The organism is Flavobacterium lipolyticum (assembly GCF_020905335.1).
GTDB classification, from domain to species: Bacteria; Bacteroidota; Bacteroidia; order Flavobacteriales; family Flavobacteriaceae; genus Flavobacterium; species Flavobacterium lipolyticum.
In genome coordinates, this window is record NZ_JAJJMN010000002.1 from 115,344 (window position 1) to 173,014 (window position 57,671).

Sequence of the window (57,671 nt, forward strand, 5' to 3'; positions counted from 1 at the left end):
TTTGTTTTTAACTAATTTTTAAAATTTTAGAAAATGAAATTAAAATTTAAATGGATTTTTACTGTATTGATTGCATTGTCTGTACAGCTCTCTTTTTCACAAGAGAAAACTATTTCCGGAGTTGTTTCTGGTGATTTAGGAATTATTCCGGGAGTTAATATTATTGTTAAAGGCACAAAAAATAGTGCTCAGACTGATTTTGACGGTAAATATGTTGTAAAAGCAAAAACAGGTGACGTTTTATTATTTTCGTTTGTAGGAATGAAAGATAAGTCAGTAACAGTTGGTAGTTCTAGAACAATAAATATTAGTCTAGAGTCTGCAGCTGAAATGATGAATGAAGTAATAGTAGTAGGTTACGGAGTTCAAAAAAGAAAAGAAGTTACAGGATCAATTTCTAAAATTGCTGGTAATGAGGTTGCAAATCTTGTAGTTCCGAGTTTTGAAGGAGCTTTGGCAGGTAGGGCTGCAGGAGTGCAAGTTGTAACGAACACTGGTATTATTGGAGCTGTCCCGGTAATTAGGATTAGAGGAGTGGCATCGATTTCTAGTGGGAGTAGTCCTTTAATAGTCTTAGATGGTATGCCAATTGTTTCGGGTGATATTGGCAGCACTCTTGTAACAAACGGATTAGGTGATATAAATCCTGCAGATATTGAGTCATTTGAAATACTAAAAGATGGTGCCGCGACAGCTATCTATGGATCTAGGGCTGCAAATGGAGTTATATTGATAACTACAAAATCGGGAAAGAAAGGAACGTTAAAAGTGAATTTAACTAGCACTATGGGGGTTGCTAGTGCCGCTAGTAGATACGATTTGCTGGAAACACCTGATTTTATAAAAATCTCTAATGAAAAAACGTCAAATGCTGGTTTAACACCATGGGCAGTTGGGGATGAATACAATACTGATTGGCAAGGTGCAATTTTTAGAAATGCAGCACAAATGAATCATTCATTATCATTTAGTGGAGGTTCAGATAAAACGAAATACTTTCTTTCATTAGGATTAACAGAGCAAGAAGGCATTAATATTGCTAATGAGATGAAGCGATATTCCATAAGAGCCAATATTGATCAGGATATTAATAGATGGTTGAGTATTGGAACTAATTTAAGCGTGACAAGAACAGAGTACGATGGATTGAATGTGGCAGCAGGGAACCTCTCGGGTAATGTTTTTAATGTTATTAGACAACTACCGAACACACCTATTTATGATTCAGCTAACCCAACGGGATATAATTTATCTCCTGATAATGTTAATGTTGGACAATGGAAAAATTCAAATCCAGTGGGCGATAATGTTACCAATATTGTTTATGTCTTAGATCATAATAAGTATCGTTCAAAAGTTAAGCGCACGTTGGCAAATCTTTACGCGAATGCTAAAATTACTTCTGATTTAAGTTTCAGGCTGCAAGTGAGTGCAGACGATGCAAGTGAAAGTGGTTTTAGATATTTCAACCCGGTTCATGGCGATGGACGTTCTCTTAATGGTTCTTTGAATAATACAAGTTTAGAATATTTTACATGGAACTGGCAAAATGTTTTGAACTACAAAAAAACATTTGCGGAAAATCATAACATTGGAATTACAGGAGTAGCTGAATACCAAAAACAAACCTATAACTACTATAGAGCTTTTGGAAGTGATTTAATAAGTGATTTCTATGATAAAGGAATAATTTCCGATTCATACGTTACCAGAGACTCGGGAGGTTCTATGTTTGAGAATGGAATTATGTCATACTTAGCTCGTGGTACTTATAATTACAAGGAAAAGTATTTTATTCAGGGATCTATTAGAAGAGACGGTATTTCTAAATTAGGAAAAGATACAAGATGGAATAATTTTCCGGGTATTTCCGGAGGTTGGACAATTTCAAAAGAAAACTTTATGGCACCGATTAGTAATACAATTTCGGAGCTAAAAATCAGAGCTTCATATTCTGAGGTAGGAAATACGGATATAGGTAACTATCCTTATAGAGGTCTAACAGTAAGCTCTCCTTACGGAACTTTAAATGGTATCGGATATTATCAATTTGGTAATGATCAGTTACAATGGGAAGCAAGTAAAAAAAATGATATTGGGGTAGATCTGGGGTTATTTAATAACCGTATCAATCTAACCTTTGACTATTACGAAAATAATATAGACAAATTAATTTTAGAAGTTCCAGTTGCTAGGTCTTTAGGGATTCCTGGAGGTGAGATCAATCAAAATATTGGTAAGTTAATTAATAAGGGATATGAGTTTTCTGTAAGTTTTAAAGCATTTAATACTAAGAATTTCAGTTGGGATTTATCATCTAATTTAACTCTTGCTGAAAACATAGTACAAAGTGTTTTTAATGGACAAGACATTATAGGAGGCACAAGTACAAATACTAATATTGCTCCTAACATAATAATAAGAGAAGGAGAATCAATAAATTCATTATTTGGTTTTGAGTATTGGGGAGTGAATAAAGCAAATGGTAATCCTGTTTATTATAAAGCGGATGGTAGTCTGGTACAAGGAAAATTACCAGGCCTTACTTATGCAACGTTTGATGAAAACAACCCCGCAGATGTTTCGAAATCAGCTGCATTGACAAATAGTGATAGAAGAATACTAGGAAATACACTGCCTACCTATTTTGGTTCATTTAGTTCAGCGATGAGGTATAAAAATTTAGATTTTGGTTTTATGTTCAGATTTAGTGGCGGAAATAAAGTTTTTAACAGTACAAGAAGAGAGCTTTTAAATCAGAACTTTAATAATAATAGTACCGAAATTTTAGGCAGATGGCAAAGTGTTGAGAATCCGGGTGACGGATGGACACCAAGGTTGTATGCAGGTTCAAATACTTCAACAAATTTTTCAGGAAGTGCAACATCGCGATTTGTCGAAAATGCTGACTTTATTTCATTAGACAATTTGACTATTGGTTATACGTTGCCTAAATTATTTTTAGACAAAATTAAAGTGGAGAATTTTAGAGTTTTTGCGCAAGCTCAGAATGTGTGGCTCATTAGTAAATATAAAGGAATTAACCCAGAAATGGAAACATCCGGAGTAGACATTAATGGTACTCCTCGAACTAAGGTAATATCAGTAGGGATAAACGTAAGCTTATAAAAAAAATGAAAAAATTAATAAAAATAATACTGGTTTCTGTTGTTGTACTCGGGATGAATGCTTGTACAGAAGAAAAGATTTTAGATTTAAATCCAATAAATAATATATCCGAAGAGGATGCTTTTTCGACAGCTGCGTTAGTTGGAAGTTATATGAATGGTGTGTACAATGCAGCGGCAATAGGTCAATACAATAACACTCTACCGAATGATGGTAGAGGATTTATCTGGGGAGCGGCGTTTGTACAACAGGGAGACACCAGAGGGGAAGATGTAGTAAGTACAGCGTCGTTTTATCAAAATACCTATACCGCTGCTTATGACCCCAATACTGCCAATAATGTATATTATTGGGTAGATGGATACCGATTAATCAACAGATGTAATCTAATGATTGAAGGCGTTAATACAGCAGTAGCTAAGGGAGTTATTACTGCAGCAGTTGGAGATGATTATATAGGACAGGCTAAATTTCTAAGAGCAATAACTCATTTTGAGTTATTAAATTATTTTGCCAGGCCATACAATTTTACTACCGGAGCTTCTCACCCCGGAGTTCTTTACAGAGAAGTAGGTGTTAATACTCAGGCAGAAGTTATATCTGAGACGGCTAAACTGCGAAATACCGTTGCAGAATGTTATGCGAAAATTTTAGCAGATTTAACTGATGCTGAAAGGTTAATAACAACAAAAACAATAGCTAAAGCATCAAAAAATGCCGCCATTGCATTTAAAACCAGAGTATATCTTCATAAAAGAGACTGGGCAAATGTAATTGCTGAAGGAGCAAAATTAACAACGTATTCTTTAACTCCTAGGCCTGGTGATCCATTTGTATTAGGAAATAACTTAATTAATGTAGAGTCGATTTTTTCTATCCAGCATTCTACAGTTAATAATCCAAGTATCAATGGTGCTTTAGCAAGTATGCATAAAGACAGAGGATTAATAGCTATTAGTCCAATTATTTGGAGAAATCCTATGTGGCTTTCTGATGATAAAAGAAGAGAAGAAACTTATGACGGAAACGGAGAGGCAACAGGGATGGTATTAACAAAAGGAGGAACAAAGATCACTAATAAATATACAGATGTAAAAAATAGAACTGATGCGGCTCCAGTAATTAGATATGCAGAAGTTTTGTTAAGTATGGCAGAAGCACAAGCTCGCTTGACATCACCAAATTTATCAGAGTCACTTAGATTATTAAATCTGGTGAGAGACAGGTCTTTGGCAAATCCTGTAGCGCAAACTTATACAACTGCATCTTTTGCCACAGCTTCTGATTTAGTTAAGGCTATTTTGTTAGAAAGAAGAATTGAATTTTTGTCAGAAGGACGTAGATGGTCTGATATTCATAGACTTCAAAAGGACGATATTGCTCCGATTGATGGTATTCCTGGAAAATTGGCTAATGGATCTGTAAATGCGGCTTTATATACTTTAGGAAGTCCATATTCAGGACCTTATGGAGTAGCTGCTATACCAGGTGAAGATCGTAGATTTTTATGGCCAATACCGCAGGTTGAAAGAAATGCCAATCCGGATTTAGAACAAAATCCTCTTTGGTAAGATAAACGATAATTGTTTTTATTTTATTCTGGAAAAGCCGGTTACTCTTTTGTAGCCGGTTTTTTTGTCTATTTATATTTTGCATAATGCTTAATTAGCCCCTGGATAACATAGGATGTCTAATCTATCTTATACACAAACAATAAGTTTCTATTGTCTGGCAGAAATTTTTAATGCAATATCCTCTAATGATGATGGAATGAACGATACATTTAAAATTAAAGGACCAAGGTATCAGTTGTTTTATAGAGATGCTCGGGAGGAAAGTATATATGTGCTTTTTATCTACTAAATCTACTGCCTCTTTGGATAAATTATTTAAGGAAATTTTGGTAACATACATTTTTTATGATGTTATCATTTTTAATTAAAAAGATATTTTTTCATTGCTTAGGTCAACATGCCGTGAAGAATCTTTTTTTTCTCCAAATTTTAAAATTTCACCAGCGACAATCTAGGGGAATTCATTTATTCCGATCACCAAATAGGAGAGGTATTATAAACGATGAATAAATTGAAAACGCTTGTTTTTGTGTTGATTTACAGTGTTTTATTGTTTTGAGTATAGATGCGTATTGTTTTTTTTTAGAGGCACGATTTAAATTTCTAATATTAGATTTTATTATTAAAATGTTAAATGAATGGCCACAAATATGGGGTGCGTTTTTTTAATTGGAGCTAATATAAATATTTAGGTTGCCCCCTAAACAAAACAAAAAAGTTAAGATTTAAGAGTCATATCTCTTTCAGCTTCGATTATAGATATTGATGAAATACCGAAGCAATACCCAAAAAAAATAGCAAAAACGCTTTTAAAATTATTTCAACTATTTATTAACCAAAATACATTATTTATGAAAAAAAAATTACTGAGTTCAATTATGATTTTTTTGACCATTGCAGTATGGTCGCAAAAAAAATCCAAGGATGATTTTTCTATTTCTATAAATGGAAATAAAATAGAAACAACAGCTAATGTTAAAACGCAGATCAAAGAATTAAAAAAAGGGACAAGTAAGAAAAACCCAAGGACAGATTATTTTTTGTTGCAGTTTAATGAAATTCCGTCCTTAATCGAGCAGCAAAATCTAATAAAGCAAGGGGTAACGTTACTCAGTTATGTATCGAACAATTGCTATTATGCAGCAGTTAAATCTGAGTTTTATGACAAGAGTAATATTTCTAAGAATATTAGAACATTAACTTTAGTCGAAGCAAAATTTAAATTGGATTCCAATATTCTTCAAAATAGCATCCCTGATTATGCTATAGATGGTAATGGTATTAAAGTAGTTGTAAGTTATTTTAAGGGAGTCGATCCTAAGATTATTTCACAAGATTTGGGAAATTTATTTGTAAAAAACAGTAAGATAGATGATTTTTTTAATACGATTTATTTACAAGCTCCTAAGGATAAATTAGAAGAGATTGCTGAATTAAATTGGGTACAGCACATAGAATTAGTTCCTGCACCTGTTCAAAGTAATAATATTCCAGGTAGTACTTCACATAAGGCAAATATTTTAGGTTCAGGTATTCCGGGATTAGGATACGGATTAACTGGAAAAGGGGTGAAAATTGGGGTTTGGGATAATAACCTTGAACCACACAAAGATCATACCGGCAGAGTAACGATCAAAGAATATGAAGACTATGGAGATCATGGATTGCATGTTTCAGGGACTATTGCTGGGGCCGGTTTATTAGATCCAAGAGCAAGAGGAATGGCTCCAGAAGTACAAATGTACGGTTGGAATTTTAACACCCAGTCTAATGGTCTAACTGTTCAGGCAGAAAGAGTAATGTCTGTAAGAGATGATGATATAGAGATGACATCAAATTCGTATGGGGTACATAATATTAAAGGATTTAATACCCTGAGATATGAATCTAGTGATCGTGGTGATGATGATGCAACGGTTAGGTATCCCTATCTTTTACACATTTATGCCAATGGAAATTCCCAAACTACAAACCCTGGAGGATTTAATACTTGTACTCATAATTCAAAAAATGCATTGCATGTAGCAAATACTAAGACTGATAATTCTATTAACAGCGGTAGTAGTTTTGGACCTACTATAGATGGGCGTTTGGTTCCCCAAATTGCGGGGGTGGGTACCGATGTATATTCACTGAGTTACGTGAATAGTTACACTTCTAAGACGGGTACCTCTATGTCCACACCTGGAGTTACAGGCACATTGGCATTACTTTATGAAAGATACAAAAATAGTTATGGTAAAAGACCCTTGGCTTCTTTAATGAAAGCACTAGTTACCAATACAGCTAATGATGCGGGGAATTTAGGTCCAGATTATAAATATGGGTTCGGAAATATTAATGGCTTGCGAGCTATTAAAGTCTTAGATAAAGGAATGTTCTATACCGGTAGCGTAGCCAATGGCGCAACCTATGAAAAGGATATTGTAGTTCCTGCCGGTCTGGTTTCGTTAAAAGTGATGCTTGCGTATTCAGATATCTCAGCTACACCTGGTGCGGTTTCTGTTCAGGTTAACGACCTGGATATTAAAATTGTAAGAGACGGGAAAACTACTTTGCCTTGGGTTTTAAACCCCACAACTCCCGATGTAAATGCAATAAGGGGGGTTGATAATATGAATAATATTGAACAAGTAACTTTAGATAATCCTGTTGCAGGAACTTATAAAATTATTGTAACAGGAACAATGGTTCCTCTTAATAGTCAGGAATTTTCGGTAGTGTATGATTATGTAGCTCCAGAGCTAATTCTCACGTATCCGGTAGGAGGCGAAAAATTTAATACCGAATCTACAGAATACATCCGTTGGGATTATGAGGGAGAGGTAAAGACATTTACTCTTGAATATTCTATAGATGGAGGAGTGAATTACATCATAATAGCAAAAGACATTCCATCGACTGCAAGAAATTTTGAATGGAAAGTTCCGGCTGCAATAGTTGCAAATGCTAAGATAAGAATAAGTGCAGGTACGAAAACAGATACTTCAAAAGAGAATTTTATTATTATAACTGAACCTAGGAATTTTGTTATTGCTCCGGTAACCTGTGGAGCGACTTCGTATAAAATGGATTGGGATGCAATTGCGGGAGCAAAATATGAAGTCCTGAAAATGAATGGGTATGCCTTTGATGTAGTTGCAACAGTTACCAATCCTACTTATACATTTGCAGATGTTACAGTAGGGGATGATAACTGGTTTTCAGTTCGTACCGTAGATGTTGCAACAGGAATTGTTTCAGAAAGAGTGCCAGCGGTGAATGTAGAACCTATTTCTCAACCTGTTTTAAGTGCAATAAATTTACCATTCCTTGAGGATTTTAATACAAGAAAGGCAACAAATTTTGTTCTTTCGAAAGGAAAAGCGGGAAATATGAATTATTACAATCTAAAAATAAGGGACGTATTTTCAGACGTTGTAAAAATGGAGGGATCACACAACGCATCTCTATCTGCATGGGTTTCAAGTACAACTGCAAATGCATTTTCAAATAATCCCGACTACATAAAAAAGATAACTTTTTGTGATATTGATGCTACAAATCTTGTAGGCAAAAAGCTTCGTATGAAGTTTAACTTACAATGGAATAGTATTGATAAATCCAATAAAAATTTTTTTAGAGTATTGGTAAATGGAGTGGCAATAAGCAGCCACGAAAATATTGCTGTTTATGGTGGAACAGTTTTAGGGGGGGATGCTGATCTGGTATATGATTTATCAGCTTATGCTGGAACAAGCTTTAGCATTGCTTTAGAGTCAGTGATTGATAATAATTTTGTAGAGATTAATAATAACTATTTTTTTAATTCTCTTTTTATTGATAATGTCACTATTTTTGAGGCTACAGCTACAGATTTGGCATTAAATTCAATTACAGCTACTACGGGACTTACAGCCGCAGAAACCGTAACATTAAAGATTTATAATTACTCACCAGTTCCAGTAAGTAACATTCCGGTTTCGTATAAAATAAATGGTGCGACACCAGTAGTAGAAACTATTCCAGGACCTATAAACCCACTTACTGAAGTATCTTATAGTTTTTCACAAAAAGCAGATTTTTCTATACCGGAAAAGTATACGGTATTGGCTAGTACAGATTATCCAACCGATGCTATTGCCAATAATAATTCAATTACTACAATAGTTTATAATACGGGATCAGATGTGTTAATTGGATCAGGATCCACAATAACTACATGTTCCGCAGTATTTACTGATAGCGGGAATCGTTTTTTAAATTATAAAAACAACCTTGATGAGACAATGACTTTTAAGCCGGGGACAGTAGGTACTCGTATTAAAATTGACTTTAGTACTTTTGATGTAGAAGAAGGTTACGATTTTTTATTTGTTTTTGATGGGCCAACAGATTCATCTGCTTTGTTAGGAATATTTACAGGAACTACTTTACCACAATCATTAATATCTACAGCTGCTGGAGGAGAACTGACGTTCAGGTTTATTTCAAATACAGGGGTAAGTAGGGCAGGTTGGATTGCAGCGATCTCTTGTGTTACTAAAATCGTAAATGATGCAAATGTAGTCTCTATAGTTACACCTGAAGTTATTGGTAAAAAATCAAGTCTGCATGATATAACAATTAAAGTTAGTAATCTAGGACCTGTTGCGTTAACGAATCATCCTGTGTTTTATCAGATCAATGGAGCAACAAAGGTTACTGATGTTGTACCTAGTATTGCGCCCTACACGACTGCAAGTTTTACTTTTGTAACCAAAGCTGATTTATCGAGTGTTAATGCTACTTATACAATTAGAAGTGGTGTTGATATAGGAGATGATAATAACGCCAATGATATAATCGAAAAAATTGTATTTAATAATAATGATTTGCCAGTTCATACCAATACAAATGGATATGCTATTTCTAAGTTAAAATGGAATGAGGTAATAAATACTTCTGAAGCCACAGCATATTCAGACTTTAAGAACATAAAAATTCCAATTTATGCAGGAACTACCTATCAGCCGGAAGTTACACTTATCAAGCCAGAAGCACCTCTTGATAAATATAAAACAAGTTCAGTTGGCGTATTTACAATGATAGTTATTGATTTAAACGGTGATGGTAATTTGACAGATGAGTTTTATGATGGAAAATTTTGGATAAATACCCTTAAAAGTTCAGAATTACCTATAATTCCTTCAAGCACAAGTACACATTATTTTAGAGATAATACAACTTTAGCAGAGGGTATAACTATTCCTAGGGGGACTACAGCAGGGGAGAAGTTAATGCGTGTTGTTCATATGTTGCGTAAAGATCAGGAATATTACAATGTAAATCTTGGTCCAACAAAGGATGAATTAACAAGTTCCAGCTCAGATTTTGAGGTAGAAGAATACACCATTAATGTATTGCCATTCACAGCTGCTGACGCCAGTATAGATAAAATAACAGTACCAGTTAAACCGGGTAATGCTCCGGTATCGGTTAGAGCTGTAATTCGTAATTATTCAACAGTAGCAATTTCAAACTTCCCGGTGGCTTACAGAGTTAATGGTGGAGTTGAAGTCATCCAAAATCAGGTAGCTGCAATTCCGACAGGAGGAACAGCAGACATTGTCTTTACAACAAAGGCTGATTTAGGGGCTCCCGGTGACTATACTATTGATGTATACACCAAATTAGCTGGGGATACTGATGTTACAAATGATTCTAAGTCTATAGCGCTTTCACATGTGGCAAATTACGCTACTAACGTTGTAGGGACTTTTGATGGTGTAGATGATTTTATTAAAATAGATAGTACACCAACTCTTAATCTGACTAACAATTATACATTCGAGGCCTGGATTAATAAGAAGGAAGGATTTCGCTATTATAGAAGTTTTTTTGAGAAAGGCTCGGTAATAGTTTATATTAATAATGACTCTACCTCTGGTGTTGAAGACAACAGTTTAATACTCTATATTGTTACATCAGCAGGTAATTATATTTTAAATACGGGATTAAATTCGATTAAACAAAATACTTGGCAACATATTGCTTATTCGGTAAGTGCTGCAAATGTGTATACAATTTATATCGATGGGATTTCAGTTCCATTTACAACTTTAACTAGTGTTGGGGCTAGAGCTGCAAGGTCAAATGCTAACTTTCCTGCTTACATAGGTAATGATGCAAGCTTAATTCGTGGTTTTAAAGGTAATGTAGATGAAGTACGTATTTGGTCAGGAGTTCGTGATCAGGCTACAATTCTAGCGAATACTATGACAAAGTACACAGGTAATGAATCGGGACTTCTGGCATATTATTCCTTTTCCGAAGGAGACAAGCAATTTGTTTTCGATAGTACTTCAAGTGATAACACAGCAGTAGTTACAAATGCAGATACAAATGGTCAAGGTGAAGGTAAATTCTGGAATGTTCCGGTTTTATTACAAAAATTAGATTTTGTTAACCAACATTTGTCCTCTTATGATGCTGCAACCAAAACATATACAATAAAATTAAACGATGGAACAGATATAACAAAGGTAGTTGCTAATTATTCATTAGGAATGCAGAGTATTGCAAAAATAAATGGAACGATACAAGTAAGTGGTGTTACTACAAATGATTACACAAACCCAGTTACTTTAACTGTAGAAGGAGTTGGTTTTAACTCAGGAATCTCAGAAACCTATACTATTAAAGTATTTGTAGATTTTAATGAAGCTAAGTTGCTTTCATATGATTTTAAAACGGCATCTAATCCAGGATTAGCGCAAGAAATTAATACCGCAATTGTAGGAAGTAATGCAACGAAAACATTGGCCTATGGTACTGATGTGTCTAATTTAATTGCAGATTTTACCGTTTCACCAGGAGCAGAGTTATATATAGACGGTGTAAAACAACAAAATTCCAAAGTAGTAGTTTCAGATTATACAAATAGCTTTTTAGTCTCAGTAATTTCGAGAGACAAGTTTTTGCAAACTAACTACGCAGTTATTTTAGACGCTAAAAATTCAGAAACAGATATTGTTGCGTATTCAGTAGCCGGCCAAGTAGGGGCAACTGTAATAGACCCAGTTTCAAAAACGGTAAAAGTGATGGTTAATAATAATGCCAATTTAAGCGCACTAGTTCCGGTATTCCGAACTTCAGATTTTGCAACATTGCGCATTGGAACCTATTTTCAAAATAGTGGAGTTACTTCATTAAATTATGCCTTACCGGTACAGTATAATGTGACGGCTCAAAACGGGACAATAACGAATTGGACAGTCTCGGTTGAGAAAGCTAAACCAGTAATTTCTCTTTTAGGAGATACTGTAATTTCTTTGAATAGTGGATGTTCGTATGTAGAGGCAGGTTTTACAGCCAAAGATAATCTGGATGCAGATATTGCTTCGGCAGTAGTAGTTACAGGAATTGTCGACGTAAACACAGCTGGACAATATATCCTGACTTATACTGTAAAAGATGCCTTGCAGAATGAATCTTCAGTTACCCGTACAATAAATGTATCCTCTACGATTTGTAAAACTCTTGGAATTGCAACCAACAAAATTGATGGACTTGTTATATATCCAAATCCGGTAAAGGAGGGGAAACTATATATACAAACAGCATCTGGTAGCATAAAGAATATTAGTATAGCAGATATGTCCGGGAAAAAAGTTTTCGTTAGACAAACAGAAAATAAAGAATTAGATGTTTCAGGTTTGCCAGGTGGGGTATACGTAATTAAAATTGAACAAGACGGAAATACCTCCGTACAAAAAATAATTATAAAGTGATTTTTTTATTGAAAAAAACATAAAGATTAATTACGAATCTAGTTGTAAATTATTTGAAGCCAGTGAATTATTTCACTGGCTTTTTTTATTAATCGTAAGAAAGATGAAAGATAAGCTTCAATTAAAATTTTTTCTATCGTATTATTGCGTACATTTCTACTATCATTTTATAATCAATAAATTTATACGTCCTAAGAAACAGATTATTTTTGTAAATAATTAAGTTACTTAGAGTACGCATAGACTTTTCTTCTTATCAAAGAGATATTTACTAGAGAAATTACTGTTTTAAATCAATTTTGCGTAAAAAAACAACAATTGCGTATACATGAGTAGTGTCTTTTTGTTTCTTAATTAGAGGAATAAATACATTTGCCTTCGAAAAAAAAATAATAAGTTTTAATTGCATATTAATAATGTCTTTTTATTTGTTACTTGTGTATAGTAGTTACAGATAAAAGCAGAAAATTTTAGTATTAGTACTATGATAGATCTCAGGAGGTAATGTTTCAGATCTATAAAAATATAAGCAAACTTGTTACTGTTTAATTATCTAAAAATATGATGAATTCAAAATTTGTTGCATGTCTACTTTTAAATCTTTTTTTAACTCCTTTGTTTTCGCAAAGTAAGGAAGTGGTTGATTCATTATTGAGGGAAAATAGAAAAATAGTTAGTTTAAAAGAAGTTTTGGTAAATACTGATAAGGCTTTTAGAATTGCGAAATCCATTAATTATGAAGAAGGAGTACTTCGTGCAGAGCTAGAAAAGATTATTGTATTCTTTTACCAAGACAATATTAATAAGGGCGCGGAAAGAATAAAAAAGATTGAACCTGAAATTCTGAAGTCGAATAATATTTTTCTAATTACTAGATTAAGGACTATTAAAGGAACTATGTATTTACGGCTACATATGAAGAGTCTGGCAAAGACAGAATTTAATAATGCATTATTCTATTCAGATAGAATTCTTGATGATGATCAACGTCACTATGTAAAACAGTTAGCTTATTATGGATTGGCATTCGTAGCTAACGAGAGCGGTATAAAGAATAGTGAATATTTAGTTTTTAGATATCTTAAAAAATCGTACCAAGAGGCATCTCTTATAAAGGATGTATCTCTTTTGGATGGTTTAGTTGTAATTTGTGACGTATTAGGGGCGTATTATTCAGATAGAAAAGATTTTACTTCTGCAAAATTTTATTTAAAAAAGTCATTAATCATTTCGAAAAAGGCAGAGTGTGTTAGGTGTCAAGTATATTCTTTCAGTAGAATAGGCAGAATGTACTATAATATGGAAGACTATGTCAATGCAATGAAGAATTATGAAAAGTCTCTTGAAATTAGTAAATTAAGTGGGAATTTAGTTGCAATGGAAGATATTTATAGAGAATTGGCCATAGTATATGATAAATTGGATAATGATGAAAAGTTAAAAGAAAGTTTGCGAAACTTAACGCTTGTTAGAGATAGTATAAGGAATAACGATGACTTAGCTATTGGAAGTACTGTCAAAAACATTACGGGTGATTTAGATTTAAAACATAAGAAAAATGTAAGTTATCTAAAAATATATATAATTATTGGAAGTATTTTATGTTTTATACTTTTTTATGTCATTTTAATGTATTTAAAAAAGTATAAAGCGGAAAAAAATAACAATGATAAGTTGGAAAAAGACTTAATCGCGAAAACCCATTTTATTCAATCGTTAAATTCGAATAAGTCTATTGCTGAAAAAGAAGAAGAGTTGAAAACTGTCATTCGCATGGCGATAAAAAATGATGTATTGTTTTTTCAAACATTTAATGAATTATTTCCTGATTTTAAAGATAAATTACTGCAATTAGATCCTTTCTTTAAAATTGTTGATTTAAAATTTTGCAGTTATTTGAAACTAAATTTTGACACTAAAGAGATCGCGAGATACACGGGCAATTCGGTTAGATCTGTTGAATCTAAAAAATATCGTTTAAGGAAAAAAATGGGAATATCTTCTCAAGAAGATATTAACGCATGGTTTTTTAATTTATAAAGATACCGGTTGTACAGTAATAGGTATTTGCAATCACCTAATTTAGGTTCCAGCTGTTTTGAATTGTTTCGCTTGTTCAGGAGAAGTTATAGGATAAGTGAATAATAAATCTCCTTTTTTCATAATACTGTGAGAAAATTAAAATTTAATAAAAAATGGGGCCTTAAGGCCCCATTTTTTATTAACATAGTTAGTAAAACAATTATGCATCATAACTTTTTATTTGATGTGCTCACCGCTTTGATTGTGATTAATTCACTTAATAAACAAATTCAGTTTTATAAGCAAATTCTACATTAGATTAACGCAGCACTTAAGCCGAGCGGCATATATTTCATAATCATCTTGTTCAACACTCTCCATTGGACTTGTTATCTGTTTTCTTTAAAGTGACATTTTGTTGATATAAACCTTTAGGTGTTTGTTTGAATGCCTCTATCTCCAAGCAAAGAAGGTTGGTCGTTTTGAGAAGATAAAACCAAATAAATTTTCTTTGTCTAGTTTCGTCCTAATTATGTTTTTTCGCATAGTTAATCTGCAGGACGATAGAGTTTTCTAGTTATGAATTGTATGAAAATTGGTTTTTATCTGTAGATATTATTATGTCTAATTCCATAAAGAAACTTGTTATGAATATTTTATAGGTGTCTTAGATGAATAGACTTTCTTAGATTAATGTTTTTTCATGACATTCTCTTGTTTAATGTCTTGGTAATTAAAGCGTTGTGATTTTGTTTGAGTGTTGCGTATTATTGCGTAGTCATACTTTTGGCTAGAATATAGTTGTTGTATTTACTTTGCTCCAAAATAAACTGGTGCTACAATGAACCTATTAAAGCTTAGTTTTTTTGGATTGGAAAATAAATTAAAACTTAAAACTAATCTCTTCATGTAAAGTTGTAAAACTTTGGTTTGTAACCTGTACAGATTAATTAAAATCTTTGAAAATTATGAATAAAAAAGTACTCCCGCTGTTTGTGTTTGTTTTAGGAGGATATATTGGGAATGCGCAAGTTGGGATTGGTACAGCTACACCAAACAATTCTTCGCAACTTGAAATTGTTTCTACTGATAAAGGGATATTGATACCTCAAGTGTCTTTAAAAAGTTCTAAAGATACTTCTACAATAATCAGTGGAAATGTCAATAGTCTTTTGGTTTTTAATACTGCGACTATTTCAGATATTACTCCAGGTTATTATTATTGGTTTGATAATAAATGGTTAAGACTTAGTTCCGAATTTCAACGTTCTTTAATTTGGGATCCTGCTAATAATGCATTCAGTTATATTGATAATGATGGTAAGTCACAAATTGTAAATCTTGCTCAGTTGATCAAGACTAATGAAACGGTAACAACTTTAGTAAGAGTTTCAGATGGTAAATACACTTACACCAATGAAAAAGGAGCCCTTGTAACCATTGACATCGCTAACGACATATCGGGAACCGCTACAACAATCTTTAAGAACCCTGAGGTGATTAAAGAACTGGAGACCGTTGTAAAAGACAAAGAAACGGTAACGACTTTAGTCAATAAAGGAGCCGGAGAGTACACCTATAAAAATGAAAAGGGAACCGATGTGAATATCAGTGTTCTTGGTGATATAAAAACCAACATCAAAGATCTGTTATTGAATGCTGATGTTAAGGCGGCCATTAGTGCTGTTGCTTCAAAAACCGAAGGTACGGTAGGTTATGATCCTGTTAAGAATATTTTGGTTTATGCAGATGCTGCAGGAGTTAGTCAAACTGTTGATCTAAGTGGTATTGTAAAAACCAATGAAACGGTAACAACTTTAGTAAGAGTTTCAGATGGTAAGTATACATACACCAATGAAAAGGGAACCCTTGTAAGCATTGACATCGCTAATGACATATCGGGAACCGCTACAACAATCTTTAAGAACCCTGAAGTCATCAAAGAACTGGAGACTGTTGTAAAAGACAAAGAAACGGTAACGACTTTAGTAAGAGTTTCAGATGGTAAATACACGTACACCAATGAAAAGGGAGCCCTTGTAACCATTGACATCGCTAATGACATATCGGGAACCGCTACAACAATCTTTAAGAACCCTGAAGTCATCAAAGAACTGGAGACCGTTGTAAAAGACAAAGAAACGGTAACGACTTTAGTAAGAGTTTCAGATGGTAAATACACATATACCAATGAAAAAGGAGCCCTTGTAACCATTGACATCGCTAACGACATATCGGGAACCGCTACAACAATCTTTAAGAACCCTGAGATCATCAAAGAACTGGAGACCGTTGTAAAAGACAAAGAAACGGTAACGACTTTAGTAAGAGTTTCAGATGGTAAATACACGTACACCAATGAAAAGGGAGCCCTTGTAACCATTGACATCGCTAATGACATATCGGGAACCGCTACAACAATCTTTAAGAACCCTGAGGTCATCAAAGAACTGGAGACCGTTGTAAAAGACAAAGAAACGGTAACGACTTTAGTGAATAAAGGAGCCGGAGAGTACACCTATAAAAATGAAAAGGGAACCGATGTAAACATTAGTGTTCTTGGTGATATAAAAACCAACATCAAAGATCTGTTATTGAATGCTGATGTTAAGGAGGCCATTAGTACTGTAGCTTCAAAAACCGAAGGTACGGTAGGTTATGATCCTGTTAAGAACATTTTGGTTTATGCAGATGCTGCAGGAGTTAGCCAAACTGTTGATCTAAGTGGTACTGTAAAAACCAATGAAACGGTAACAACTTTAGTAAAAGTTTCAGATGGTAAATACACGTACACCAATGAAAAGGGAGCTCTTGTAACCATTGACATCGCAAACGACATATCGGGAACTGCTACAACAATCTTTAAGAACCCTGAGGTCATCAAAGAACTGGAGACCGTTGTAAAAGACAAAGAAACGGTAACGACTTTAGTCAATAAAGGAGCCGGAGAGTACACCTATAAAAATGAAAAGGGAACCGATGTAAACATTAGTGTTCTTGGTGATATAAAAACCAACATCAAAGACCTGTTATTGAATGCTGATGTTAAGGCGGCTATTAGTGCTGTTGCTTCAAAAACCGAAGGTACGGTAGGTTATGATCCTGTTAAGAACATTTTGGTTTATGCAGATGCTGCAGGAGTTAGTCAAACTGTTGATCTAAGTGGTATTGTAAAAACCAATGAAACGGTAACAACTTTAGTAAAAGTTTCAGATGGTAAATACACGTACACCAATGAAAAGGGAGCTCTTGTAACCATTGACATCGCAAACGACATATCAGGAACTGCTACAACAATCTTTAAGAACCCTGAGGTCATCAAAGAACTGGAGACCGTTGTAAAAGACAAAGAAACGGTAACGACTTTAGTCAATAAAGGAGCCGGAGAGTACACCTATAAAAATGAAAAGGGAACCGATGTAAACATTAGTGTTCTTGGTGATATAAAAACCAACATCAAAGACCTGTTATTGAATGCTGATGTTAAGGCGGCTATTAGTGCTGTTGCTTCAAAAACCGAAGGTACGGTAGGTTATGATCCTGTTAAGAACATTTTGGTTTATGCAGATGCTGCAGGAGTTAGTCAAACTGTTGATCTAAGTGGTATTGTAAAAACCAATGAAACGGTAACAACTTTAGTAAAAGTTTCAGATGGTAAATACACGTACACCAATGAAAAGGGAGCTCTTGTAACCATTGACATCGCAAACGACATATCAGGAACTGCTACAACAATCTTTAAGAACCCTGAGGTCATCAAAGAACTGGAGACCGTTGTAAAAGACAAAGAAACGGTAACGACTTTAGTCAATAAAGGAGCCGGAGAGTACACCTATAAAAATGAAAAGGGAACCGATGTGAACATTAGTGTTCTTGGTGATATAAAAACCAACATCAAAGATCTGTTATTGAATGCTGATGTTAAGGCGGCCATTAGTGCTGTTGCTTCAAAAACCGAAGGTACGGTAGGTTATGATCCTGTTAAGAACATTTTGGTTTATGCAGATGCTGCAGGAGTTAGTCAAACTGTTGATCTAAGTGGTATTGTAAAAACCAATGAAACGGTAACAACTTTAGTAAAAGTTTCAGATGGTAAATACACGTACACCAATGAAAAGGGAGCTCTTGTAACCATTGACATCGCAAACGACATATCGGGAACTGCTACAACAATCTTTAAGAACCTTGAGGTCATCAAAGAACTGGAGACTATTGTAAAAGACAAAGAAACCGTAACAACTTTAGTAAGAGTTTCAGATGGTAAGTATACATACACCAATGAAAAAGGAGCCCTTGTAACCATTGACATCGCTAATGACATATCGGGAATCGCTACAACAATCTTTAAGAACCCTGAGGTCATCAAAGAACTGGAGACCGTTGTAAAAGACAAAGAAACGGTAACGACTTTAGTCAATAAAGGAGCAGGAGAGTACACCTATAAAAATGAAAAGGGAACCGATGTGAACATTAGTGTTCTTGGCGATATAAAAACCAACATCAAAGATCTGTTATTGAATGCTGATGTTAAGGAGGCCATTAGTGCTGTAGCTTCAAAAACCGAAGGTACGGTAGGTTATGATCCTGTTAAGAATATTTTGGTTTATGCAGATGCTGCAGGAGTTAACCAAACTGTTGATCTAAGTGGTATTGTAAAAACCAATGAAACCGTAACAAGTTTAACTAAAAATTTGAATGGAACAATTACTTATAAAAATGAAAAAGGAATAGAAGTTACGAGTGATTTAGCGATTGAAAGTAATGTGTTTAGTTCAAATGGAACCAATTTAACTTCCACAATTAATGGAAAACCTGCGGTTATAGATTTGCAGCCCATAATTAAGTTAGGTTCTACAAATGCGTTGGTAAATTCTGGGAATATCATGACTTCTACGGTTAACGGTATAAGTCAGAGTGCCAATGTTGTTCAGAATGTTAGCTTAGAATTACTGGATAATAACCTTACAATAGGAGCAAATGAGGTTAAGCGAACTATAGACGTTACTCAATTAAAAGTTGAACCTTGGAATTTATTAGGTGGAACATCGAAGGCTACATCAAATTCAGATCAGATTTATACATTAGGGAGTTGGGTTGGAATTGGTGTAGATGCGAAAACCAGTTTTGGAGATGAAGCATTACGAGTAAATGGAAAGATAAGAACAAATACTTCTGTTTATGCTGATTATGTTTTTGAGGATTATTTTCAGGGATTTTCAAACTTGAAGGCTGATTATGAATTTAAATCGCTTAAGGACGTTGAAGAATTCATTATTAAAAATAGACACTTGCCTGGTGTTACACCAATAAGTAAGCTGGAAAAAGTTGAAAATGGATATGCTATTGATCCAACTGAATTAGGTGTTCAGAATCTAGAAAAAATTGAAGAGCTTTATTTGTATACTATCGAGCAGCAAAAACAAATAGATTTAAGAGAAAAGGAAATAGATGGTTTAAAAATGGATGTCGAAGAAATGAAAATGAAGTTGCTGAGATTAGAAAAGATAGTTTTTGAAAAGTAAAAGGCTTGGAATTAAATTAAAAATTCTTAATAGAAAAAAAGGGAGAGGACTATAATATTTAGTTTTTGTTATGTTTTGAATTTGGAGAGTTCATTTAAGAGGGTTATAACTGAATACTCTCCCTTTATTTTTATAAAATCGATTAGTAATCAATTGTTATGTTGTTAAAAGGTTGGTTAAAGATTGTCACTGTAAATAGTGTTTTGGTTTGTTATTTACTTTCATAGTGGTGGAGCATAGTGATAGGCAATCTTTATAAAGGGAGGTTTTGGTATATCAAGTTGGGTTTTATTATTAATTTGTTTTGAGGTAAAGATTGGAATCTAACAATTGAATGCCATGCCTTCCTTTAATACTAAAAGTGAATGATATGAAAAAAAAAAATAATATGTTGTTTTTTGGTGTTTTGTTCTTTGTTACTACTGTGGAGGCACAGATAACAAACACTGGAAAGTTGACAATTTCACCCGGAACCGTGTTTTCTTCAAAATTTAATTTTGAGAATTCGTCTTCTGGAGCAATTTTAAATGATGGAGAACTTGTTATTTTATCTGATTTTAATAATGACGGTTTGGTGTTTTTTACAGATAGTCAATACAGTAATACTAAGTTCATTGGAAAGAAGAACCAAAGAATAACGGGAAGCTCTCCCGCTGAATTTACAAAATTTAATGATTTAATTTTTGACAATGATTCTAAACAGCCTGCTTTTATAGTTTCGGGTAAATTAAGCGTTTCAGGGAATACTGATTTTAGGAAAGGAATTGTAAATACTGGAAGATTTAATGGGTCGATCGTTTATGAAATAGATGCAAATCATTTTAATACGAGTAATGAAAGTCATATAGAGGGATATGCAGAAAAAAAGGGAAATACTGATTTTACCTTCCCGATAGGTGATAAATCGCTTTATCGCTATGCAAAGATAACGTCCATAAATGCAAGTGCAGGAAGTTCCATTATAGGGAAATATTTTCTTGAAAATTCGAATTTGTCTTTTCCTCATTCTAGCAGAGCGGGGAACCTTGAACAAATTGATAACAAGCAGTATTGGGAAATAGAGAATCATTCAGGATATGCTGAAATTATGATTACCCTTTCTTGGGATAAAGAGACAACATCAGATTTTATTTGGAAAGATCTAAAAAATATGATGGGAAATGAGGATGTGCTTACAATTGTGAGATGGGATAAAGATAAAAAGCTTTGGATAGATGAAGGAGGGGTAGCAGAAGTTAATGACAATGAATCGGGTACTGTTACTACTTTTTCTAAAATCTCTGGCTTTGGAATATTTGCTTTGGCAAAAATAAAAAGGAGTACTAAAAATGACGGTTATGTATTTGTTTATAATGCTGTGAGTCCAAATAATGATGGAAAGAATGATTTTTTTAAAATTGAAGGAATTCAGAAGTATCCAAATAATCGCGTAACCATTTTTAATCGTTGGGGAGCAAAAGTTTTTGAAACGACAAATTATGACTCACGGGGTAATGTTTTTAATGGATATTCTCAGTCACAAGGTAAAAGTGAGTTTAACAATGATAGCACACTTCCAACAGGAACCTATTTCTATGTCTTAAGCTACGAAGTAAAAAGTGGAGAGGATTCTAGGAATGTTGAAAAAGTAGGATACTTATATATAAGTGATAATTAAAGAGGTAATACACAAGAAAAATGAATGTTGATTGTAAATTTATTGTACTTTTTTTAGTCTGTGGTTTATCAGGATTTTGCCAGCAAAACCCTCAATATACACAGTATATGTACAATGTTATGAATATAAATCCGGCATACGCCGGGCAAAGAGAAGTTCTGAGTATTTTTGGTTTGCACAGAAGTCAATGGGTTGGAATAGAGGGTGCGCCTTCGACCAGTACGGTTGCCCTTCATGCACCAATAAATGATAGTAAATTAGGAGTTGGAATTTCGTTTGAAAATGATCGAATTGGACCATCTAGTGAAAATAAATTTACAGCTAATTTGTCGTATACAATTGATTTCTCAGACTATTACAAACTTTCTTTTGGATTAAACTCGTCAGTTACAAATGTAAAGGTTGATTATACCAAACTTGATATTTACGATCCCAATGATATATCATATCAAAACAACGTAAATAAGTTTTCTCCAAATTTTGGAGCGGGATTGTATTTACATTCGGATTATACTTATGTCTCGGTATCGGTTCCTGGTATCTTAGAAACAAAGCACTATAGTGATAATGAGGCTTTTTCAACTGCCAAACAAAAAATGCATTTGTATTTAATGGGTGGGCATGTTTTTGAGGTTAATCCTTTGTTATTATTTAAGCCTTCATTGCTAGTAAAACTAGTACAAGGGACCTCTGCTCAGGTTGATTTATCTGCAAATTTCCTCCTAAATGAAAAATTCACGGCTGGAATTTCTTATAGATTTTCGTCTACATTTAGTGGGATGGCAGGCTTTCAGGTTACAGATGGATTATTTGTAGGTTATGCATATGACAGAGAAATTTCAAAAATTTCAAATTTTAATTCGGGTTCGCATGAGCTTTTTTTGCGTTTCGAAGTGTTTGAATATTTTGACAGGATAGTTTCACCCAGGTTCTTCTAATGAAAAAAAAGTTACAAGTTGTATTTCTATTAAGGACTTCTCCTGGTTTAGAGTAAAATAATTGGAGGTGTGTAAAATTAAAAAACTATGAATCAAGTATTAAACATTTTAGTGTGTGATGAAAATCAAACATTCTTCAGATACTTTAGAAAAACATTTCCGGAATTTAACTTTAGTTTTTTTTCTGATGAAAAAAAAGATGCTTTCTTAATTGATAAGTTTGATAGGATTATTTTTATTCAAGAGGGGCCTATAGAGGAGTATATGATATTCTTTACACAGTTTGAAGAAAAAATCCCTATCATTTTTGGGATTTATGAAAGAAGACCTATTCCTGCAAAATATCAAATAATTCTGACTACTAACGTAAAAATATTGTATTTGCTAGAAACAAAAAAGGAAATTAGCAACCAACTTAAAGAGTATTTTGATAATGTAGTACTATAAAGCAAATCGTATAGCATAATTCTTTCAGCTAGATAAAAGATGTGCTTGAACATAGTTGTTAATTTCAATGGTAAGATTTCATAATAGATTTTTACTCGGTTAATTTTAATATAAAGAAAAATGATAGTTCATATTAGACCTGTAAAAGATCATACAAAATACACAGTTAACGGACACATGGTGTACAAAAATGAGTTTAAAAATTGGTCCTGCAGTATTGATTTGTCTGCTACTGAAATTAATGCATTCCTATTGTATGAAAAGATTATTATAAATAATAGTAGGATTAGAAAACACATTAATGCAACTTATCGGAATTAATAAAATTATTAGATAATGTGATGGCCTAATTAATTATAGTCTGGGTATAATAGGGGCTTTTGAGAACATGAATTCGTTTATCGTAATTTTTTTGATTTACAATATGCCCACAAATTAAAGTACTATTCAAACTAATTTGTATTTCGGAAAGATCGAAGAGAAGAAGGACTAAGAATACAGATGACGATATTAGAGAATTAAAAAGACAATTTTTTAAATATTAAAATACAATGAAAATTACTTGTTATAGAAAAAAAAGCTTTATACATGATATGGTTAAATTTAAAGCATTACTAATTAAAAATATCCTCGGTAAATTTTTGATTCTGATTGGGTTTGTCGCAAATTCTCAGACAGGGATCGGAACTACTGCGCCACATAAGTCTTCTGAATTGGAAGTTTTTTCTACTAATAAAGGGGTGTTACTTCCTAAAGTAACTTTAAAAGGAGAGAGCGATCAGACGTCTATAGATGGAGGTACTGCGGCTACAGCCCTTTTAGTTTACAATACTGGGCTAAATCCTGATTTTCCGACTAAAGGTTTTATGTTTTGGAATGGTACAAAATGGAGGTTGCTTGCAGATGCAAATACAAGTAAAGCTAAAATTAATGGCGGATTAATGAAAAATACGGCCGTACTTACACCAAATACATATACTGCAGGACAAGATTATGATGGTATTTTAGAGGTTAGCTATAATGGAGGAAATGGGGGCTATTATTCAGAAGGAGAGGCGTATTTATACAATGGACTTTATTTTAAATTACAACCAGGACAGGCAAAGGGAGTGGGGAAACTTATTTTTACAGTTAGTGGTAAACCTAATGTAAGTAGTCCGAATTCAATAGTTAATGTCCCAATTCATTTCTTAACGGATGTTCTTGGGAATATGAATATTGGTGGTACTACAATTAAAACAACAAATCAATATAGCTTACACAGGAGCGTAGGAATTAGTAAAGGTATCACTGGTGAGTTTGGAACGCAGACTGTCAATAATGGATATGGGGGTAGTAGGTTATCCTGGCGTAAAGATGATGATGTTGAGATAAGAAGTATAGTTTTACCTGAAACTGGTGACTATATATTTTCTTTCCGTCTCTATGGTAGTCTCACAGGGACAAATTCCGGTACTCCTTTCTACATTAGTGCATTAAAACAAGTGGGGCCTTCTCCTGCCGACCGACCGACCGACGTATTATTAGATATAGTCGAATTAACAATTATAAAAGCCGGTTCGTATACTTTTTATTCATGTCCTGTAAATTTAGCGGTGAGTGGACAGGCCGGCGACGCTATATATTTTAAGATAGCTAGTTTAGCAGGTCCGGATTTAGTGTGGACTTTATCAAATGGAACAAATGCGGTGGTTAATTATGATAAATTGGCAAATAGAACATCAATGTTTTTTTGGAAGTTATAGTTTGTTTTTAGTAGCCACTATTTGAAGAAGGGACATTTTTTTAGCATAATTACTCAAATATTTATACTAAAATAGTTTTGAGACAAATTAAGTTTATTCATTAATGTAGGAATTTACGTCTTTTGCAGTAATGAAAAAATAGAATATAAAAGTATTTATAGTGTAGGGTTAAAAAAGCGGTTATATAAAAATAAAATAAAATGGGGATAGATATAAATTTGATTTTTGGTGTTTTAAGTTTTTGTGCCACAGTTTTTGCACAGGATAAAGGGGATAATTTTACTAAAATAAAGGAGTTAGGTGGTATTGAAGAGTATTTGTATGAGAAAAATGGGATGAATGTTTTGCTTTTGCAAGATAATGCTTCACCGGTGGTAACAGTACAAGTTGTTTATCGTGTAGGGTCTAAAAATGAAGTTTTGGGAAGTACCGGGGCAACACATCTTTTAGAGCATTTAATGTTTAAAGGAACACCTAGTTTTAATAAAAAAAACGGGAATTCTATTGCGGAAGTATTATTAGATGTTGGAGCCGAATTAAATGCCACAACATGGTTGGATCGTACAAATTATTTTGAAACCATTCCTAGTGATAAAATCGGATTAGCTCTTGAGATTGAAGCTGATAGAATGAGGAATTCTTTGCTTTTAAAAGAAGATAAAGAAGCGGAAATGACTGTGGTTCGTAACGAATTTGAGCGTAATGAAAACGATCCGGGAGCTTTATTAGAGAAAGAAATCTGGGCCTCAGCATATATTGCACATCCGTATCATCATAGTACAATTGGTTGGAAATCTGATATAGAGGGCGTTTCGGTTGAAGTGTTGCGTGATTTTTACAATAAATATTATTGGCCGGATAATGCAACTCTAACTATTATTGGAGATTTTAAAAAAGAAAATGTTTTTGGATTGATTGAAAAATATTTTGGAAAAATTAGAAAGGCACCTACCATGCTGTCGCAATTGTATACGGAAGAACCGGAACAATATGGAGCACGAAAAATTATTGTTAGAAAACCAGGAGAATTAGGCATTGTCAAACGAGCGTATAAAATTCCTGGAGCTCTGCATCAGGATTTACCTGCCTTGAATGTTTTAGGTAAGATTATTAGTTCTGGACCTTCGGCAATTTTAAACAAAACCTTCGTAGATACTCGTATGGGGATTTACACTCATGCAAGACCTACAAACTTTAAAGAAGCTGGGCTTTTTATGATTGGAGTTGATTTTCCAACAACATCAAAGCATGAAGATGTGGATTCTAAATTAAGCGAGGTTATAGAAAAGATTCAGAAAGATGGAGTAACTCAAGATGAAGTAGATCGTGTTGTTGCCGAGATTAGTGCAGAAAGTGTTTTAAGACGCGATGGTTCTGGAGTCATTTCAGCTGAATTAACCGAAGCTATTGCGCTTGGAGACTGGACAGAATACGTGACAGGAGTTGACAAATTGAAAAAGGTAACTCGGGCAGATATTTTACGTGTTGCTCAGAAATACTTAGTCGAAGATCAAAGTACAACTGGGTACTTTGTTCCGAAAGAAAATGGAAGTCAAAATAATAACGAAATAAAAGCTAGCAAATTTAAGAGTGAAAGAGAACCATTTTATTACAGAAGTAAAAAAGAAATTGACAATACTAGAGATAGTTCTTTTATTACTTTACCAAAGCAAATTGATAATACATTGGTAAGTGATTTAGATGATAATCCATTCAAAGAATCCGGGTTTAGTTATAAAAGAGAAAAAGTGGCTGGAATTGATCTGGTTTCAGTAAAAACTTCTGCAAAAGATTTTGTGACCGTTACGGGCAGTATTTCATTTGGAAATTATGCAAATGAAAATAAAAACGGAGTAATTCCTTCATTAACAGCTGCAATGTTGTCTAAAGGAACTAGGATGAAGGACAAGTTTAAATGGTCTGATGAGTTGCAAAAGCTTGGAGTAAACATCAATATTAGTGCTTCCAAATTTAAATTAGATATTGCATTTAAGTGTTTAAAGAAAGACTTGAATCAGGTAGTGGCTTTGTTTGCTGAAGAATTACGCGATCCTTTATTTGATTCAAAAGAATTTGAAAATCTAAAATTGCAATTTGCAGGGAATATGCAGCAGAATTTAAATGATCCAAGTGAAAGGGGCAGTATTGCTTTAATACAGGCAATTTATCCAAAAGGAAACCCAAATTATAGAGCAAGTATCGAAGAAGATTTGGAAAATGTGAAGAGTGCTACTTTGAAGGAGGTAAAAGATTTTCATAATAAGTATTTTGGTCCGGCTTCTATGCATTTAGTTGTTGTTGGAGATATAGCAGATGGTTCGAAAATAAAGAATTCGTTAAATAAATCATTTAAAAATTGGAATGGTGGAGTAATTGAAAGCTTAAAATTTAAAGAAGTTATAAAATCACCCTCAAAATCACAGGTCATTACAATTATTGAAAAACCAAGTGCTGAGTTATTTGTTGGACAGTATACTGGTTTAAAAAAATCGGGTGCCGATTATACCGCATTTTACGTTGCTAATCAGGTTTTGGGTGGCGGTTTTTCTGGCCGTTTAATGAAAACCGTTCGGGACAAGGAGGGGTTAACATACAATATTTTATCTGGAATGGCAGGGAATGTAAATACAGGTGGTTTTTGGGTAGTTAATGCTTCATTCAATCCGGTTCTCTTCCAAAAAGGATTAGACGCCACAATGGTTCAGATTGATAAGTGGATAAAAGATGGAATTACTACTGAAGAATTGGAAAAAAAGAAGACCAGTATAATCGGAAGCTTTAAAGTAGGAATGTCAACTACAGAAGGAATATCAGGCACTATTTTAAGTTTTATTGAAAGAGGTATGGAGCCCGATTACATCGAGCAATTTTTAAAAGATATTGACAAAGTAACTTTGCAACAAGTTAATGATGTAATCAAAAAGTATCTGCAATTAGACAAAATGATTACTATAAAAGCAGGTTCATTGGATAAGGATAGTACTCCTTTAAAATAGATATTAATCAATGGTCATCAAAGCAAAAATGCAATATAAATTAGGGGATGCAAATTATTAAACGTTGATGTTTGTATTTTACAAGTAGTGTCTCACGAAGTGTATATAAGTTAAAGTTAGAGAGATTTTTTTCTTGAGTAATCAATATAGCTTTAATTTTTTAAGTATACATTTACGAAGACACTACTTTCTTAATTGAGATGTAATAGAAATGAAGATTTAAGCTATCTTTCTTATATTTCTTCTTAATAATATAATGTAACAAAACATTTATTCTTTATTTTCTTATATTAATTGGGATGAGTGCATAAATAGAATAGAGTTCTCTCAAATCTTGAATGAGATATAGAATTGGATTAGCCTTAAAAAGGACATGTAGACTCATAGAATTAGAAGAAACGGGAAATCAAACTTACTAGGCCAAAAAAATATGAAATAGTACTAGGTTTCTAGTATCAGAAGGAGATTTACCTGGTAAAAAAGAAATGATTTAAGTTTTTCGTATTAGGATTATGAATTGGTCTATTTAAAAGTAGCTCGTTGATAAGGTTTTGATATTGAAGTTTTTATTATAATCATAAAGAAACATAACGAGATCTGCTCTAAACTTGTGGGAAGTATTTAGATTTAATTAGACATATCGCATAATTCATCATACAAAGAAATCAGGATAGAGTATAATAAAAAAAGCGGATCGATAAAATAAGATTGATTCTGATTTAATTATTTAATACTTTCGTCTTCCGATAGTTCGAGGAATTAATAGAAGCCAAGTATAACTAATTTATCGAGATATCTCAGGTGAAGAACAACTTTAAGCTTTAACCAACAATCTAATTAAGGTTAATAATTTGATAGCTATTAAGTACTCCTTTTTCGAATGTATATAAAAAAAGCAGTTTCCATTGCTTAAATTAAGAATAAAAAATTTTATAAGTATTTGTTTTAAATTTAGACAGTGTAGATTCTTAGATCTAAGAATATTTTTATTGATTACCTAAAAAATGAATTTTAAATTTAGTTGATGTGTCTGGAGGAGACTTGAACTGACATAGCACCACGTCCCCAATTGTAGTTATTCTGAGATGTTATCGCAAACATTCCGAATCTAATCAGTTCTGTACTTCCTTCAATATATCCGTCTACTTTGTATAATATGTTCATTGGAGTATCACCTGGATTTGAAATTATATCTATGGCAAAACCAGCAATTGGTAGTCCGTAAGCTAATCCTTTTTGGTCATAACTACCGGGAACAGTATATTTACGAGAACCCATGTCTAATTCGACATCACTTCCGCCGTTTACAGACTTGTACAAGGTACAGCCCATATATCCAATTGACTTTGGCTTATCACCTGAATGCATAACAGGAATATTATAATTGATTATGATTTGTGCCTGTGATTTTGGAGGAATAATAATGGGAACGCTAAGATCTAAATTTATTCTGGCTGTTCCTATTTCGGTTGTTTGTATTGGTTTGGTCAATATAGCATATTTAATGTCATCAGCCAACCAAGTCCTGTTGGTATTAATAATGTAACCCAAATTTCCATCGTTATTTGCTACAACTTGATGATTATATTCCGAAGATAGTGCCTCTGTATTAACATGTTCCATGGCTCTTATCTTAAGTCCTCCATTAACATCGAGCGTTTGAGTAGGTTGTTGCGTGTTAATTCCGACTTTAGATTGGGAATATGCCAATGAAGTAATGGTCATTAAGCACAGGATGATAATTTTCTTTTTCATTGTAATAATTTTTTAGTTCTCTTAATTTTTAGAACGATATCCGATAATTAAAAATTTTAAAAACCAAGGCGAACCTATGTCTAGTTGTTTGAGGTTAGCTTAAGTACAAAAACGAACAAAAATGATGTTTTAACAGTTATACAAACTTTGATATAACCAATAAGTTTAGTAAGATTTTTTATAGACATAGGGTTTTAATAATATCAATAGCTACAGTCTTGTTTAGTCAAAGAATTATTTCTTTCATCTTATTATCTACATTATGTTATCTTTTTTTGTCAATCATGAAATATCAATAAAAATGCTGTTTTTTAAATTTTAGCAAAGATATTGGTGTAATAGTTTCTACCATTTAATTCGCTTTTTTTTATCGAAAGCCCCATATAATTAAAATCTCCTTCGATGGCTTTTTTATGCTCAGCACTTTTTAGCCAGGCATCGACGGCTGCTTGTGGAGTTTTATAGTTGTAGGCTATATTTTCTTCAACTTTTATAGCTCCCAAAACCTTTACTATATTTTCAAAGCGGCCCGTAAAACCATCATGACTCGGTGCATTCTTTGCAATCATATAAATGTCATGTTCTTCGCACTTGTTAGAAATATAATCACTTACTGTTAAAACATTCAGACCAACACTAATTCTATAATCGTTTATTAGTTTGATAGTTTCTAATTCATCCGTACTATAGGCATAGTTGTTTTTAATTTCAGTTGGAATGTTCATAACTTGATCTTGTGACTCTGAAGAACAGGAATTTATAGTTAAGAAGGCGCTCGAAAGGAGCAGGATAAGTAATCTATTCATTGTTAAGTAATCTTTTAAAATTCAAAATTTGGTTAAACATATTTATTTGGGGCAAAATAAAAGGATTAAACACAAGGACAGAAATTAAATAGTACTCATATATACTTATGAATTAGTATGCGTAATAATGCGTAGATAGGAAACAAGAATAATAAGGGACTTCTGAATGTAGATTTCACCTAAACCGATCCCAAAGAATTTTGATTGTCAGATTTTTTTTCTTCAAGAGGTTTTGATAAATTATAGGGACTTCTAGATACTCGATGTCCGGAAGCCTGAATGCCTGAATAAGTATATTTTAGGAAGAGTCTGTAAAAAAACGAAACTATCGCCATCCTTATTTCCTAAAATAATTTTAGGACAAAAAGTATAATTTATAGAAGATACTTTTTTTAAGTATTTTGATAAAATCAGTTCTTTATTTTCTCTTTCAGTAAGTTCCTATCGAAATTTAAAAAAAAGAAAGACAATACTAAAATGATTTTCATATTTTTTATTTACTTGAAAATTGCCTATAAAGGACTATAATTTAATAAATTATAGTTTTAAGAAATCAAACCAAACCCTTGCTAATTTTGGATTAGCAAGGGTTTGGTTTTAAGGTTATCAAAATATTGATTTATGAATTAAAATGACTGTAGATGTTTCTTGACTTAAATGTCATTTTTTAACAATAATTTACTTTTTTATGATTTTAGCCCTATAAACAGAATTGTCAGTATCGTGTAATAGCAATAAATACATCCCAGATTGAAACTTGGAAAAATTAATTTCGGCCTTAAACACATCGTTTTTTTCTACTAATCTACCTAATGAATCATATATTTCATAGTGTGTTATATTTTCCTGAGTATGTACTCTTAGAACATCTGTGACAGGGTTTGGTGTAATTTTTATTGTATTTTTAGTATTGGCATTTATTCCTAAAGGTGAAGTGATAATTAAAGTGATACTGTTATCGCTTAGTTGATAACAAATTTTTTGCTGGATAATCTCATTAATTGACTTATTGATTAAATCAGCAGCTGACCCTACAAAAGAAATTCCATGAATCGTATATGTTCCTGTAGCTAAAGTTGAAAAATCTGCAGTAGTGTTTGTACTTATAATTTTATCCGTTAGCGTATTAATGGCAATGTAGCTATAGTTAACTCCAACAGTGGGGTTAATAATATCAAAAAATCTTCCTGGGCCATTAATACTTACAGTAAAGACATCGTTATTTGGGGTTCTTCTATAATTGGTCGCAGCGATAAAATACTCCACACCTTTTTTTAACTTGACAGTAAAACTGTTGGTATAGGATATATTGGTTCCCGTACCAATTCTACCATTAGAAGATATAAAGTTTGATTCTGTAGCCTGATTTCCTTTATATATGGAAATAATAAGAAAACCAGAAGGATAGCTTAATGTATAATTTCCGTCTTCTGTAACTTTAACTCTAAGAGGGACGAGATTATAATCTAAAGATTTTAAGGATGGAGCTGTTCGATCTGCATTGTACACATAAAAACCCTGCGGACTCATAGTAGAAGTTGTGAATGCAATTGTTTTAGATACATATGTACTATTAGAGGGAGTTTGTGGTTGTAAATTAAGATTAGTTTCGATACTTGCCTGATTAGCTGTCACTGTTCTGTTTTCTTCAACTATTATACTATCATAAGAATTACAACTGGAGTTAATGATAAAGTCGGTATTTGACACATCAAAAAACTCTGCGTAATCGTTTATTACTGCAACAACTTTTATCCTTGCTTTATCTTTATTAGGAATAAGTGGTATTGTGACCGTTGCACTTCCATTATTTGAAACATTGGAAGCAAGTACATAAGGAAACGAATTTCCTCCGTCTGTCGAAAGTATTATATCTACTGTACTTTTTATTAAGTCGGTCTGGTTAACATCCCATGTTACATTGATATTGCTATCAGCGTTTATTGTAACATTTGAATTGGGGTAGGTAACAGTTAAAGGCCCGTCATTAGTTACAGTTATCAAAATTTTATCAGAATCAACTCCACCCGCAACTACACTATTATCCCGTACAGTAAATCTCATATTCATGTTCCTAGCTACTTGAGGCAATGCTTCAGCTTCCAAGGTAGGTGGTTCGTTCTGATTTTCTAAAACAAATTTCATTTTAGGAAAGTACCTTTCAGTGGTTGTATTACTTTGTTGCGACCTGAACAATGGTGTAGTTGTTCCGTTTACGGCACTATATCCTCCAGATCCATTTATTGTGCTGCCCATTGCTCCTTTATCGTTATCTACTGCGATATCAATCTGTTCCCAAGTATATGATAAATTAGAATTTTCTACATCAGTACCAATCCCTTTTAATTTAAAAGGTGTTCCCTTAGGAATCGTGATAGCAATATTACCAGCATTAGCAAGGGGAGGGGTGTTGGCTACATCAAGAGAGGTAAAACAAGTTGCACCAGTGTTCAATGAGTTAATAATTTGATCGATACTTTTCGAATGAAAGTAATTAAGTTTATTATTACCTGTATTGGTTTGATCGATAGGAATAACGCAGTTTGTTCCATAGCTCATTATAGTCGTTCCTGCACCAGGTTCTACTGCAGAGCTACTATTCCAGCCTATTGTACAAAACGTAGGAGAATTTGCTAACCCTCCTGTAGCATTATAAGTATGTCCAGCATTAAATTGATGTCCTATTTCGTGAATGATTAAATTTGCTATGGTAGATTTTGATACCGTTATAGACCATTCCGTCCATGCTCTTGCTTTAGACGTTGAACTACAAGGTTGAGGGCCTGCATGCCCTTGAACTGTGCTTCCTGATACAATATTAAAAGTATGCCCAATATCATAGCTTGTATAAGGTAAAATTCCACTTGAATTTAAAGTATTAAAACCCGTCTGTGAATTTGTACCAGAAACACCAGTAGGATTTATTGTAAAGGGATCTGTAGTTGCATCTTTGAAGATCAATGTTTTATCAATTGTAGCAGGGATTAATTGAAATGAAAGAGACAATTCAGATTCAAAGATTAAATTTACAAGATTCATCACTGTCAGTATTTCAGCTAGAGCGGCATCTTGGCTTCCAAGAGCCGTAGTAAATTCACCTGTTGCTGCCACCGCCATTCTAAAAGTTCTCATTTTATCTCCATATGGAAAATTAGTTACCGATTTTTCCGTAACAGTTGACCTTTTGGTTCTCTCATTTAAAAATTGTCGGACTTCATCTACATGAGCATCACACTCAAATTTTTCCCCAAACATTTCAGAGGATTCATATATTCGATACTCTCCACTTTCAGTTTTGTAAGGTTCAACAATAAAATAACCCTTATCCGACTTAATTATTGCGGTTATTTTGTCCCCAATTAATGTTAATTTAATTTTACTCTGTTTGTCTTTTGAAAAGCCATCAAAACTAATAACATTATCAATCCTTTCTTGAGTAAGGTTATTTTCGGATAAAATAAATTCTTCCGAGGTTCCATCAATAAGAGTTAAAACAATCGATCGATCATTAATTTTTTTAGAGCTTTGTCTTTTGGAGTTAATGTTTCTCTTAAAGTTCTCCGTTTTTAGTTTAAAAATGAGACCGGGAAGATTTTCTGCACCAGGAAGATCTGTTTTTAATTCTTGCGCATTACTAAATATGGATATTAGAAGGAATAAAAGTAAAGTTTTTTTCATAATTTTATTTTAGTTTAATATGATTATTATAACAACTAGCGAATTTGATGTGAAAATGTATCTATTAACGAATGCATTTCTTAGCAAACTTTTTGTGCTCTGTAACAGGGGAAAAATAAAAGATAGGAATATGTTTGCCATTATAAAAGCTGCCAATTAATGCAGTTCTTTTTTTGGTTTTTATATGAATCTTTCGATATTAGTTATGCATGCTGCTAGAATCAATACTAGGATTTGAACTTATAAATATATTTAATCTCATTTCTCTAAATAGATTTTACTCTTGATTGGCAGACAACTAATCTTAAATTGTACTAAATGCTTAAACATCCAGATTGAATGAAAAAGAATATTTTTTGGGCGCAAAAAAACACAATTATTTGATGTTTTTTAAAAAAAATATTACTCATATATACTCAAAATTAAAACAATCATTAGGTAAAGGTTTTTAACTGTAAAGTAATTTTATTACTGTAAGATTGAGGTTGTTAATTATGATCTTTAGTGAATGTCTTTTGGTAATGCGTCAAATGTGTTGATGAGTATTTGGTTCATGTAGGATTGGTAGAAAGCCATCTGTTTAGATTGGTATCACAGTCAAAAGCTAAATAACCGTTTGTTTGTACTTTAGGAAAAAAAGCTGTAAGTTTTAATGTAAGATACGTATCAATAAAAAGTTCGGTCACATATTCGAACCTGTTGTTGTTGTTGTTGTTGTTGTTGTTGTTGTTGTTGTTGTTGTTGTTGTTGTTGTTGTTGTTGAAAAATAATTAGAGGTAATACATATTGGAACCTAAACTTCTTAGGTATTAATTTTGCTGAATTTTTGATTGTTCACAGTACTTTGTATCGCGATTCTGCCGTAAAACTTGTAAAGGTGAAATATCTTTAAAAACCGCCTTAGCTTTTTGTGGCAGAGTAGGAGGCAACTCCAACTCAAATGTGCCACGATTTTGCCACAAAACTTTCCAGCATTTTTACAAAGACTGAAAACGGTCTTAAATGCAAAAAAAACCTGCGAATACTAGGATTTGCAGGTTTTATTGTGTTTTCTTAGGCCAAAAAAAAGTCCTGAAATGTTTCAGGACTTTTTTAGTGGGGAGAGCAGGATTCGAACCTGCGAAGTTCACACAGCAGATTTACAGTCTGCCCTCGTTGGCCGCTTGAGTATCTCCCCAAGGCTTTGTATTATTGCGCTTTGTTGTTCTAAGCGGTTGCAAATATAGGAACGTTTTTGATGTTTCCAAACAAAAAATGAACTTAATTTTACGTTAGTTTTACATTGTTTTTTTAATTCGTTGGAATTGAATAAAGTAAAAATATTTTTTTTAGGTGTTTTTTTTTAAAGTAGGGTTATTTTTACAAGGTACAACTGATTATTTGTTTGTTTTTTGGTTTTTTAAAACGTTTTAAATACTGTCCCTTCTCGGAAAGCAGTAGCAAATACGAGTTAAATCAAATCAATCTGTTCTCAAATGTTTGACATTTGTTCACGTGGAAATTTGAAGCTTGATGTAGATAGATAGGTTTCGATCTTCTTTTGGTAGCTTGTGTCTTCAAACTTTTCTAGATAGTTTTTTTCTTTGAAATTAAGCGCTAATTTTTTTATTTGTGAATGGGTTAAAAGAAAGGTTGTTTGTGTCTTAAATGAAGGTTATTGGGATTGATAAGATGTGTTTTGTTTTTTAGTACTAAAGAGTATCTCTTGGGATTGGTCTTTTAATCTGGCAGTAAAATATAAAAACAAAAAAATCTCCACTAGGGAGATTTTTTTGTTTTATTTCTGAAAGGAAATATTATTTGGCTAAAAGCTCAATTATTTTTGCTCTTAATTCCGGACCTCTTAAATCCTGAGCAACTACTTTTCCTGATGCATCAAGAATAAAAGTTGCCGGAATAGATTCAACACCATATTGTTTTGCAATTGGCTCATCCCAAAATTTTAAGTTTGAAACTTGCGTCCAGGTTAGTCCGTCTTTTGCGATGGCTTCTTTCCAGGCAGCAGCCTCTTTGTCTAATGAAACTCCTATAATATTTAAACCTTTAGCATGTAATTCTTTGTAAATAGCTACCACATTAGGGTTTTCTTTTCTGCATGGACCACACCATGATGCCCAGAAATCAACGATAGTTACTTTGCCTAAGCTTTCTTTAAGCGAAACTACTTTTCCTTGTGGATTTGGAGCCGAAAAATCTGCTCTTCATTTAGGGCTTCCAACAGGAGCTGCTGATGCACCAACTGCAGGATTTTTCATTTGTCCTAGTTTAGTTTTGATTTCTTTTCCAGGAGTAGAGTTTTTTAAAGACTCGTCTAAAGAGTTGTATAAACCTTCCGCTTTTTTGATGTCAGTGCTTGGGTCATTAATCATGCTTTGAATAATTAAAGCAGAGATAAATGCTTTTGGGTGAGTCTCAGCGTAAGCTAAATATTTCTTTTTAGAGTTTTCCTGAACTTCTGTTTGAAGTGTCATGTATTGTTTCATCAAGCTATTGATGGTTGCAGTATCTTGAGCTTGTTGAGCTTGTTGCATTTTTTGAGTGTTTTTCTTTTGGAAATCAACTAAACCTTTTTGAGTTTTTGTCATATCCTCATTGAATTTTACATACTCGTCATTGTTGTAAGTACCTGAAATTTTAGATTTGTGGATACTGTCTTTGTCAACTGCAACAGTAATTTCTCCTGTTTCTAAGATGAATGGAATTGGACCATTAGCTCCCTGAACAATTAAAGTATGAAAAGCTGGTTCTGTTACTTTTCCTTTAATTTCGAATTTTCCGTTTTCAACTTTTACGGTGTCAAGAGATACAGCCATTTTTGTTGTTGGATCCTGACCTTGAAGAATGATTGTTTTTCCGTTTTCGATACCGGTTGCAGTTCCTGTAATTAGGTATTCTCCGTCTTTAACTTTGCTGCAAGAAATAATCGCTGCAGAAGCAGTTAGTAAAAAAAGTATTTTTTTCATTATAAAAAATTAATTAGTTAATTGATTTGTGCAACAAAAGTATTTAAAATTATAAAACATAAAGAATTTTGGAACCTAAAATTTTGTTATTGTTTTTTTAGGTTTAATTGTCATGTAATCAGAAGGTTTGTGAGGTTTATTTGATTTAAAACTCTTAATTATATCGTTATAATGAAAATAAATAACGTTTTTTTTAATTTTTACGCATAAAAAAAGCACTCCGTTGAGAGAGTGCTTTTGTAGATATTTTGGTATAAATCTATTCTTGATTCGTTTTCTTTCTCCATGTGAAAGAATTAAGAATGTGTCTTTTTGCAAATCTTCCAGGAGAATCGGCATTTACCATTTTAACGTAAGTTGCTTTAGGAACACTGATGTATTCGTAAACACTTCCGTTAGAGAAATCGATAATTAAACGACCTTCAACAAATTTATAATCAGTAATTGAACAAGTCGAAATCGTTTCAGTGTATTCTGGTAAATTAAGTTTAATCGTTTCAGGATTAATACTTACCAAGAAGTGATAAGCCTCAATAATAGCTTTACTTTTTTCTTCTGCAGCTTTTAAACCAGCATCATCACCTTGAAATTTATCAGGATGAGATTCTTTCATCGCATTACGATAGATTGTTTTTAAATCTTTTAATTCAGCAGTTTTGTCTACGTTTAGTAACTTGCGGTATTCAACTATTTTTTTCATAAATAAAAGGTAACTTCTTGTCTATTAGTTTGAAATGATTGTTTTTCACTTCAAAACGACAAATTTTTTGCAAAGGTACACTTTTTTTTAACTTTTTACTTTTGAGCGGAAAAATATTTGTTTTTGTTTGAGGTTTATGATTGCGGGGACTAAGTGTTGGGCGTACTTAACCGCAAAAAACCGCAAGGTTTTTTTAGGATAAGATGCACTCCAAAAGCGAAGTTCGCAAAGCTTCATAAATAAAAACTTTGCGAACTTTGCGTAAATCTTTGCGTTAAAAGTGACCTGAAACCTAAAACTTGAAACTTGAAACTAATCTTTATTACTTGTTCTCCGGTTTATTATTAGCCTTATCGAAGTTTTTAGATTTTTTTGGATACTTATCATAGCTAATATCGCTTGGGTTTTCGATGATAGATTTAATCGTGATCCAATCCCCTATATTAAAGTTAGTATGTGCGATTTTATAGTCTAAAAGGTACTCACCACAAAAATAGTTGTTGTTTTCATCTTTTTCTATGATGCCCGTATAAATTCCTTTTTGCAGCATTTTCCCTTGTGGATCTTTAGACATAATTTTGTTTGTTTTAAAATTGAAGTTGCAAAGTTAATCATTATTATGTTTGTTTTAGGGAGTTCTTGACAATCTCAGTATATTTGCACATGCAAAAAAACTTCAAACCACATCCTAATTCCTTTAAAAATACGTTTTGTGTTTTTCATGAAGTACTTTCAGATAAAATTGAAGGTTTAAAGAAGCAGTTTGAGAGCAAAGCCGGAAGCGCTTATTATTATACGGAAGCCGGAATGTACCGGGTGTCAAATCATTGGGGAAGACTGGCCAACAGCAAATGGCGTTTGGTAGCAATGGTACCGGAAACTGCTTCGAAAACTAAAATAGGTTTTGCGGCCTGGAACGAATTTTATCCGGATAACGCTGAAGAAAAACTGTACTATATCGAAGCTGACTTTGATCAGAATCTGGTCACCTATCAGCATAAGAAGAACCCGAATTATGATGGAAAACCTATTTTAAGAACCAGTTTTGAAACAACGAAACGAATAAAACAGGTTCGCAACCTGCAACAACTCACTTCATGGGCAAAGCATTTTGATTATGAAGATATTGATGAGCTGAGAAAGCAAATTATTAACGAGTTGATTTATACCGAGAAAACTTTAGACGAAATTAAAAGAGAAATATAATGGGACGCAACAACGAAAGGAACATCAAAAAGCATAATGACAAATTGCATAAAGCCCAAAACAAAGTAAAACAGGCTGAGATTGCACGCAAAGAAAAGCTTAAAGAAATTATTAAAAAGTTCAACGAGAATAAAGAAGAATAAAATGTATCAGATTTTAGGTTCCAATAAAAAAACCTGAAACCTGAAACTTGAAACTTGAAACCTGAAACTTGAAACCTGAAACCCGAAACCTGAAACCTGAAACAAAAAATAATACACTACAGATGAGTAAATACGAAGATTTAAAAGCAAGTGTGCAGGAAATTATTGATTTAATTGCTGCCAAGAATAATAGAGAAGCCAATAATAAATTGCTTGAAGTAAGTGATACCTTAGATGATATGTTGGATCATGCTGAAGAAGATGAAGATTTAAGAGAAATTAGCAGGTATCAGGTTTTATTGAATCAGTTGCATGTAAAAATTAATGGAGAAGAGCAGGTTGATGGAGAGTAAGAAGTGCTTTTGTGATACTGGATTATGGTTCGAAAATTGTTGTGGTCAGTATCTTGAAAACAATCAAAAAGCACCAACGGCACTAACTTTAATGCGTTCCAGATATTCGGCTTATGCCTGTCACAAGGCAGATTATCTATTAGAAACCACTTATATTTCGGAAAGAAAATACTATTCGAAGGCCGAAATTTTAAAATGGGCAACAGCTAATAAATGGCAGAGACTCGAGATTTTAAGTTTTACTGAAAATACCGTCGAATTCAAAGCCTATTTCTTGGATTCAGACCACAAACCACAAGTGCATTATGAATTTTCGACTTTTAAATTTGAAAATGAAGAGTGGTTTTATGTTGATGGAAAGTTTGAATAATTGTCAGACCTAACACTGTTAGTTGTTAGTTTTGATTAGATATTTTAACTAAAAATTAATAAACGTTTCGTTTTTCATAATTCTAAAATAACGTAATTTTAAAATTATGAAAAACGAATTTAAAAAAGGTTTTTATTTTAAGTCGTACGAAGCTCCGTTTCAGTCTCCGTTTGAAAAGCTTTTTGGTATTTTTAAAGAGCTGATCACCCATACTTCGGGTGATTTTGACGAAGCAATCAGCTGGTTAAGGGAGTTAGACATAGAATACAAACTAACAGACGAGAACTACACTATCGATGATTTTATCGAAGATTTAAAAAAGAAAGGTTACATAAAAGACGAAGTTAAACCTGACGGAAGCGGTGGTTTTGGTATTACTGCCAAGACAGAACGCGCTATCAGACAGCAGGCCCTGGATCAAATTTTTGGTAATTTGAAACGTTCCGGAAGTGGTAGTCATAAAACCAAACATGCCGGAAATGGTGACGAACATACGGGGGAATTTCGTGAATTTAATTTTGGAGATGGTTTAGAACGAATTTCATTGACAGAAAGTCTGCGAAATGCCCAGATCAATAATGGTGTTGAAAGTTTCATGCTAACCGAAAATGATTTGGTAGTAGAAGAAACTCAATACAAAGCGCAAATGAGCACCGTTTTGATGATCGACATCAGTCACAGTATGATTCTCTATGGCGAAGACCGAATCACACCTGCAAAAAAAGTGGCCATGGCTTTGGCCGAATTAATCACAACTCGTTATCCCAAAGATACACTCGATATTTTGGTTTTCGGAAATGATGCCTGGATCATCCCTATTAAAGATTTGCCCTATCTGCAAGTAGGACCTTATCATACCAATACCGTTGCGGGACTTCAATTGGCTATGGATATTTTGCGAAGAAAACGAAATACCAACAAGCAGATTTTTATGATTACCGATGGAAAACCCAGCTGCGTACGCGAGCGTGACGGTTCCTATTATATGAATAGCAACGGACTCGACGAGTACATCGTTGATAAATGTTATACACAGGCACAGCAAGCCAGAAAATTACACATTCCGATTACGACATTCATGATTGCAAACGATCCGTATTTACAGCGTTTTGTCAACCATTTTACCGAAGCGAATCAGGGAAAAGCATTTTACACCGGATTAAAAGGACTGGGAGAGATGATTTTTGAAGATTATGAAACGAATAGGAAGAAGAGAGTGAGGTAGTGTTTAGGCTTGGTTTTAGTCTCAGTCTCGGTCTCAGTCTCAGTGACGGTGTCCTGCTGAGCGAAATCGAAGCATAAGTTGCAGTGACAGTCTCAGTTACTATTGTCCGCTGAGCGAAGTCGAAGCGGGAGAGAAGCAAGAGGCCATTAAAAGTTTTAAAAAAAAACAAATTAGAAATTTTTCAATCAGTAAAAATGGAAATAAAAAATATAAAAACATTAGGACAGTTAAAAGCTGTTGGTTACAAAAGTAGCAGTATTAAAGACGAATTACGCAATAATCTTCGGGAGAAAATAAAGTCAGGAAAGCCTGTTTTTGAAGGTGTTCATGGTTTCGAAAATACGGTAATTCCGGAATTGGAGCGTGCCATTCTTTCTCGTCATAATATCAACTTATTAGGACTTCGTGGTCAGGCGAAAACACGTTTGGCACGTAAGATGGTTGAATTGTTAGACGAGTACATTCCGTTTGTGGCGGGCTCGGAAATTAATGACGATCCGTTAAATCCTATTTCACGTTTTGCCAAAGATTTAATTGTGGAGAAAGGTGAAGATACGCCTATTTCATGGCTGCATCGCAGTGAGCGTTTTTTCGAAAAATTAGCTACACCCGATGTTACTGTTGCCGATTTAATTGGAGATGTCGATCCTATAAAAGCAGCAAACTTAAAGCTTTCTTATGCCGATGATCGTGTCATTCATTTCGGAATGATTCCGAGAGCCAACCGCTGTATTTTTGTAATTAATGAGTTGCCGGATTTACAAGCCAGAATTCAGGTCGCTTTATTCAATATTTTGCAGGAAGGTGACATTCAGATTAGAGGATTTAAATTGAGAATGCCTTTGGATATGCAATTTATATTTACAGCCAATCCGGAAGATTATACCAATAGAGGAAGTATCGTAACGCCTCTAAAAGATAGAATTGGTTCGCAGATTCTCACGCATTATCCTGAAAGTGTTGCCGTTGCAAGAGCTATCACAGAGCAGGAAGCCAAACTGGATGAAACACAGCACAAATTAGTTTATGTGCCGGCGCTGGCCAGAGACATTTTAGAACAGATTAGTTTTGAAGCACGCGAAAGCGAATATATCGATAATAAAAGTGGAGTAAGTGCCAGAATGAGTATCACCGCTTTCGAGAATTTAATGAGTACAGCAGAACGTCGTGCCTTAAAAGCCGGAGTAGATAAAACCACTTTGCGTTTGTCTGATTTTGTGGGTATTATTCCTGCTATTACCGGAAAAGTAGAATTGGTTTACGAAGGAGAGCAGGAGGGAGCTGCCGTGGTAGCACAAAATTTAATTGGTTTAGCCATCAGAACTTTATTTCCAACGTTATTACCGCGAATAGAGAAACTTGAAAAACCGGGAGAAAAAACACCTTATTCAGATGTGATCGAATGGTTTTTTGCCGAAAGCGGTTTCGAATTGTTAGATGATGCTTCTGATTTAGAGTATCAGAACATTTTAGATGAAGTAACTCCGCTGGATGTTTTGTTGAAAAAATATTTGCCTCAACTGGATAAAAAAGATCAGTATTTCATGAAAGAATTTATTTTGTGGGGATTGGTCGAATACAAAAAAATGAGCAAAGACCGTTTTGCTCAAGGACATCAGTTTAAAGATATGTACGGAAGTTATATTAGTAAATTGTAGTTTATACTCTATTTTTTTTACAAGCCCTACAGGTATATGCAAACTTGTAGGGCTTATTCTTTTGTAAAAAGCCTATTACCAGTTTTATTTCATCTACCTTGCTCCGTTGGCTGTATTTGCAGTTTCCCAAAATAAAAATGGAAGATAGTTTCGAAGATTTGATTGCGAGTTATATAGAAAACAAGGTTGGAATATCAGAGCATTTTTTAAGTCCTGAACTGGCCAATCATTTAAAGCAAAATCTAATAGATTTAAACCGTAAAAGTTTGTTGCTGGCTGCAGGAATCGGAAACTCAGAAAAGCTGTCTTACGATGGAGCGGTACGCAGTGACTCTATTTATTGGCTGGATAAAAAACACAACAATGTTTTTGAAAATGAGTTTTTTGATAAGATAGATGCTTTTATAGTGTATTTGAATGAAAGTTGTTATACCGGAATTACGGGTTATGAATTTCACTATTCTTTATATGAAAGAGGCGATTTTTATCTGAAGCATTTAGATCAGTTTAAAAACAATTCCAGTCGAAAATATTCGATGATCAGTTATCTTAACAGCAATTGGCAAGAAAGCGATGGTGGAGAATTAATGATCCATCAGGAAAATAACAATCAAAAAATTGCACCTACGCAGGGAAAACGGTTTTTTTTAAAAGTAATGAATTGGTGCATGAAGTTCTGGTTACCCAAAACACCAGAATGAGTATTACAGGCTGGTTAAAAAGCGACTAAAATCGTTTATCATTATACCCGACAAGTTTTAAAAATCTGTCGGGTTTGAGATTTTTTTAAAAGATATTGATATATCAATTATATTTGTATCAAATAAAAAAAGTATGCAACTCGAAAATCCAACCGGAACAGCTCTGTACTCCTTAGAGAAAGCAATAAAAGAATATCGAAGACTGGCACAAAAAAACATTACCAAGGTCGTAAAAGATATTACCGTCGATCAATGTCTGGTCTTAATTATACTAAACAACAATCCGGACATTTCCCAAAATGAATTGGCTAATCTTGTATTTAAAGACAGTGCTTCCATTACGAGAATGATTGAATTAATGGTGAAAAAAGAATATATAAGCCGTACAATTCACCCTGTGGATCGAAGAAAATTTAATCTGGAAATCACTAAAAAAGGAAAAAAAACACTTGACGATATACAACCCGTTATTAAGATTAACAGGCAAACGGCATTGGAGGGCTTGTCTCTGGAAGAAATAGCGTTATTGGATAAAACACTCCATAAAATAATCATTAACTGTAAAAACAATTAGCATGAAATCAGGATTAACACTAATCGTATTGTTGGTATTTATGTTTGGATATTCACAAAAGGGGCTTAGTATACAATTAGAAAAATACATGGATGCACAATTTGCAGTTAATGATTTTAGCGGTACAGTATTGGTTTCTAAAAACGATTCGATACTTCTAAAAAAAGCATATGGCTTTGCGAATTATGAGTGGAAAGTAAAAAATGTAGTCGATTCAAAATTTAGCATGGCTTCAGTTTCAAAGCAATTTACGGCTGTAGCGATTTTGCAGTTAGCGGAGCATAAAAAGTTATCATTGGAGGATCAATTGAGTAAGTACTTTGTTGGTTTCCCTAAAGGTGATGTCATCACTTTAAAAATGATGTTAAGTCATAATTCAGGTTTTCAAATGGATTTTGATGAACTGTATTTGGTAAGAACAGATCTCAATAAAGATTCTGTTTGTACGTATCTGGCAAAAAAAACTTTGCTGTTTGAGCCGGGAACCAGCACAGCCTACAGTAACATTGGATACTATTTATTAGCGCGCATTGTTGAAAAAGTATCGGGACAATCTTATGAAGAGTATTTAAGGCAAAATCTGTTCGATAAAGCTAAAATGTACAATTCCGGAGTTTCTACTAGTGATACTGTAGTGGATAAAATGACTCAGTTGTATTATTTCAATGATAATAAATTAACTAAAAATCCATACATCAATTGGAATTTCAATCGTGGTCATGATGGTATATATTCAACTGTTGAAGATTTAAATTTGTGGAATAAAGCACTTTTTGATGGTCAGTCTTTGCTATCAGAGGAATCTAAGAAAAAAATGTTTACATCGTATAATGAACAGAACTTTGGTTTTGGCGTAATAATCAATCCTGTATATAATCAGGGACATCAATTAATTGCGCATGATGGTGGTTTCTTTGGGGCAATGACATCCTTTAACAAATTTACTGCCGATAAAGTTTTTATTACCGTTTTATCCAACAACCAGTCAAAATCGTATTATATCGCTTATGGCCTTGCGGGAATATGTTTTGGGAAAGAGGCAGAGCTTCCGTACAAACACATTCAGGTAGCTGGAGATGTGAAGGCTTATGATCAATATATAGGGGAGTATGAAAATATTAAAATTGTAAAGAAAGAGAACAAACTGTATTATGCGGGTTCTGCTATCGAATTGTTGCCGGAATCACAAACAAAGTTCTTTCGCTCAGATAATAATAATACGACAGTAGAATTTATTAAAAATAGTAAAGGAAAAATTATACAGTTAGAAATTAAAAAGGCTGGAATAAAAGAAACAAAAAATAGAACAAAAGGAGTTTAAGCGTTATTTTTGCATTCAAAATATAATCTTATGTTGTTTCTTATCCTCAGTATTTTGTGCAGTGTAATTGTTGGTGTAATCTTTAAAATAACGCGAAAATACAATACACATCCCACTCAAATTATTGCGTTCAATTATATTGTGGCTTTAGCACTTTGTTATTTTACTTTTAGCCCCAATTTAAATGAAGTTGATGCAAACGCGCCCTGGAACATTTACATTGCTATTGGGATATTATTGCCGATAGTCTTTTTGTTTCTGGTAGCTTCCATAAAAAAGGTGGGGATTGTAAAAACAGATACAGCCCAGCGATTGTCGTTATTCATCCCAATTTTGGCGGCCTGGTTCATCTTTAAAGAAGAATTTAATACCTATAAAATTATCGGGTTACTAATTGGTTTTCTGGCGCTTTTACTCATCTTAAAAAAGCAGCCGGATACCACAGAGAATAAATGGATTTATCCGGCGGTGGTTCTGGTAGGTTTTGGAGTTATTGATATTCTCTTCAAGCAAATCGCTCTTTATACTACTTTGCCTTATCCAACCTCTTTGTTTGTGGTGTTCTGTATCGCCTTAGCAGTAGCTTTTTTAATTGCGATCTATGAAATAGGGGCAAAAAAGAGGAAAATGGACTCTAAAAATATTCTTTTTGGTGCCTTGGTGGGGATCTTCAATTTCGGAAATATCCTGTTCTATTTAAAGGCACATAAAGCATTTGCTGAAAATCCATCAACAGTTTTTGCAGGAATGAACATGGGAGTTATTGTTTTGGGAAGTTGTGTTGGTTTGCTTTTTTTCAAAGAAAAATTATCTAAAATTAACTTTATTGGTATCTTTTTAGCTTTAATAGCCATCATTTTTATTGTTATTTCTCAGTTTAAATAAATTTTTTCAGAATGTATTGTGTTGATTAACAAGTGTTTTTTGTTGATTTTTTCATTTTACAAAAATAAACTCTACTAATTCTATAGAATTTATAAAATATATTTTATAGATTTGCAATAACAATGAAGAACTATAGTCAAAATATCATCTCATCTTTATGTGGCTTCACGATGTGTCGCATGCAGGACTATGTGATGAAATGGCGTTGATAGAGAAATTTACTTGTTATTTTTTTTTTTAGCCTTTCATGCACCAATGAAAGGCTTTTTTTAGAACTGGAAAAAAAGAAACAAAATGAGAACCAAGAGAAATACCAGTGTTATGATGCGACGCTGTTTTAGGAAAATCCTATGTTAGAGCAAGTATCCATAAACCTTAGAAAAAATTTTTGTAAAAGATAAAATATAATAACCCCAATTAAACGATATAATATGAGTGCAGAATTAATAAAACAGAACCCCTTTCAATCCATGATTGATCGTTTTAACATTGCCGCAGACATTCTTAGATTAGACGAATCGATCAGGCAAAAACTCCAGCGTCCGGAAAAGCAAATTGTCGTTAATTTTTCAATTACCCTGGACAACGGTTCTGAAAAGAACTTTGAAGGTTATCGTGTTATTCACAATACGGCTTTAGGGCCTTCAAAAGGTGGAATCCGATATGATAAGGGAGTGAACCTTGACGAAGTAAAAGCACTGGCTGCCTGGATGACCTGGAAATCGGCGGTAACCGGGATTCCGTTTGGAGGAGCAAAAGGCGGAATTATTTGTGATCCCACGACACTTTCTAAGAATGAATTAGAGAAAATAACAAGAGCTTATACCAAAGCTTTAATAGATATTTTCGGACCTGAAAAAGATGTTCCGGCTCCGGACATGGGAACGGGGCCCGATGAGATGGGATGGTTAATGGATGAGTTTTCGATACTTCATGGCAAAACAATTCACGCCGTAGTAACCGGAAAACATTTGCATTCCGGCGGTTCATTAGGCAGGGTAGAAGCAACAGGAAGAGGGGTTAGTATCATCACTTTATTAGCCCTTGAAAAATTAAAACTCAGACCTGCAAAATCTACAGTAGCCATTCAGGGTTTTGGAAATGTGGGATTGCATTCGGCCTTATTTTTATTTGAAAAAGGACTAAAAGTGGTTGCGGTTAGTGATGTTTCCGAAGCGTTTTACAATCCTGAAGGACTTAATATCCCTGAATTGATTTTGTACTACAATTTGAACAATAAAAGTATTAAAGGATATCCGAATTCAATTGCTATTAAACATGAGGATTTATTGTTGTTAGAAGTGGATGTATTGATTCCTGCTGCCACAGAAGATGTGATTACACAAAAGAATGCTAATGATATTCGCGCTAAAATTATTGTGGAAGGTGCCAACGGACCGGTTTCTTCCGATGCAGATAAAATACTACACGATAACAATGTTTTAGTGGTTCCGGATATTTTGGCTAATGCGGGTGGCGTTACAGTTTCGTACTTTGAATGGCTTCAGAATTCGCTACTGGAGTCCTGGAGAATTCATCAGATTAATACACGCTTAGAGGACATCTTAGAAAAGGGATTTGAGACGGTTTTCAGAATTGCCGCCAAACATAATGTAACGCCGCGTATTGCAGCTTATATTATTGCGTTGAAAAAGGTAGCCGACACTCAATCTGTAAAAGAAGTGGCGCTGGATACTCCGAAATTTAAGCAGAATTAAAAATTAGATTTTTAATAGTAAAGATTGTTTTCATCAATTAATAAGAAGATTTTCAGCTGAAAAGAACTTGTTGCTTGATGAAAATGTCTTTGTTTTTATAAGGATATAGAAGTACTACTGCTGTGTGTTTTTTTATAAATTAAATACGTATTTTTTAAAATGGAACATATTAATTTTCTAGCTTTCGCGATGCCTGCTTTTTTTCTCTTTCTCTTTTTAGAATACAAGCTTGCACAACGACGAAAGAGACCGGAAATTTTTAACTATGAAAGTTCAGTTTCAAATATTAGCATTGGGATTGCAGAACGGTTGATCAATTTGTTTGTGGCAGCCAGTTTTTACCAGTTGTATTATTTGATTTATGATAATTATCGATTTTTTGACATTTCGAATAGTGTTTTGGTATGGATTGCCTTAATTCTTGCCACCGATTTTGTCTGGTATTGGTACCACCGATTGGGGCATGAAGTCAATTTTTTCTGGGCAGCACACATCGTACATCATCATAGCGAAGAGTTTAATTTTACTGCGGCTGCCAGAATTACGACTTTTCAGGCCGTGATTAGAACAGGATTTTGGTGTGTACTGCCGCTTATTGGTTTTCACCCTTCTATGGTGATTACCATGCTGATTGTGCACGGAGCTTATTCTTTTTTTACGCATACACAGCTTGTTGGCAGAATAAAATGGCTGGAGTATGTTTTTGTTACGCCTTCTGTACACGGTGTGCATCACGCCTCTGATGAGAAATATCTCGATAAAAATTACGGCGATATGTTTACCTTTTGGGATCGTCTTTTCGGAACTTTTCAGGAAGAGGAAGAAAAACCAAAATACGGTTTAACACATCCACTCAAAACATATAGTTTCTTGTGGCAGCATTTTCATTACTATTTTGAGATTTACGAGCTGTGGAAGCGCTCAACAGGATTTAAAGCAAAATGGAAAGCGGTATTTGGCAGTCCCGCCCATATGGATCAGGATATTCGACCAACCTTAGAGAAACGTTTTCTACAGGACAAAGCGAATCCGCATCAAAGGCTTCGATTTAAGAATTATCTCTACATCCAGCTTGGGGTTTCTACATTGCTTTTAACGGTTTTTACGTATTGTTTTGAAGGACTAAATGTCTCGGACAAAATTTTTGTACTGTTACTTATTCTGGTAACATTAGTAAATTGTGGGGCATTATTAGAACAAAGAAGATGGATTTATTATCTGGAATACCTGAGAATTTTTATGGTAACCACTTATTTTTTATACGAAGAAAATTTGCTTTCCTTTTTCTTCATCCCGCTTGCGATTATGATTTTTGCCGAGCAATTATTTTCACTTAGTAAACATTATCAGGAAGTTGTACTGCAATTGGAAACTTCTGAATAGTATAACTAATCGCCACGAATGCACGAATTTGTATTTCAAATAATTCGTGCTTTCGTGGCGAAAAAATTCAATTATTTATCATTTTAGGGATAAATTTTTAACTTTTAAAGTTAACGAAAAAGAAACGCCCAATTCAGTTTTATTTAATTTTACTTTGCGTTAATGTATTTGACTATCAGTTTTGTATGCTGTTTTTACATTGAGTTTGTATCAATTTCAATGGTATTGGAGCCTGAAAAAAGGGCTAATTCTGATTTGGAGATTTTTTTTCAGGAGGGTTTGAAAATTTCATTTTTAAATCAGATTGGTTATATTTGAGAGTAAATTCTCAAAATATAAAATGGAAAAAAAATTAAAGCAATTCTTTGTAAAGTCTTTTTTGGTGCTGCTGTTCCTTCATTTAGGGTATTTTTTATATGGTTTTTTTACCTTTAAAGGCATTGCCAACATCAATTCCTATTTTGAATTTTACAGATTTAAATTTTATGATGATGTTTCCATTTCCCATTTTTTCATCAGCGGTTTGTTTTTATTTTTCTTCCTGATATTTTTGGTTAAAAATCACTCCCGATATCCTTATTCTTTAACCAATCTTCTTAAAACCGGTTTGGTATTACTGCTGATTTGTTTTCTGAGTTTTTCCTTTTTCATCAGTTATAGTTTTGGGCTGAATGCTAAATTAAGGAGTGAACTTCCGGAAGTTAATTTCAACAAAGACAAGGTTTTACTGAATGTTTTAAATCCGTTTTTATACAATTATACATCTTACAGTTCTGAAAAGTTGTTTAATCCGGTTCATATCTTATATCCAAAACCCTATCCTGTCACGGAAGTATTAGATAGTGTTTTAATATCAAATGGATATTACAACACAGAGAGCACGTATTACAGCATCGATACTTTGAAAGTGCTCACAACCGATTTAGATAAAGTTTCGACTGCAACTAGCAAGGTTTTGGATGAAATTGGTTTAGATAAAAAAGAACTTTCGGAGAGAATTATAGCCAAAAAAGCGATTAAAGACAGTACAGAGATCCTATTCAGAGGTGTTGAGGTACGACCTCAATATGACGATAGCATTTGTATTTTTCTCGAAAATAAATCATTGTTTAAACCGGTGGAAGGAATTGCAACAGAAAAGCAACAGTACGATGCTGCAGTACAACGTTATAAACTGCTGTACAAATACAGAAAAGACTCGTTGCAGTTGAATTTTCAGAGGCTGGATACTCTTTTGAAGAAGTATAAAATTGAGAGTAATATTGTTCCCAAAGAACTTGTCGCAGATGCTTTTTATTTTAGGGAACATCGCGATGAAGTATTGAATACGATTCGAAACAGCTTTGACCGAAAAGCATTAATAGAGAAGTTTATCACTTTTGATAAGCTTTTTTACGAACCCAACTATTTACATCCGTCAATTATTGGGATGTATTTTGGCGTGATTGTAACCGTTTGGCTGATCCTTTTTTTAGTGTATGTTTGGTTTAATCGCAGAAGTAGAGGTTAGGGAAAGTTTATCCTTTCCATTGTTTTTATACCCTGTTGTAATCTGCTCTCCAGTGCACGATGGCTTTTTTTATAACATCTCCGCTGAGATTATTTTTAAGAGCATCTTCCAAAAGCGGTAGGATTTCGTCGTCAGGAGCAAATCTCAAAGCAAAAATCTGATCGTCTGTTAGTTTGTATTCGAATTCTTCAAGCCTTTTTCCGGTAAGGCTCAAATAACGATAACGAAGTTCCAGCCTCACGATTCGGTTCTGAAGCGTCAGGGCGTAATGCTGGCGCAGCATATAGGCAAGAAAAAACAGAAATAGAAAACAAACACTTATAAACGACCAAATAAGTGTATTTTCGGTCGTACAGGCGAAGTAAATACTGCAGCCTAAGAATAGTGCTAAAATCGGATAATAAACAAAATGATGCGGGGTATAAAACCGAACATGATTGTAATAAGTTTGAATTTTCATAATGATATCGTTTTGGTTTCCGATTATGTAACAAGGCTACTCCGGAAGAGAATAGCTTATTCAAAGAAAAAATAACGCAATCAATGTTTAAATGTATTAAAAAAAAATTAATCTGTGTGAGGTGTCGATGTATTATTATGAGATGGATCAACAGAAATTTTCCACTCCTGAAGTTTAGATTCATAGCTTTTGCCTGCATTTGCCGGACTTGTTGAGGGTAGTGTAATCAAGTGATAGTTTTTTTTCAGCTGGACATATTTTTTAAAGAATGCTGCTGCTTTTTGTCCGTTAAAAAGAATGGTTGTGATTTTGGGATGTTGTTCTAAAAAGGTTTCAAAATCATTAGGGGTTTCGTTTTTAATCGCACTGTCCAAACTCCCTATCCGGTCACAATGCTGTAACACATCCCACACTGCAATGTTGTTTTTTTGCAGCAAAGCTTTTCGGGTTTCATAATCAGTAGATTGATTCTCTTTCAAAATAACAAACATAAATTTCCAGAAATTATTCTGATGGTGACCGTAATATTGATTCAGTTCCAATGATTTGGTTCCGGGCATGGTGCCCAAAATCAGAATAACAGCATCTTTGTTGGATAGGGGCGGGAAAGAAAAACTTTTCATGAAGTACTGTTTTTGTAAAGCAGTAAGGTAACCATTTTAAAAGTTACTTTTAAAGAGCCTCATTAAAATTTTGAAGACGAAATAATTTGGATTGCAGCTTGTGTTTTATTTTTCGTTTTCATTGGAGTTTTATCTATGATTTTTCTTTTCCGGAAGGTGCTTTTTTAGCGTCTTCTTCTTTTTGTTTCTCCTGTTTTTGTTTCTCTTCTTTGGCTTTTTCCTCTTTTTCTTTATTGATTTTTTCCTGTTGCTCTTCTTTTTTCTCTTTAGCTTCCTCTTTCTGTTTTTCCTTTTCCTTCTCTTTTTTTCTGAAATAACCTCTCAACAGAAAGTTATTTTTGGCAGCTTCCATATTATCGCTAAAACCTTTGGTACCGCTTTCCAGATTTGAAAGGGTATTCGAAACGCTATTGGCCATTTTATCGTCGCGAACCAGTCTGGCCAAAGCTCCGTTTCCGTTATTCATACTATGACTAAAAGTGGCAAGTTCGTCAGAAATAATGCCTACATTATCGACACTTTTTTTGACACTTTTCATGATGTCCTGCATTTCTATTCCGTCAATCGAAGCAATTGCACCGTTGTTTTCGATTATTTTTTGTGATTTTATACCAGGAGAAATAGTAAGAACCTTGTCGCCCATCAATCCGTCAGAACCAATGCTGGCGCGAGCGTCTGTTTTGATAAATTTTCTAACATCGTCTTTAATCACCATTAAAACCACTACTGACGAATCATTAATCAGTCTGATTTCTTCGACCGTACCAATGTTAATTCCCGAAAAACGTACATTGTTGCCTACTTCCAAACCGCTCACCGTTTTAAATCGGGAGCTGATGTGAAAGGTGGAGCCAAAGAGGTTTTTTTGTTTGCCTATAAAATAAATGGCCATTATAAAAAGTAACAATCCAATTGCTACAAACATTCCTAATTTCCAGGTATATCCAGATTGTTTATCCATGATTTCTACTATTTATTTTGCGTTATTCAAAAAATGAGCGTACCCATTCGTCTTCGTCTTTTTCCAGTTCTTCATAAGTCCCTTCGGCATGTATTACTCCGTCTTTTAAAACCATAATTCGGTCGGCTGTGAGTTTTGCACAAGCCATATCGTGAGTAATAATGATGGAAGTTGTTTTACGTTTGTGTTTGATATCGAGAATTAATTCGCTGATCTCACGCGAGGTTATAGTGTCTAATCCCGTTGTGGGTTCGTCGTATAAGATAATTTCCGGTTTTAAGATTAATGTTCTGGCCAGACCAATTCTTTTTTGCATTCCGCCTGATAGTTCAGACGGCATTTTATCGATCGCATCCGCCAAACCAACATTATCTAAAGCTTCCATGACTTCAGTTTCAACTTCTTCCGGCGTTAAGTTCTGTTTGTGTTTTTGTAAAGTGAAAGCCAGATTTTCGCGTACCGACATGGAGTCATACAGTGCACCGCTTTGAAATAAAAATCCAATTCGAACCCTAATCTGATTTAGCTCAGGTTTCTTCAGGTTTAATACATTTTCGTTAAAGACTTTTATTTCGCCCTGATCGGGAGTTATTAACCCCACAATACATTTTATGGTGACCGATTTTCCCGAACCGGAACGCCCAAGAATCACTAAATCTTCTCCTTTATTCACCGTTAGATTTACACCTTGCAGAACAGTATTGTTTGTACCAAAAGTCTTGTGCAAATCCCTGATCTCAATGATTGGAGTTTTGCTTTCTGCTTTAGTTTTAAGTGCTGTATTTTCTTTTTCAGTAATCATCTTTAAAAGAATAAATCGGTTATTTGAACGGCAATCATATCGAGTATAAAAATGGTAAGCGAAGCCGTTACAACTGCTGAATTTGCTGCTTTTCCCACACTTTCAGTCCCATTAGAGGCATTAAATCCTTTAAAACATCCAATCATTCCGATAAAGAATCCGAAGAAGAACGTCTTAATGGTTGCAGGAACCAGATCCAGATATTTCAGTGATTGTAAAATTTGAGTCAGATAGCGATAGAAATTAACATCACCGTGGATATTAATTCCAACGAAACCACCAATAATGCCCACAGCATCTGCAAAAATGACCAAAATGGGAACCATTAAGGTACAGGCTAAAATTCTGGTTACGACCAAATAGTTGTAAGGATTAATTGCCGAAACTTCCATCGCGTCAATTTGTTCGGTTACTTTCATCGATCCCAATTCGGCACCAATTCCTGAGGAGATTTTTCCGGCACAAATTAAAGCAGTAATTACGGGTGCAATTTCTCTTATTAAGGAAAGGGCGACCATTCCGGGCAACCAGGATTCCGCTCCAAAATTGACTAGTGTAGGACGAGATTGAAGGGTGAGTACCAGTCCCATAATAAAACCGGTTATGGCTACTAAAGGCAATGATTTATATCCAATTACATAACATTGTTTTATAAACTCTTTGGCCTCATAAGGAGGAACGAAAACTTCCTTAAAAAACTGCTTCGCAAACAAAGTTGCATTTCCTATTTCGGTGAAAGTATTTTTTAGAGAGAGAATCAAAATAATAGGTTTTTAGTATTAAATCGAAAATGAAACAACATAAATCTTAAAAGACAGTTGTAGCCTTTATGATCAAAGATTAAAGTTACTTGATAACTACAGAAGAAATCTTACATAACTTTTTTTGAAGTTTATATAATTAGCATTGTATGAGGAAAATAAAAGCAGAAAAGTTACGTTAGGGGGTGAAACAAAAAAATCCCTTTGTTTGAAAAGGGATTTTTGACGTTTTGAGTTTCAGGTTTATTGTTAAGATTGCGTCTGAAAGCTATAATATTTTCGTGTTATAAGTGCAATAGGAAGTCCGATGCAGAACATCAGAATCAATATGGAAAGGAATAACGGGAAATCTAAGTGTTTTTCGGGAAGGACAGGAAAGGTAATAGGCAGCACAATTAAATTCATAATGATCCAGACGAATATTCCATAGAGGAATCCGGAAACAATTGCACTTTTTTTGAGAAAAGGCAGATAAGGATAAATGATAAAATAAAACAGGGTGAAACTTAGTGCAATTAAGTAATGGAATCCAAGACCGAAGAGAGCCATTATCGAGCCTCCACTGTAGGCTTCTTTTTTAAAAACACCACTTGCAATGGATTGTAGCAGTTTTATGGCAGTGGTTTTTTGGAGTATAAAAGCATAAACTGTAATTGCTGCCGTCACGTCTAATGTTCCTGCAACGAGCCAGGCAGTTAAAATGGTTTTGGTTTTGGATTTCATAGGTTAGTTTTTTACAACATTATAAATGTTTTTCAATTGATTTAAATGTCTTTTGGCATGCACGTTACAAAAAAATAATAATTCGTAGATCGTTAAATTTCCAATACCCGGTATTTCAAAATCCATACAGGTGAGTGTTAAATCATAATTTTCGGCAATATGCTGCATTTCTTTTTCAATTCTTTGAAGACTTGAAATCAGCTCCGTTTTATCATACTCGCGGTCTTCCGGATATATAAAATCAGGGGAGTCATACTTGGTACTGAAATCGAGAAATATCCCTTGAAGCGCTGGAATTTTTTCATCATAGTTTGCTGCTAGTTTTTGGGTATTAGCCTCGCAAACCTGACGCAGTCCTGAGGTCGATTTTATAATATGACGGGCAACCTGTCCGGCTGTCCAGCTACCTTCAAACGGTACTTGATTGACTTCGCTTTGCGTAAAAAGAGAAACAGTATCGGAAAATTGTCCGAAAGTCGTCTCGATATCTTGTTTTAATTCTGTTTTCATAATTTTTTGTTTTTTACTCTATTATAGAAGTGATCCACCAGACATTTCCAAACGGGTCAGTAACACCGCAAGTTCTGCCGTACTCTTTATTGCTGACTCCCATTATGCTCGTAGCACCATTTTCTAATGCTTTTTTATAGGTTTCGTCCACGTTGGGTACATACACAAATAGGTTAGCGGTTTGTCTTGACCAGTCTTCAACTACGTCTGTAACCATGATAGTACTTCCGGTTATGATAATTTCTGCATGCATAACCGTTCCGTCTTCGCGTAGTACATGATCGGAAGAAGTTGTTGCATCAAAGACTTTTTGAGTAAATGCTATAAATTGCGATGCGCCATTTAAAATCAAATAAGGCATTATGGTCTGATGTCCGGATGGTAAATTCATTTGGTTAGATTTGAAGGTTGATAGTGTTTCAAATTTACAAATTTTATCAATAAAACTTTATCAATCAGCTTTTTGTCGTTTTTTCGGACTCACAAAAGAACTTCACAATGAAAGCCATAGGAATCAAGAAGTTCTATTATTCTTTGATTTGAAATTGACGGTGCATGAACGCGTAAAATTCTATCACAATCCTCCAAATCAAAATTAATACTACTGTTTGGAAAATGTTCAAGAAGTTTCTCCACAATCAGTAGAGATTGCCCGATTTCCTGAACATTTGTTTTATAAACTTCTATCATCATTTCAGGAGGTTATAAAGCGATGTTTTTATAACGCTCTATTTTATGATAATAAACGTAAGAAATCGCCAGAATTACTAAAAAGATTAAAGGAAAGAAGGCCTGGAAATTGATGCCGTCTACTGCAGCGTGACTGATGGAAGCAAAAATAAAGTCGAAGCCAAAACCAGCGTAAGCCCATTCTTTTATGTTTTTTGGAATGGAAGGAATCACCAGGACTAAAACACCAAGAATTTTAAAGACAACTAAGGCATTTCCGAAATACTCAGGATAGCCCAAATGTCTGATTCCTTCTTTTGCTAATTCGGTTTGTGAAGTTAAGGCCGGCATTACACCTTCGAATAAAAAGATAATAGTAGTAGTGATCCAAAAGATAATTTTTGCTTTTTTCATGGGATAGTTTTTAAATGGTTGTTAATTAATTCATTACAAACTTACAATTCTTATCTTTTGAACAGACTACACATTTACGACTATTTTAGGGGCATTTGGGACAGAGAAGGGGATTTGTGATTTTAGATTTATGATTTTAGATTTTAGAGTTTAGATTTTAGAGTTTAGATTTTAGAGCCAAGAGGCAAGAGTCAAGAATATAGAATAAAGAATAAAGAGAATAGATTTTGAAACTTGAAACTTGACTCTTGACTCTTTCTTCTTTACTCTTGAAACTTGAAACCTGAAACCTGGAGTTTGGAATTTAAGATTTGGAATTTGCTCCCAAAACATAGTTTTTAATGACAAATAAGTCTTCGAAACCTAATCTCGTGTAGATGTCTTTTCCCATGGCAGAAGCTTGTAACTGCACGTAATCCCCATTTAAATCGATGGAGAGATTTAACGCATATTTCATGATTTCTTCAGCAAAACCTTTTCGGCGCATTTCGGGAATTACTCCTAAACCATGAATTCCAATTGTATTTTGAGTTTGAAACAGCATAAAAGTTCCAATAGGTTGATTGTCTAAAGAAACCAGGTAAAACTGAACATCGTGATGATTATGAATCAGGATTTCTTTGCTAATCACATAACCAAAAGCATGAGGATACAGATCTGCCCATATTTTAGCGTCCTGTTCAGTGGAAACTCTTTTAAAACTCAGATTGTTTTGAAGTGCAAATTTCTGATCTAATTTTAAAGCCATCGCAACCTGCTCACTTTTTAATGAGAAACCATAGGCATCTAGTATTTGATACGATTTTGTTCCGTAGATATCCCAATAAGCGAAGGCTAATTCTGAATTGGCCTGCATGCTTTTAGTAATTTCACCGATGTCATTTTTAGAGATATCTTTTTGAAACCACAATTTATTAGGCCAGCCTGAATTTTCGACTTTGCTATATTCAAAAAGAGGAGTTGCACGGTAGGATAGGAAAGAGGAACTAACCGTTTTCCACATTCCGGTAAGATTATT

41 protein-coding genes, 1 tRNA gene and 1 pseudogene (1 of these 43 only partly in view) are annotated in these 57,671 nt (G+C 33.9%); 24 read left to right on the forward strand and 19 right to left on the reverse strand.

Annotation, left to right across the window (positions count from 1 at the left end; translation table 11 throughout):
- The first annotated feature begins 33 nt into the window (after positions 1-33).
- The 11 genes from LNQ34_RS17395 (at position 34) to LNQ34_RS17445 (ending at position 27,781) form a co-directional block, all read left to right on the forward strand.
- Positions 34-3,129 carry a SusC/RagA family TonB-linked outer membrane protein gene (locus LNQ34_RS17395; RefSeq protein WP_230000631.1) on the forward strand — a complete coding sequence of 1,032 codons (3,096 nt, stop codon included), beginning with the start codon at positions 34-36 and terminating at the stop codon, positions 3,127-3,129.
- 5 nt (positions 3,130-3,134) lie between these two features.
- Positions 3,135-4,700, forward strand: coding sequence for a RagB/SusD family nutrient uptake outer membrane protein (locus LNQ34_RS17400; RefSeq protein WP_230000632.1), 1,566 nt, complete (start codon positions 3,135-3,137; stop codon positions 4,698-4,700).
- 854 nt (positions 4,701-5,554) lie between these two features.
- Positions 5,555-12,454: a S8 family serine peptidase gene (locus tag LNQ34_RS17405; protein WP_230000633.1), complete on the forward strand. Its 6,900-nt coding sequence runs from the start codon at positions 5,555-5,557 to the stop codon at positions 12,452-12,454.
- Positions 12,455-13,015: 561 nt separating this feature from the next.
- A complete protein-coding gene (locus LNQ34_RS17410) occupies positions 13,016-14,494 on the forward strand; it encodes a helix-turn-helix transcriptional regulator (RefSeq protein ID WP_230000634.1) in 1,479 nt (492 codons plus the stop codon).
- A 950-nt stretch (positions 14,495-15,444) separates the two neighbouring features.
- The gene (locus LNQ34_RS17415) at positions 15,445-19,998 is read left to right on the forward strand and encodes a hypothetical protein (RefSeq protein ID WP_230000635.1); all 4,554 of its coding nucleotides are present in this window, start codon (positions 15,445-15,447) and stop codon (positions 19,996-19,998) included.
- A 370-nt stretch (positions 19,999-20,368) separates the two neighbouring features.
- Entirely contained in the window at positions 20,369-21,655 is a 1,287-nt protein-coding gene (locus tag LNQ34_RS17420; protein ID WP_230000636.1) for a T9SS type B sorting domain-containing protein, read from the forward strand.
- A gap of 20 nt (positions 21,656-21,675) precedes the next feature.
- Positions 21,676-22,593: a PorP/SprF family type IX secretion system membrane protein gene (locus LNQ34_RS17425; RefSeq protein ID WP_230000637.1), complete on the forward strand. Its 918-nt coding sequence runs from the start codon at positions 21,676-21,678 to the stop codon at positions 22,591-22,593.
- A gap of 87 nt (positions 22,594-22,680) precedes the next feature.
- The gene (locus LNQ34_RS17430) at positions 22,681-23,040 is read left to right on the forward strand and encodes a hypothetical protein (RefSeq protein ID WP_230000638.1); all 360 of its coding nucleotides are present in this window, start codon (positions 22,681-22,683) and stop codon (positions 23,038-23,040) included.
- A 120-nt stretch (positions 23,041-23,160) separates the two neighbouring features.
- A complete protein-coding gene (locus tag LNQ34_RS17435; protein ID WP_230000639.1) occupies positions 23,161-23,361 on the forward strand; it encodes a hypothetical protein in 201 nt (66 codons plus the stop codon).
- 230 nt (positions 23,362-23,591) lie between these two features.
- Complete coding sequence (locus LNQ34_RS17440; RefSeq protein WP_230000640.1) at positions 23,592-24,785, forward strand: hypothetical protein; 1,194 nt, start codon at positions 23,592-23,594, stop codon at positions 24,783-24,785.
- 200 nt (positions 24,786-24,985) lie between these two features.
- Positions 24,986-27,781: a M16 family metallopeptidase gene (locus LNQ34_RS17445; RefSeq protein WP_230000641.1), complete on the forward strand. Its 2,796-nt coding sequence runs from the start codon at positions 24,986-24,988 to the stop codon at positions 27,779-27,781.
- Positions 27,782-28,798: 1,017 nt separating this feature from the next.
- Here the strand turns inward: LNQ34_RS17445 and LNQ34_RS17450 are convergent.
- The 8 genes and pseudogenes from LNQ34_RS17450 to LNQ34_RS17485 all read right to left on the reverse strand — a co-directional run bounded on the left by LNQ34_RS17450 (position 28,799) and on the right by LNQ34_RS17485 (position 38,257).
- On the reverse strand, positions 28,799-29,506 hold the full coding sequence (locus LNQ34_RS17450; protein WP_230000642.1) for a hypothetical protein: 708 nt from the start codon (positions 29,504-29,506) through the stop codon (positions 28,799-28,801).
- 341 nt (positions 29,507-29,847) lie between these two features.
- Positions 29,848-30,342 (reverse strand): CAP domain-containing protein, encoded by a 495-nt coding sequence (locus tag LNQ34_RS17455; RefSeq protein WP_230000643.1) that lies wholly within the window; start codon positions 30,340-30,342, stop codon positions 29,848-29,850.
- A 678-nt stretch (positions 30,343-31,020) separates the two neighbouring features.
- Positions 31,021-34,020, reverse strand: a complete 3,000-nt coding sequence (locus LNQ34_RS17460) for a zinc-dependent metalloprotease (RefSeq protein WP_230000644.1) — start codon at positions 34,018-34,020, stop codon at positions 31,021-31,023.
- 1,096 nt (positions 34,021-35,116) lie between these two features.
- A tRNA-Tyr gene (locus LNQ34_RS17465) sits at positions 35,117-35,197 on the reverse strand.
- A gap of 619 nt (positions 35,198-35,816) precedes the next feature.
- Positions 35,817-36,203, reverse strand: a pseudogene (locus LNQ34_RS17470) (peroxiredoxin family protein); the annotation flags it as partial.
- An 18-nt stretch (positions 36,204-36,221) separates the two neighbouring features.
- Positions 36,222-36,983, reverse strand: a complete 762-nt coding sequence (locus LNQ34_RS17475; RefSeq protein WP_202703100.1) for a DUF4369 domain-containing protein — start codon at positions 36,981-36,983, stop codon at positions 36,222-36,224.
- Positions 36,984-37,242: 259 nt separating this feature from the next.
- Positions 37,243-37,683 carry a KTSC domain-containing protein gene (locus tag LNQ34_RS17480; protein WP_017495548.1) on the reverse strand — a complete coding sequence of 147 codons (441 nt, stop codon included), beginning with the start codon at positions 37,681-37,683 and terminating at the stop codon, positions 37,243-37,245.
- Positions 37,684-38,005: 322 nt separating this feature from the next.
- On the reverse strand, positions 38,006-38,257 hold the full coding sequence (locus LNQ34_RS17485) for a hypothetical protein (protein WP_017495549.1): 252 nt from the start codon (positions 38,255-38,257) through the stop codon (positions 38,006-38,008).
- Between the two features lie 89 nt (positions 38,258-38,346).
- On the opposite strand from LNQ34_RS17485, the gene LNQ34_RS17490 reads away from it, so the two are divergent.
- The 13 genes from LNQ34_RS17490 (at position 38,347) to LNQ34_RS17550 (ending at position 50,730) form a co-directional block, all read left to right on the forward strand.
- The gene (locus LNQ34_RS17490) at positions 38,347-38,889 is read left to right on the forward strand and encodes a hypothetical protein (protein WP_230000645.1); all 543 of its coding nucleotides are present in this window, start codon (positions 38,347-38,349) and stop codon (positions 38,887-38,889) included.
- Positions 38,889-39,032: a hypothetical protein gene (locus tag LNQ34_RS17495; RefSeq protein ID WP_202703102.1), complete on the forward strand. Its 144-nt coding sequence runs from the start codon at positions 38,889-38,891 to the stop codon at positions 39,030-39,032. Before LNQ34_RS17490 ends, LNQ34_RS17495 begins: the two co-directional genes overlap by 1 nt.
- A gap of 122 nt (positions 39,033-39,154) precedes the next feature.
- Positions 39,155-39,385 carry a hypothetical protein gene (locus tag LNQ34_RS17500; RefSeq protein WP_017495552.1) on the forward strand — a complete coding sequence of 77 codons (231 nt, stop codon included), beginning with the start codon at positions 39,155-39,157 and terminating at the stop codon, positions 39,383-39,385.
- Positions 39,357-39,755, forward strand: coding sequence for a YchJ family protein (locus tag LNQ34_RS17505; protein WP_230000646.1), 399 nt, complete (start codon positions 39,357-39,359; stop codon positions 39,753-39,755). Before LNQ34_RS17500 ends, LNQ34_RS17505 begins: the two co-directional genes overlap by 29 nt.
- 106 nt (positions 39,756-39,861) lie before the next feature.
- Positions 39,862-40,980, forward strand: coding sequence for a vWA domain-containing protein (locus tag LNQ34_RS17510; protein ID WP_230000647.1), 1,119 nt, complete (start codon positions 39,862-39,864; stop codon positions 40,978-40,980).
- 194 nt (positions 40,981-41,174) lie between these two features.
- Positions 41,175-42,638, forward strand: a complete 1,464-nt coding sequence (locus LNQ34_RS17515) for an AAA family ATPase (protein WP_230000648.1) — start codon at positions 41,175-41,177, stop codon at positions 42,636-42,638.
- Between the two features lie 137 nt (positions 42,639-42,775).
- Positions 42,776-43,339, forward strand: a complete 564-nt coding sequence (locus LNQ34_RS17520) for a 2OG-Fe(II) oxygenase (RefSeq protein WP_346432366.1) — start codon at positions 42,776-42,778, stop codon at positions 43,337-43,339.
- 133 nt (positions 43,340-43,472) lie between these two features.
- Complete coding sequence (locus tag LNQ34_RS17525) at positions 43,473-43,913, forward strand: MarR family winged helix-turn-helix transcriptional regulator (protein ID WP_202703106.1); 441 nt, start codon at positions 43,473-43,475, stop codon at positions 43,911-43,913.
- A 1-nt stretch (position 43,914) separates the two neighbouring features.
- A complete protein-coding gene (locus LNQ34_RS17530) occupies positions 43,915-45,234 on the forward strand; it encodes a serine hydrolase (protein ID WP_230000649.1) in 1,320 nt (439 codons plus the stop codon).
- A gap of 30 nt (positions 45,235-45,264) precedes the next feature.
- The gene (locus LNQ34_RS17535) at positions 45,265-46,119 is read left to right on the forward strand and encodes an EamA family transporter (protein ID WP_230000650.1); all 855 of its coding nucleotides are present in this window, start codon (positions 45,265-45,267) and stop codon (positions 46,117-46,119) included.
- A gap of 431 nt (positions 46,120-46,550) precedes the next feature.
- Positions 46,551-47,837 (forward strand): Glu/Leu/Phe/Val family dehydrogenase, encoded by a 1,287-nt coding sequence (locus LNQ34_RS17540; RefSeq protein WP_230000651.1) that lies wholly within the window; start codon positions 46,551-46,553, stop codon positions 47,835-47,837.
- A 159-nt stretch (positions 47,838-47,996) separates the two neighbouring features.
- Entirely contained in the window at positions 47,997-49,220 is a 1,224-nt protein-coding gene (locus tag LNQ34_RS17545; RefSeq protein WP_230000652.1) for a sterol desaturase family protein, read from the forward strand.
- Between the two features lie 340 nt (positions 49,221-49,560).
- Positions 49,561-50,730, forward strand: a complete 1,170-nt coding sequence (locus tag LNQ34_RS17550) for a hypothetical protein (protein WP_230000653.1) — start codon at positions 49,561-49,563, stop codon at positions 50,728-50,730.
- A 25-nt stretch (positions 50,731-50,755) separates the two neighbouring features.
- Here the strand turns inward: LNQ34_RS17550 and LNQ34_RS17555 are convergent, their stop codons facing one another.
- The 11 genes from LNQ34_RS17555 to LNQ34_RS17605 all read right to left on the reverse strand — a co-directional run.
- Complete coding sequence (locus LNQ34_RS17555; RefSeq protein ID WP_230000654.1) at positions 50,756-51,190, reverse strand: DUF6526 family protein; 435 nt, start codon at positions 51,188-51,190, stop codon at positions 50,756-50,758.
- Positions 51,191-51,297: 107 nt separating this feature from the next.
- Entirely contained in the window at positions 51,298-51,813 is a 516-nt protein-coding gene (locus tag LNQ34_RS17560) for a DNA-deoxyinosine glycosylase (RefSeq protein WP_230000655.1), read from the reverse strand.
- A gap of 133 nt (positions 51,814-51,946) precedes the next feature.
- On the reverse strand, positions 51,947-52,774 hold the full coding sequence (locus LNQ34_RS17565) for an MlaD family protein (protein WP_202703989.1): 828 nt from the start codon (positions 52,772-52,774) through the stop codon (positions 51,947-51,949).
- A 22-nt stretch (positions 52,775-52,796) separates the two neighbouring features.
- Positions 52,797-53,576, reverse strand: coding sequence for an ABC transporter ATP-binding protein (locus tag LNQ34_RS17570; RefSeq protein WP_202703990.1), 780 nt, complete (start codon positions 53,574-53,576; stop codon positions 52,797-52,799).
- A 2-nt stretch (positions 53,577-53,578) separates the two neighbouring features.
- Positions 53,579-54,337 carry an MlaE family ABC transporter permease gene (locus tag LNQ34_RS17575; RefSeq protein ID WP_230000656.1) on the reverse strand — a complete coding sequence of 253 codons (759 nt, stop codon included), beginning with the start codon at positions 54,335-54,337 and terminating at the stop codon, positions 53,579-53,581.
- 249 nt (positions 54,338-54,586) lie between these two features.
- Positions 54,587-55,060, reverse strand: coding sequence for a DUF1440 domain-containing protein (locus LNQ34_RS17580; protein ID WP_230000657.1), 474 nt, complete (start codon positions 55,058-55,060; stop codon positions 54,587-54,589).
- Between the two features lie 3 nt (positions 55,061-55,063).
- Positions 55,064-55,570, reverse strand: coding sequence for a DinB family protein (locus LNQ34_RS17585; RefSeq protein WP_230000658.1), 507 nt, complete (start codon positions 55,568-55,570; stop codon positions 55,064-55,066).
- Between the two features lie 13 nt (positions 55,571-55,583).
- Entirely contained in the window at positions 55,584-55,961 is a 378-nt protein-coding gene (locus tag LNQ34_RS17590; RefSeq protein ID WP_230000659.1) for a VOC family protein, read from the reverse strand.
- 89 nt (positions 55,962-56,050) lie between these two features.
- Entirely contained in the window at positions 56,051-56,263 is a 213-nt protein-coding gene (locus LNQ34_RS17595) for a hypothetical protein (protein ID WP_230000660.1), read from the reverse strand.
- Positions 56,264-56,272: 9 nt separating this feature from the next.
- Positions 56,273-56,653, reverse strand: coding sequence for a DoxX family protein (locus tag LNQ34_RS17600; RefSeq protein ID WP_202703995.1), 381 nt, complete (start codon positions 56,651-56,653; stop codon positions 56,273-56,275).
- Between the two features lie 304 nt (positions 56,654-56,957).
- Positions 56,958-57,671, reverse strand: partial view of a GNAT family N-acetyltransferase gene (locus tag LNQ34_RS17605; RefSeq protein ID WP_230000661.1) — the 3' portion only. The gene runs 33 nt beyond the window's last position; the window shows 714 of its 747 coding nt (coding positions 34-747); the start codon falls outside the window, past its right edge — the gene reads right to left on this strand; its stop codon occupies positions 56,958-56,960.

Bases quoted from the DNA above. Each gene is read 5' to 3' on its own strand.
- LNQ34_RS17395 (WP_230000631.1), top strand. From the start codon at position 34: ATGAAATTAAAATTTAAATGGATTTTTACTGTATTGATTGCATTGTCT.
- LNQ34_RS17485 (WP_017495549.1), bottom strand. From the start codon at position 38,257: ATGTCTAAAGATCCACAAGGGAAAATGCTGCAAAAAGGAATTTATACG.
- LNQ34_RS17450 (WP_230000642.1), bottom strand. From the start codon at position 29,506: ATGACCATTACTTCATTGGCATATTCCCAATCTAAAGTCGGAATTAAC.
- LNQ34_RS17530 (WP_230000649.1), top strand. From the start codon at position 43,915: ATGAAATCAGGATTAACACTAATCGTATTGTTGGTATTTATGTTTGGA.
- LNQ34_RS17480 (WP_017495548.1), bottom strand. From the start codon at position 37,683: ATGAAAAAAATAGTTGAATACCGCAAGTTACTAAACGTAGACAAAACT.
- LNQ34_RS17415 (WP_230000635.1), top strand. From the start codon at position 15,445: ATGAATAAAAAAGTACTCCCGCTGTTTGTGTTTGTTTTAGGAGGATAT.
- LNQ34_RS17555 (WP_230000654.1), bottom strand. From the start codon at position 51,190: ATGAAAATTCAAACTTATTACAATCATGTTCGGTTTTATACCCCGCAT.
- LNQ34_RS17425 (WP_230000637.1), top strand. From the start codon at position 21,676: ATGAATGTTGATTGTAAATTTATTGTACTTTTTTTAGTCTGTGGTTTA.
- LNQ34_RS17520 (WP_346432366.1), top strand. From the start codon at position 42,776: ATGGAAGATAGTTTCGAAGATTTGATTGCGAGTTATATAGAAAACAAG.
- LNQ34_RS17460 (WP_230000644.1), bottom strand. From the start codon at position 34,020: ATGAAAAAAACTTTACTTTTATTCCTTCTAATATCCATATTTAGTAAT.
- LNQ34_RS17590 (WP_230000659.1), bottom strand. From the start codon at position 55,961: ATGAATTTACCATCCGGACATCAGACCATAATGCCTTATTTGATTTTA.
- LNQ34_RS17560 (WP_230000655.1), bottom strand. From the start codon at position 51,813: ATGAAAAGTTTTTCTTTCCCGCCCCTATCCAACAAAGATGCTGTTATT.
- LNQ34_RS17440 (WP_230000640.1), top strand. From the start codon at position 23,592: ATGAAAATTACTTGTTATAGAAAAAAAAGCTTTATACATGATATGGTT.
- LNQ34_RS17490 (WP_230000645.1), top strand. From the start codon at position 38,347: ATGCAAAAAAACTTCAAACCACATCCTAATTCCTTTAAAAATACGTTT.
- LNQ34_RS17525 (WP_202703106.1), top strand. From the start codon at position 43,473: ATGCAACTCGAAAATCCAACCGGAACAGCTCTGTACTCCTTAGAGAAA.
- LNQ34_RS17410 (WP_230000634.1), top strand. From the start codon at position 13,016: ATGATGAATTCAAAATTTGTTGCATGTCTACTTTTAAATCTTTTTTTA.
- LNQ34_RS17565 (WP_202703989.1), bottom strand. From the start codon at position 52,774: ATGGATAAACAATCTGGATATACCTGGAAATTAGGAATGTTTGTAGCA.
- LNQ34_RS17550 (WP_230000653.1), top strand. From the start codon at position 49,561: ATGGAAAAAAAATTAAAGCAATTCTTTGTAAAGTCTTTTTTGGTGCTG.
- LNQ34_RS17495 (WP_202703102.1), top strand. From the start codon at position 38,889: ATGGGACGCAACAACGAAAGGAACATCAAAAAGCATAATGACAAATTG.
- LNQ34_RS17515 (WP_230000648.1), top strand. From the start codon at position 41,175: ATGGAAATAAAAAATATAAAAACATTAGGACAGTTAAAAGCTGTTGGT.
- LNQ34_RS17420 (WP_230000636.1), top strand. From the start codon at position 20,369: ATGAAAAAAAAAAATAATATGTTGTTTTTTGGTGTTTTGTTCTTTGTT.
- LNQ34_RS17595 (WP_230000660.1), bottom strand. From the start codon at position 56,263: ATGATGATAGAAGTTTATAAAACAAATGTTCAGGAAATCGGGCAATCT.
- LNQ34_RS17405 (WP_230000633.1), top strand. From the start codon at position 5,555: ATGAAAAAAAAATTACTGAGTTCAATTATGATTTTTTTGACCATTGCA.
- LNQ34_RS17430 (WP_230000638.1), top strand. From the start codon at position 22,681: ATGAATCAAGTATTAAACATTTTAGTGTGTGATGAAAATCAAACATTC.
- LNQ34_RS17570 (WP_202703990.1), bottom strand. From the start codon at position 53,576: ATGATTACTGAAAAAGAAAATACAGCACTTAAAACTAAAGCAGAAAGC.
- LNQ34_RS17585 (WP_230000658.1), bottom strand. From the start codon at position 55,570: ATGAAAACAGAATTAAAACAAGATATCGAGACGACTTTCGGACAATTT.
- LNQ34_RS17435 (WP_230000639.1), top strand. From the start codon at position 23,161: ATGATAGTTCATATTAGACCTGTAAAAGATCATACAAAATACACAGTT.
- LNQ34_RS17400 (WP_230000632.1), top strand. From the start codon at position 3,135: ATGAAAAAATTAATAAAAATAATACTGGTTTCTGTTGTTGTACTCGGG.
- LNQ34_RS17500 (WP_017495552.1), top strand. From the start codon at position 39,155: ATGAGTAAATACGAAGATTTAAAAGCAAGTGTGCAGGAAATTATTGAT.
- LNQ34_RS17445 (WP_230000641.1), top strand. From the start codon at position 24,986: ATGGGGATAGATATAAATTTGATTTTTGGTGTTTTAAGTTTTTGTGCC.
- LNQ34_RS17505 (WP_230000646.1), top strand. From the start codon at position 39,357: ATGGAGAAGAGCAGGTTGATGGAGAGTAAGAAGTGCTTTTGTGATACT.
- LNQ34_RS17510 (WP_230000647.1), top strand. From the start codon at position 39,862: ATGAAAAACGAATTTAAAAAAGGTTTTTATTTTAAGTCGTACGAAGCT.
- LNQ34_RS17475 (WP_202703100.1), bottom strand. From the start codon at position 36,983: ATGAAAAAAATACTTTTTTTACTAACTGCTTCTGCAGCGATTATTTCT.
- LNQ34_RS17540 (WP_230000651.1), top strand. From the start codon at position 46,551: ATGAGTGCAGAATTAATAAAACAGAACCCCTTTCAATCCATGATTGAT.
- LNQ34_RS17545 (WP_230000652.1), top strand. From the start codon at position 47,997: ATGGAACATATTAATTTTCTAGCTTTCGCGATGCCTGCTTTTTTTCTC.
- LNQ34_RS17600 (WP_202703995.1), bottom strand. From the start codon at position 56,653: ATGAAAAAAGCAAAAATTATCTTTTGGATCACTACTACTATTATCTTT.
- LNQ34_RS17580 (WP_230000657.1), bottom strand. From the start codon at position 55,060: ATGAAATCCAAAACCAAAACCATTTTAACTGCCTGGCTCGTTGCAGGA.
- LNQ34_RS17535 (WP_230000650.1), top strand. From the start codon at position 45,265: ATGTTGTTTCTTATCCTCAGTATTTTGTGCAGTGTAATTGTTGGTGTA.
- LNQ34_RS17455 (WP_230000643.1), bottom strand. From the start codon at position 30,342: ATGAATAGATTACTTATCCTGCTCCTTTCGAGCGCCTTCTTAACTATA.